Origin of the sequence: Streptomyces sp. 4F14 (genome assembly GCF_048159485.1) — a bacterium.
In the GTDB taxonomy this organism is placed as follows: Bacteria; Actinomycetota; Actinomycetes; order Streptomycetales; family Streptomycetaceae; genus Streptomyces.
Map to the genome: position 1 here is coordinate 113,655 of NZ_JBLRVY010000019.1, position 57,671 is coordinate 171,325.

Sequence of the window (57,671 nt, forward strand, 5' to 3'; positions counted from 1 at the left end):
CCCGCAACGCGCAGCATCCGTACATCGATCTCAGCGGCCTCAAGGACGTCATTCGCGCGCAGCGACGCCTCAACCATCTCGGCAGGCAGCTCGGCCCGGCCGTCCGGTGGGTGTTCGCCGACGCCTGCTCGATCCTTGCGTGCTCCCGTTACCTTGAGGATCCGGCGCAGACGGAGGAATGGGCCTTTTTGGCAACGCAGTTGGGTGAGCGGCGGGTGCGGCCCCTGGCACAGCTGAGCGTGTTGTCCCTGCTGACCCGGGACCTGGCCTGGCTGGAGGTGCGCCGCCTGCATGGAGACTTGGGGAGAGCCGGCTACCGGGAGTGGCTGGACCGGGTGACCCGGCGGCACGGATATGCCTTCGCGGGGCCGCTCAGAGAGTGGCACAGCAAGCACCGGCCGCTGGGCCGCGGCTTCCCGGAACTGTTCGGTGATCAACCGCCACCCGGCAACGTGGTGTTGCGGGTTACGGGGCACGAACTGCCGTCCTGCCTGGCCGCGGTGGAAGACCTCTCCTGTCTACCCTGGGTACGTCTGCCCAACGCGATGGACCGGTTGTTCCTTTAGGTTTTCAGGCTTCTTGGTCTTGTTCCTGCAGGCGCCGCTGGGCCCGGTCGACTTGGCACGCCTCTTCGAGTCGGAGGAACTGATGCCGCGTGCTCTATCGCACGCGGCATCAAGAACACAAGCCTGCTACGCCCGTTCGGGTGAACACCGGTCTCTTGGCTACGCCGTGGCGGCGGCGCACAGAGGCTTGAGTGTCGTGCCGAAGACTCGGCCGTGTGACACGGCGTGGGGAGCAGCCGATGGAAGTTCAGGTACGTCACCGCGACGACATCGGCCGTGAGCACCTGGTGCCGGCGCGCGCCCTGCGGGGGCTTCCGGTGGAGGAGTGGCCGGTGCTGCATGAGCAACGGGCTTACAAGGGGCGGAAGTCGAAGGTGCGGCAGTGGTGGTCGTCGACCACCAAGAAGGACATCAGCTGCAGATCAGCGGAGCACGCCTGTGCGGCCATGTTCCTCGACCGCGACCCGCGCGTTGCTTACCTGGCCGCGCCGTGCCTGCAGATCGAGTGGCAGGACAGGCACGGCTCGGGTGTGGTGCATCCGGCGTTCATGGCTCGCACGGTCGACGGGCAGCAGCTGCTCTACCTCTACTCCCCCGCCGGTGGGGAGCCGGAGGCGCACGAGGTGACCGCTGCGTGGGAAGCCGCCACGGAGGCGGGCTGGCAGGTGCACGTCGCCCGTGCCCCGGGCGGCCAGCTGCGCCGCAACGTGTATATCGTCTCCCACTTCCGCCACGACGAGTTCGCCGACGACTGGGCGCGCACCCTGCTGCTTGAGGCCTTCACCCGGCCGCTGCCCGTGGGCGAGACCGCTGATGCGGTAGACCTCCCGCCGGGGCGCGGCCGAGCTTGTAGCTGGTACCTGCTGTGGACGGGCGAGCTGACGACGCACTGGGAGCAGCCGCTGACACCGGACAGCCTGGTATGGGCGGCCGGGGTGGCGGCATGAGCGGCAACGTCCTGACCGCGCCCGCGGACGCCCCGGCGCAGCCTGCCGTCACATTGCAGCCGGGCATGACGGTCCGCTGGAAGTCCGGCCGCTACCTGGTGGGGGCGGTGCAGGGCGCCACCGTGCACCTGGCGGCGATGGACGAGGCCGGGCAGGACGCGCTGGTGTGGGTCTCCCATCTTGTCTCGGCCCCGGACTTCGCGGTGCTGATGGCTCATGGGGTGCCGCAGGAGCCGGAGCCGGTGGCGGATCTGTCGCTGTTGGATCGTCTGTCTCCCGAGCAGCTCAAGGAGGTGCGCTGTTGGGAGCGGCATGTCCGGGAGGTTTTGACCGGGCGCCCGGTCCGCGTTCGGGAGGGATCGTTCACGCCGCGGCGCGGCTACGACGTGGCGGTCACCACCCGCACCGCCCGCTATGCGTTGAAGGCCGCCGAGCTGCAGGCAGCCGGGCTTTCAGGTTCCGTCGCCACCGTGCAGCGCAAGTGCCTGGCCTACGAGAAGGAGGGCCTGCTGGGTCTTATCGACCGGCGATGGCTGCGCACCGGCAGTCCGCTCGGGAACGTGGACGAGCGGGTGCTGAAGGTGATCCGGAAGGAGCACAAGGCTCAGGAGGGTGAATCGAAGGGGACGTGGTCCCGGCTGCGCAAGCGGGTGCGCGCGGCGCTGCGCCGCAGTTTCCCGGAGGAGTACCGCAAGCTGATGCCTGCCCGCTCCACCTTCTACGACCTGCTGAAGCGGATGGGGATCTCGAAGGCCTCGTCGAGCGCGTCGGGCGGCGCGCAGGAAGATGCCCCGGAGCCGCCTTACGCGCCGGTGCCGGTGACGCTGCTGGGCGAGCGCGTGCAGATCGACTCCACCGGCCTGGATGTGCTCGCGCGCGGGGACGACGGGCGCCCCGTGTCGGTGGAATTGACCTACGGCATCGACCTGCTCTCGCGCAGCTTTGTCGCCGGGATGATCGTCCCGAAGTCGTCGGGCCGCAAGAAAGGGCCTGGCAGTCGGCGGCGCGGCGGACGCGGCACCAAGGCGCTGGATGCCACCCTGCTTTTGGGGCAGGCGATGGCGCCGCTGGCCGCACGCCCCGGATGGGCTCCCGAAGCGCTGGCGGAGAACTCCGACCTGCCGTATGCCCGGATGCTGGCCAGCGATCCACGGATGGCCGGTGCCGCCGCCCGCCCGGTGATCCGCCCCAAGACGGTCGTCGTCGACAACGCCAGGATCTTCAAGTCCCAGCACTTCCGGGACGCGTGCAGCATGCTGAACATCGACGTGGAGCCCGCCCGGGAGCGTACCCCCACCGACAAGGCCGTCATCGAGCGTGCCAACGCCACGATCAAGAGCGAGTTCTGCCAGTTCGTCGCCAACTACACCGGCAACAACCCGGCCGCCCGGGGCAAGAACGTGGGCAAGGGTCGGCTGTGGTCACTGAACCAACTACAGGATCTGTGGCACAAGTGGGTGGCCACCGAATATCAGCAGAGCCCGCACGAAGGCCTGCGCTCCCCGTTCTGGCCCGGCCTGGTACTCACCCCGAACCAGATGTATGCGGCCGCGGTGGCCGCGGAAGGCGGCGTGCCGCGGCCGGTCACCCTCGACGAGAGCCGCAAACTGCTGATCCACGCCAAGCGGATCGTCACCCGTGACGGCATCAAGATCGATAACCGGACCTATGTCAGCCATCGCATCCGCGACTTCAAGAACCGCCCCACCGGCGTCAAAGGACAGGGCCGACACTGGTCGGTCTACTACAACCCCTACGAGCCCAGCCGGGTGTGGCTGTATGACCACACCGTCAAAGACGATCCGGCCCGCAGCCCGTGGGTGCCTTTCGGCTTCAAGTATCAGCATCTGATCCACGACGCCTGGACTCAGTACCTGTGGGAGCAGGCCGCCCGCCTGTTCGCGGAGCGCACCGGTCGGGAAGGCAATGAGGAAGACATCGCCCGGGCCGTCGACGAGTTGCTGACCCGCGCCCGCAACGGCCCCTCCCCCACCCGCCATAGTGTTCCGGCGGCCGCGTTCGTCCCGCAGCCCGCCCCGGACGCCGAACCGCCCGTCAGCCCGTATGCCGGGATCGTGCCGGCCGCTCCCGGCAGTGTGGTGCCGGCGCCGTCCCTGAACGTCGCTGCCAAGGACCTCTTCCCCGGCCAGCGTGCCGCTCTGCCCACGATCACACCGACGCCCGTGTCGGCACCGGCCGAGGAGGCCACCTCGCCGCTTCGGCCGCCACGGCGCCGCCCGGTCCCGGGTGGCTCGCCCAGTCTGGCGGGCTCGGCCGGGGACATCTTCCGTGAGCTCTCCGCTCCCCCGTCACAGCCGCCCGTGCCCGAACCCGACACACAGCCGGGATCACCTGGCGACGAATCTCAGGAGATCTGAATGGATACGGTGCACTCCACCCGAAAGCCAGCTGGCCCCGCCTCACTGCCTGCCCTGTTCACTCCGCTGGATCCCGAGCTACTCACGGTGCGCGCCGGTTTGATGGACTTCGTGCACCGTCAGCTTGAGCCTCCGGACCTGCAGGACTGCGCCCCCAAGGGCACGGAGGTTACCGACACCGACCCGCGGATGATGTACCACGGAGAGCTGCTGCCTGTGTCCACCCCAGATGTGACGAGAGGTCTGAAGGACGCCCGGCGCACCCTGCGCACCAACCGGTTCCGGCCCGCCGGCAAACGCATGAGCATGATCATCGACGGGTGCGCCGGCAAGACCACCCTGCTGCTGCAGATCGGTCGCGCCTACCAAGGCATCCTGGAGCTCGAACGGCAACCGGACGATGAATGGACGCCCGTCGTCTACATCAACGTCCCGCCACGCCACGAGCACAACCTCGACTGGTCCCTGCCGTTTGCGGACTTCTTCAGCATGGACCACACCATCCACCTCGACAAACGCACCTACCGCAGCACCGACATGACCGAACCCGTCATCCACGCCATGCGGGAAAGCCGCACCTCGCTGATCCTCATCGACGGCATCGACCGCATCCACGACAACGACCTGACCGCCGCCTTCGACTACTTCGACTGCCTCCAGGCCCGCCTGCGAGTTTCCATCATCTACTGCGGCCGCGGCGCCACCGACATCGTCAACGAAGGCCTCCACAACCGCCGCCGCGGCGAACGCCTCCGCACCTCCGAGCAGTTCCGCAGCACCCTGCCCGTGATGCGGATCCGCCCCATCCCCTTCGGCAAGGGGCAGGAAGAAGGCTTCCGCAGTGTCCTGATGCGCTACGACGAAAACCTACGCCTCTACAACCACGTGCCCGGCGCAGGCAAGCTCCTCGACTTCGAGGAAGAACTCCACGAGCGGACCGGCGGCTACATGGACACCCTCGACCAACTCCTCTGCCAGACCGCCCAGCAAGCCATCGAGGACAAGGTCGAAGCCATCACCAAGGAACTCCTCGACGACATGCTCGTCGGCCGCAACGACCCCGACGACGACTGGGCCTAGCCAATCCGGCCCCCAACCGGTCACTACCGCGGCCGGAGGCCCGGCTGGCTCTCAGCCCGCGTGACGAAAGCCGCCTCTGCATCCGCCGAGGGGACGGGCCGGCCACGACACAGGAGATGATCACCATGCAGGAATCGGACATCATCACCGTCACCATCAGCGATGGCTCTCGTCTGGCGCTGCTGTTCAGCGTGGACAGCGATCCGTTGCACATCTCCGCAGCCCGTCTTGCCCGCTATCCCACGGTGCCACGGCGGCAAGCCGCCGTCCGGCGGGTACGGCCAACGGAGAAGGTGCTCATCGAGCGGGTCGGACGCCTGCTGCACACCGGGCTGGCCGGCCGCGCACCGCTCACGTACCAGGAGGCCGAGCAGTGCCTGGCAGATCTTGTCGACACCGTGAACCGGAACCTCGCCCGGCGCCAGCGGTCCGAGGCGGCAGTGTAATTCTGCGAAACGGATCTGCCGTACCGTTCTCCATGCAGGCCACGGTCCGATATGGGACCGGTCGTGGGCGGGATGATGCCTGCGTGGACGACCAAGGGAACCGGCTCGCTGGGGCCGGGGCGCAGATTCCCGCGCGGCTGCGTGCCGTCGGGCCGGGCTGGCATCTGCTGCTGGAACGCCTGCACACGCAGCTCAAAGTGGCCGTGCCCGGCTACCGGGTCACCGACGTGTCGGAGAAGGTCGGCGGCTTGCGCATCCATGTCACCACTGGTGAGCAGACCGTGCCCGAAGGCGTGAGGGTGTTGGTGGCGGCGTCCGTCGCGGAGGCGGCCACTACGTGCGAATTCTGTGGGGCAGTTGGGCGAGCGCGCTCACGCAAGGACGCCCCCGGAGGATGGATCAAAACGGTCTGCGACCCCTGTCACGCGGACTGGTCCGCCCACAAGATCCTGATCGTGAGCGGTGCCGTACGGCACCGCTCGGTCTAGCGGGCGGGGCCTTCTACGGGGCGCGACCCGACGGGGCCGTCGAGCCGCAGCTCCACCGGCGTGATCCGGTCGTGCTGGGCTGCCCAGGCCGCGCCGACCCAGCGGTGTTCGTAGCGGGCGAAGATGACTGCGATGACGCTGTGGAATCCCAGCTCAGGGTCGTCGAGGAGTTGGTGGTAGGTGGCGGTGTCGCGTGCGCTGGGGACCGGCCGACCGGTGGGGTGGGTATGCCATTCGCCGACCCAGACACTGCCGTCGACGGCGAACGCCCGGTCGGCGAGGGCCTGGGCGTGTCCCAGGTCGCGGAGGAAATAGGTGGGAGTGCGCACGGCAGCGGGGCCGGGGGTCCCGGCATGGTGGACGGTGACGGTGTCTTGGGCATGGTGTCCCAGCAGGATGCCCCCGGTCTCTGTGGTGTGGTCCGCCGTGCGCAGCTCGGTGGTGATGACCTGGGCGGCCAGCGCAGTGAGGTGGACGGTGGCGACGGGCCGCTGAGTCATGGTGCTTCGCAGGTGGGGCAGCCGGGCCGGGGCGGGGTGGCGTCGAGCCAGCGCAGTTCGACGGTGCGGTCGAGGTCGAACGGTGGGGCCCAGTCGGGTTGGCGGCGCAGGCCGAGCAGGGCGTGCTCGCCCGGCAGGCGCTGGTCGGGGTGTCCGGCGCGTTCGAGGAGGGTCGCGACGGCGATCTTGGCCGCGAGGTGGGCGACCAGGTGGAGGTCAGAGCCGACGGCGGTCATGGGACGGTGCCGGGTGCCGGTGCCGTAGCCGGCGTCCAGGGTGGGTTCGGGGTCGAGGCTGCCGGCCTCGGTGAGGTTGTGGCGCCGGCAGGTGAGACAGCCGTGCTGGGGCCAGGGGTGGAGTCGCAGGATCTCGCCGAGGGCGCCGTCTTCCAGGACACAGGCGAGAACGGCGGTGAGGCCGGCGCGGCGGGCCAGGTGGCCGGTGACACGGCGCGCCGCCACCCCGTCTGCCGCGCATACGACGAGGTCAGTGTCAGTGAGGAGAGGACGGATCCGGTCAGCGTGCTCGATGACGTCCAGGGCCCGGGCGTCGACTTTCGTGTCGGGACGCAGAGCGGTGAGCTCCTCGGCGAGAGCAGTGACCTTGTACCGGCCGGTGTGCTTGCGGGCGCTGGTGTGCCGGACGAGGTTGTGCCAGTCGAGCCGGTCAGGGTCGACGAGGGTGAGAGCACCGAGGCCGTAGCCGGCGAGGGCGTGCGCGGTGGCCGAGCCGATACTTCCGGCCCCGATGAGCATGATCCGCTTGCTCTGCAGCTCCTGCACGGGCCAGTGGTCGTTCAGTTGCTGGATACCGATGGTGTCGGGCTCGACGGACACGGCGACGGGCTGCGCACCGTCAGGCGTGACATGCCAGGCGAGAAGGTCCGGCAGATCGTGCTCGGGGTAGGCGTCCTTCAGCCCTGGGGCATAGGTGATAGCCACGTAGCCCGGTGCTCCGGGTGCTTTGTAGCCGTTGGGCACGGCGGCTCGGAATGCGTCGAGTTTGAGAGAGGTACCGCGTCGCGCCCTCAGGGCCAGCCACATCAGGTGCAGGTCGGGACTGGCGCTCAGCCACCAGCCGGTCGAGACGGGCGGGTAGCTGGCCAGCAGACGGTGCTCGGGTGACGGTTCCACCGGGAGGATCGCCTGGCCTTGTTGCGACAGGCCGCGTACAACGGCGTACTGCTCCGGGTCGTTGATGCGCAGGGACAGCCGTCCCCACGATCCCAGGGACCGTATTTGGGCTGCTGCCTGCTGCGGGATGAGGATCAGCACGCTGGGCGGTCCTGTCCGGCTGTGGCCTGGTTGCTGCGTTCGGTGCCGTCGGGCGGAGCTGGGGGCTGGGTGAGGAAGTGGTCGAAGCAGGGGTCGTCGACGATGCCGTTGGCGGACATCTGCTCGATCACGCCCGACTTCACCAGTGCGTATTCGACGCGCCAGCCGGCTGCTTTGAGCAGCAGGTCGACGACCGACTCGCGGCCCGTCCATATGTCGTCGCGCAGAAGGCACAGGGTGGCGTCACCGTTGACATGCCAGCGGTGCTGGGTCCACTCGTACGGTGCGGGCAACGGGTGCAAGGGGACGAGCCGGGGCGCCACCATGGGGTAGGCCTGGCTGTATTCGACGCGGAGAAGGAGTCCTTCATCGCCGATCCAGTCGGTGAGGTGCTCGGGTTCGGGCCGGTCGAACGGCCAGCGCGGCAGCGTGCCTTCCCAGCTTCCGGCGCCTTCGTTGTTCCAGGCGAGGCCGGGGAACCGGGTGGTGATCTCCTCGCGGTCGCGGTGGAGTCGGCGTGGTTCGCACGCCCACCAGGAGATGGGGGTGCGCTCGGCTGGGGTGGGCATGGTCGTCATCCCTGGGGGGCGTCCTTGATGGGGCGCGGGGTGATGAGCGCGGGCGCAGTGATCAGAGTGGTGGCCTTGGCCGGGGCGGCCGGAGCCGGGAAGTCCTCGCCGAAGATCTCCTGCCACAAGCGCAGCGCATGGTCGGTGTCGCCCTCGGCGGCCGCCGTGCACGCCCGCTCGGCGATGTCAGCAGCCTCGGCGAACGCCGCGGACAGGCCCGTACGGTCCAGGTCCGGCTGGATCTCCCCGCACAGATTGGCTGGGTCCCACACGCCTTCGTTGACCTGGACTGCGGCGGCGGTGAAGAACGTCTTCAGTCCCTCGGCCCGGTTGCCGGACTTGGGCATGCAGTTCAGGGCGAGGACTTCCATGACGAGGGACTTGATGCGCCCCTCGACCGGCACCGTGTGCCGCCACTGCTTGAGCACCCTCACCAGCGGCCGGAAGTACGACCAGGCGCGCTGGTGGTCGGCCACCTTGTCGATGAGGTACTCCGGGTCGGCCGGCACCCACCGGGTGTTGAGCTTCTCGGGGATGAGCAGTGCGCCGTCCTGGCGCAGCGCGGCCATGACGTCCACGGTGAAGGCATCCGGGTCGTCCGGGTCGTCAAGGAAGCACTTGACCGCGTGATTGCGCAGCAGGGTGTGCCTCACCACGTTGTCGTGGGTGCCGCTGCTCTGGCTCAGCAGCCGGTTGACCTGGCCGCGGATGTAGTCAAGGGCCTCTTCCGCGCTGGGCCCGTCGATTCCCCACTCGGGGTGCTCGTCGGGGTCGTAGATAGCGATGATGTCCACGTCGTGGATGGGCCTGAGTTGCGTGCTGCGGCTGAGCGAGCCGGAGCCGAACACCTCCAGGATGTCCGGCTCGCCTCGCAGGGCGGTCTTGAACAGGTCCCGGCGCTCGCGGGCGAGTCTGGTCTTCTCGATGTCCTCGTTGACGGTCTTCTGGAACGCGTCGAATGCGTCGTCGATCCCCATGCGGTGTGCCTCCTCGGGCGCGTCGTCCAGCCCGGGTGCACGCCGCAGCCGCAGGCTCCCGGAGCGGGTGCCGCGGCCGCAAACAGGCATCGATGGCTGCTCACTCACCACGGTAAGACCCACCACTGACAACGCCCCTCACGCCAGAGCTAGTTGATCATCAAGGGGGTGGGCGCCGGAACCGCGGGCTCGGCACGGGTGGCAGGTGCTGATCGACTGGACAGGGACAGTCCCTGCCGGGGCCGTCAGGCGGGGGCGCGGCATACTCCGATGCCGGGTATGGAACGCTCGCGTCTCTCGACGCAGGATCACAGCAGGACCCTTCAGCCGAGGCGTCCCAGGCCGAGGAGCGGGGTTCACATGAGGTGGCTCGGGCAGTTGAGGCGGCTGGTGCTCTCCCGGGAGGGCGGCGGCACCGTGCTGATGGCGGCCTGCACGGCCATCGCGCTCGGTGTCGTGCCCAACATCCTGGAGCAGTGGACCAACCGGCCGTGGGTGTTCGGCGTCGTCTTCGCCGGTGCCCTCGTCCTGGTACTGGTGGGGTGGGTGCTGCAGCGCCCGCGCGGACTTGGCGTGGTGGTCAGCCTGTATCCGTCAGACCGCACGCAGGCCTCGCGGGTCGTGGCTCTCAAGAACGCTTCCCGCCGCGCGCACAGTGCGACACTGGTCGTCGATCGCGCGGTCCTGTGGCCCGGCGAGCGCTTCGTGCAGGGCCGTTCGGGCGTCGTCGACTTCGTCGCCCGGCTCATCGATGCGCAGGTCGAAGAGCTGCGGGCAGCCGGTGGGACGGAGCCCGAGGTCGCGCTGTACGTGCTCGCTCACCTGCAAGACGGGTTCCTTCTGGGCCGACGTCTGGCCGACGATGCCCAGTTGTCACTGGCGGTGATGCACCTGTCGCAGCAGGCCGGGCGCTCGGTGATCCCTGGAGTCGGCCTGGGCAGCTCGCTGCGTGCCGTGCTCGGCTCCCATCAGCGCGGCCAGGTGGGCCGGCACCTGGCGGCTCCCGCGCCCGGCCGTCCGCAGCTGGTGGCGATACCCGAGGCAGCAGGACAGCAACGTCATCGGATCGCGCTAATCGTGCGCTTGGCGTCTGCCGGTTCCATGGTCGATGACGCCCGCCACGTGGCGGTAACCGGGCAGGTCACCTACGGGCCGGGACACCACACCGGCTACCGCCTGCCGTCCCCGGGCGCGACCAGTGCGAACGGCCCGTGTGGTGCCTACCTCGTCATCGACACCGGCAACGCCTACCTGCCCGACGATTCCGCTCTCTACGCCGTGGTGACCACCTACGTCTGGGAGTGCTGGCAGGCCGCGCGGCAGGAGTGGGCGCAGCGTCTCGGCGGGGCCAGCGCGGTGGAGGGGCTGCTGTTCTTCCACGGCCCCCTGCCGATCGCTGTGGCGCTGGGCTGGCTGACGGCCCGCGACCGGCTCACTCTGGTCCACCACGACCTGCACCTGGCGCAGGGCACGCCGCCGTCGGCGGCTGGGTTGTAACGGCTTGCCGAGGTTCACGCGTCGATGACGAACGCCTTCTCGTACACCTGCTGCGCGTTGACGTCCTCGTACACGGTGGTGGGGCGCAGACGGTTCCACCGATTGCCCAGCAGCAGGGACAGGCCCATGGGCCCGGCCTGGAAGAGGTGGATCGCCGGGTGTGCACGGCAGGCACGCCGCAGCAGGTCCCGGATACCGACAGCCAGGGCGTTGGCCGCTCCCGCGTCCGGGACGGAGTTGTCCTTCGCTCCCCCGGGCGGGCGCAGGACCAGCAGATGGGATACGGGAACCTGCTGCTCACGCAGGAAGTCCAGCACGTCCTGTGTCGGGTCCATGGCGATCGCGACAGCCACGGCAAGATCCGGTCCGAGATCGAGGGCGTGCTCGTCAACGGCCGGCGCCAGCGGAGCCTCGTACGCCTCGTCGGACGACCACAGCTGGTCGCGCTGGGCCACGGCCAGGTCGACGCCGGTCACCATGCGAAAAGCGGCGCCGACCACGAATGCGGGTGCCAGACGCAGGCTGCCGGTGACGGCGACCGCGGCCGTGCCCGGCGGCATCCGATACGGTGCCGCTTCGATGTCCTCCTGCAACTGCGCCCAGGTCGCCGGGGCCTGCGGGCGCCGCTTCACGTACGGTGAGTCGCCCTCGAAACGGTCCACCCAGTCCACCGCGTAATCGGCGTCCTCCGCCATCGGATCCGGCTTCAGGGTGGCGATGGACACCACTGCGCGGGAGGAGCCGACTTCCAGGCGCAGAGACCGGATCGCCTCTCTGATGTCTGCAAGGGGCAACCGGCGCTGCCCGTCGGCGACTTGCCGCGCCACCCAGTCCGCTCCGGCGTGCACCGCTTCCTCGTCGAACCGCAGCCCTGTGGCGACCATCAGCATCCGCAAGTGCTCGTGCAGGTGCATCACGTCCCGTGCCAGGTCGAAGCGCAGCACCTTCAACAGGTCCAGCAGCCGCTCCTCGCTCAGCCCGGCGCCCTCGGCCCAACGTCCGCGCGCCTGCCCCTTCTTCGATCTCGGGCCCTGCTGCGCCGCCTTGGGCACCAGCAATTGAGTACGGGAATCCCGCAGCGAGATGAGCGGGTCCTCGGCGTCCGGGGACCGGTTGCTCAGCAACGCGAGATCGACCGGCGTGCCGTCCTCGGTGAGCTGCTGCCAGGCTTGCGCCAGCTTCCGCAGGATCGACGGGCCACCCTGGTCGCTGAGCTTGAGCAGGTAGTCCTCGTTGACCGGGGTGGAACTGTCCGCGGCGTACTTGACCTGCATGTAGGTGTGCGGCGGCGTCTTTCGGTACAGGACGACGTCATCCACGTTTCCCACGCCGTCGACCTCGACTCCGACCGCCACCACCGGGTTCGGTGCGCGCAGCTCCGCATCCCGGACCGCCGTGACGCACCCCTGCCACGCCACCAGCCACTGATACCGGTCACCGGCGATACGAACCCCCGTCGAACTCGGGGCTGGCAGGTCAGGCACCGAACACGATCTCCCACTCAAGCGGCCACCACACCGCAACCAACAACACGCTCAGTAGAACATCACCCGCGTCCGCCACACCCGCAAACGGCCGTACCGGAAGTCCATCGCGCCCCTGAGGTGCCAGGCGCGCCGAGGCCATCGATCACGCCCGCCGACGCCACAAGCACTCCACGAAAGATCGCTAAGAGCCCGCAAGCGGGCCGCCCAAGTCGCCCTGATCACCGCTACATAACACGTCCAGGAGCACTTGATGTCAGTCCAGGGCATGTTGCGGTGAGCCAGGTCAGAGAGCTCCAAATCAGAGAATCTGCAGGTCAGCCGCTTCCGGACATCGTCCGCATGTTGTTGAAGCCCCGCAGGTCAAGAAACACTCAGAACGCCAAGATCACTTCATCTGGCCCTGGTCGTGACAGCGGCGGGCGACGACGCGCTCCGGCAGGTCGCCCGGGGCGGGAACTCCTGGGCGCTGGAGCGGCTGCTGCGGCGGCTGCGCGAGCGCGGGCAGGACCAGGAGGCACAAGCGCTGCTGGACAGTGAGGCGGAGCGGGGCACCCCGTGGGCGCTGTGGGTGCAGGCGCACCGTGCTGTGCACGACGGAAAAGTCCCCGACGACGTCCGTCGCACGCTGCTGGAGCGTGCGGCAGCTGCCCGTGTGGGGCAGGCCGTGAGGACGCTGATGGAACGGGCCGAGCTGGCTGGCTTGCGGGAGGAAGCCGACCAGTGGGCGCTGTACGCCGCCGCCCGCGGCTACACCACGCCGCTGTGGAAGCTGGTGAAAGGCCGCGAGGAGGCCGGCCTGGGGGAAGAGGCCGAGCAGCTTGCCTGGAGGGCACCAGCCGGCCAGCGGTCGTGGACGCTGTGGCGCCTGGCCCAGGGCCGTGCCGGGGAGCAGGCCATGCCCTTGCTGCGGCGCGCCTACGACGAGGCTCTGGCGTGGGCGCCAGGCATGCTCGCCGAACGCCTGGAAAAGGCAGGTCAGTTCGTCGAGGCCGAGCGCCTCGCGCGGCAGGCTGCCGACGCGGGTGACCGGCAGGCACTGGAAGAGCTGGCCGCACGGCGCAAGGATGATGATCCCGACCGGCAGTGGCAGGCGCTGTTGGCGAACGGGCTGGCAGCCGAGGGGGCTGCTGCCGCCCCCTGGTGATCTTCCGGTGCGGTGCTGGGTTGCTTCGTCACGGCAGGTGCCTTGGCGGCTGGGGCGTCATGCGGGGTTCCTGGCGTGCCCGGCAGGCCGGGGCACAGCGTTGGAGTGGCCCGGGCAGCCTGGGTGGGGTTATTCGTCGATGCGTTGTAGATCGACAGCCTTTCGGTCGCCGGATGCGGCAAGGCCGTCGACGATCCGGCGCCATCGGCTCAGTGTGACGGTGTCGAGAAGGGCGGTTTCGCGGAGTTCGGTCAGCCAGCGGGTGACGTACCAGCAGTGGTTGGCGAAGGCGTCGTAACGGCCGTCGATCATGTGCTCCAGCCATGCCAGGCCTGTGGCGCACTGCCAGGTGGAGGGGGCGGTGCGGGCGAAGCGGGCCAGCGCGTCGGCGGCCATGGGTTCGCCGCGGGCCAGGTCGAGCCATCGTTCGGCCGCCTCACCGAGGGCATCAGGCGCGAGCCAGTCGCTGTTCGCGCGGGTGAGGGTCTCGTCGAAACGAGGGTCAGCAGTGCGCGGTTGCGGAGTCGGCAGGAGGGCGGCGATGGCGTAGTCGGCCCATCGTTCGCTTCCTCGGCCCAGGTCGGCGCCTGCGTCGAGGGCGTCGAGCGTGGTGGTCATGATCAGCGGCCAGACGACCGGGAGCAGGGCACGCAGCTGAGGGTCGTAGGTGCTCAGGGTGGCGGCGTCGTTCAGCAGTTGCTGCAGGGCGTTGGCGTTGGCGGCGAACGAGCGCAGGTGCGCGGTAAGGGGTCCTTCGGTGCCGTCGGCGGTGAGGGTGATGAGGGCGCGGACGACGAGTTCGCGTTCGGGGCTGTTGTATCCGGCGTAGCCCTCGGTCATCCAGTGGTCGGTGCCGTTGCGGTGCGCGTCCATCAGCGCCGGGAACAGGGCGGTGGCGTGCTCGGTCAGGCAGGCGGTGTGGCGGGCGGCGGCGGTGCAGGCGATCGGCATGGCGAGCCGGTTCACGAGCAGGCCGGTGGGCGGGACGGTGGGCAGGGTGTCGGTGTAGGGGGGTGGCAGGAACTGCGGCGGGCGGTTTCCGGATTGCCAGGGGCCGAGGCGGCAGTGGCCGAGAGCTGCTTGGACGGCGGCCCACAGGGGCTTGTGGCGTCGGCAGGGGGTGGTCTCGTCCGCTTCCGCGCAGGGAGCTTCCCACACGGGGGTGCAGCCGGCGGCGAAGAAGGTGCGGATGCCGTCCGGCCACGCGGCCAGGGCGGTGATGGTCCGCTCCATGCGGTCGTGGGCGATGCCGAGGTGGTCGAACGGGGCGAGGAGGAGGGAGGGGAGGGCGCGGGCGGCCGAGGCGGAGGCGGCCATCGGATATACCACCCAGGTTTCGTCGTCCCCGCTGTCGACGGGCGCGGTGGTAGGGGTGTCGAGGAGGATGTCGGCGGCCCAGCGCAGGTCGTCGTCGGGGACGACGGTCAGCCCCCGTGCGTGGCTGATGACTGCGGCGGCCGCGACGGCGGCCGGGGCGTCCTGCGGGTGCAGGGTGCCGAAGGAGGGCGGATCGGCGGCGATCTGTCGTGCGAGCTCGAGATCGGCGAGAAGCGAGTCGGTGGGCCATTGTTCGGGCTGGGTGTCCTCGTCGCCGTAGGTGTGCTGCAGGCGCAGGGCTTCGCTGCCGGCAGCCGCCTGGGCTGCGAGCGGGGCGAAACTCTCGGCGACTTCGGCGGGAGGCGTGTACTGCAGGACGGTCTTGTTGTCGGCGGTTCGGTAGGCGGGGTGGTTTTCAGGCCGTAGCAGCGACGCCCATCCCTGGACCCTGGTGAGTTGCCCGTCGGGGTCTTCGCCGAGTTCGGCGCGCGCATTGGCGATCAACCGGTCGGCGACCTCGGTGAGGGCGTCCAGTCGTTGTTGGTCGCCTGTGATCATGGCCTGCTGGGTCAGTTCTGCGGCGGCTTCGCGCGGGGTCGTCGTGCGCCGGTGGGCGCCGACCACGTCGTCCGGCTCGGCTCCTCGCACGTGGAAACGGCCTTCGGCGCTGGTCCTCGATGTCTCCAGGCTCCACACGGACGGTGAGGTGAGCCAGACGTCCAGCAGGTTCCCGGCGTCGTGGAGACGGCGGACGAGTAGGCCGACGACCAGGCTGGCCATGGCGAGATTGTTGCAGCCGCGCAGCAGCAGGTGCACGACCTTCTCGTAGGGGATCCCGGCTGCGATGAGGCTGTCGGCGCACCGTTCGACCGCCATCAGGGCGCTCATGCACGGGTGGGGTCCGACGGTCGAGCCGCGGTACCAGCCCCATACATGCTGGTCCCCGACGAAATGGCGGGGTCCGATGCCGGGGATGTCGAGGCTGATTCCCTGCAGCGGGGCAGCCGGTTCGTCCTGCGGGGTACGGGCACGGAACGTCGCTGCGTGGTCCAGCATCCGGTTGATCATGTCGAGGGTGTCGGCGGTCAGGCTGTGCAGAAGCCAGTAGAACGGTCCGAAGTGCCAGGCGGCGAACGGCGGGCCGAAGCCGGTCTGGCGGCTGTGGCGGCGGATCCCGTCGTCGTGCAGGCCCCCGCCGCCCCAGCGGTTTCGCCTGGGCTGGTGGATGTAGTAGGCCTCGGTGAGGTCCAGGAGCAGCCGCGGATGGGTCCGGGCCATGGGAATGGCGCCGAATGACTCCACGGCGGCCGCCAGCTGTCCTGGGGCTTGGGCTGCAGTTTCCCGCAGCCACTGTTCGCTGGCTTCGTCGGTGTCAGGCCCCAGGGTGGCCAGGGCCTCGACGGCGAAGTCGTCGTAGTGTTCCGGGTGCATGGCGAGGACGTGGTCGCGTACCTGCTGGCGCAGTGGGTCGGGGTGCTGGGTGTCGCGGGCCATGCCGCGCAGCCACGCCAGCACGAGATGGCGGATGGTCTTGCCCATCCCTTGTGAATAGCGGTTGTTCTGTCCCAGGTCACGGTCGGTGCAGTAGGTCAGGGCTACTACTGGTGCGAGGGTGAAGGGATCCGCGATGGTGCTGGTGACGTAGCGCAGGTCGGCGAGGCGCAGGAGGGTCTTGAGTCCGCTGTGGTCATCGGCGGTCAGGTCGTCCCAGACGCTGTCGATCGCGCTCTGGGCGTTGCCGAGGGTGAGGAGTGCTTCCATCGGGACTTCCGTCCATCGCTGCCCCTCTTGCCCACCGAACTGCTGGAATTCGTGGCACAGTTCGCGCCAGGCGGCCGCCGGGTCCCCCGCCAGCAGCTTCACCTGGCAGGCAAGCCGCGCTGCGCGGATGGTCCAGCGGGGCGCTTTGGCTTTCCTCAAGGGTTCCCAGCCTGCGGTGAGGAACAGGCGGCACAGGGCGAAGTCGCGCATCAGGTCGGTAGCGAACTCGTCGCCTGCGGCGAACGCCGGATTGGCTGGCGCGCGCAGCACCGCATCGGATCGCAGTCGCGGCAGGGCCCGTGCGCTGGTGGGTGTGCTGTCCGGCAGCTTGAGTGCGCGGCGAGCGACGGCGAGTACGGCATGCTCCCGGTCGTCCGGTGACACACCCCCGGGAAGGTACTCCTCGTCGTTTCGGACGAGACCGTTCCACACGGCAGCGAACACATCGGCTTCAGACAGCAGTGTGCTGGTCTCGGTGACCGTGCCGGCCCGCAGCAGGACATCGACCAGGCCCGGCCGGCCGACCAGCCACTCGGCTTGTGCGTCGGCGCTGAAGCGGATCAAGGTCTGGAAGGTCTCGACGAGGCGGCGGCGCTCGGCGAGGGTGAGCCGGGGTACGTGGTGCTGGGCCACCGTTTCAGGGCGGTCTGCTTGTGACGCAGCGGCTTGCATCACCTCGCACACCCGTGCAGACCCGTCGTTGCGGGTGACGGCGACCACCCCGAGCCCGGCCCTGAAAGCAGCGGTGGCGACTTCTCGAAACAACTCGCGGCGGCCTTCCAGAACGGCTTCTGCACCGTCGATCACGAGCAGGCGGACCTTGCTGGTCTCTCCCGCCGCGAACACGTCCGCCAACGGGCGCCCGCCCAGCAGGTGTTCGACCTGGGCCACCGACTCGGGAAGGTCCCGCAGGCTCAGGCAGGTCACCGCCGCGCCGTGCTCGGTGAGCTGTTTCGCGGTTCGGATCGTCAGAGCGGACTTCCCGACGTCGGGCTCCCCCGTCACCACCAGTCCCGAGCCTGCCCGGCCAGTCCGGTTCATCGTGTCGGCGAGCCGCGCCCGCTCCTCGCTCCGGTCCAGTTCCAGCCGCACATCGCCGGCCTGCAAGTCCGGTGGGGTCCCTTCCCGCAGGCGACGCGCCATGCTGTCCAGCACCGACCAGGCCGGGCGGTAGGAAGGGGGCCGGCCGAGCGGGAAGCCGCTGAGCTCGCGGCGCACCAGCGCCTGGTCCAGGGCCGCGGCAGACGAGGCCCAGGCACCGGAGCGCTCAGCCAGGCGAGCGAAGACGTCATCGGCTGTCGTCGTCGCTTCATCGGCCACGATGCGCCGCAGCGCGGAGACGGCTGTGGTCCGGTCGGACTCGTCCACGCCCTCCAAGCGCAAATGCCGTACCCGCAACGCCATCAGCCACCGCCAGGTCAACTCACCGGCGTCGACGTGCGAGAGAGCTGCATCGTCCTTGGAGGCCGCAACAGCCAGGGCGTCCAGATGCTTCAGACGGGCCCGCACCGCAGTGTTGGCCACCCCGGGACGCTCGACAGCGGTCCGGAATCCGTCCGCAGAGGACACGGACCGCGCGATCCGGGCCAGCGCGTCGGTCTGCTGCACAGCCGTGCTCGAGACACCGACCGCGAGCGCCACCCGCCAACGTCCTGCCGCCACCTCGTCCCAGTGTTCGGTCACCACCCGCAGGAAGGACCGCACCAACGGAACCGACTTCTCATCGCTCGTGGTCAGGTCCGGGTTCCTGCGCACCCCGATCGACACTCGCCGCACCTGGCCGTCGCGGGTGCGGCCCTCCACCACAACATCGTCGATCGGACTGATGTAGCTGGCCTGCAGGCGCACCGAGTGCGGGACGACATCGTCACCGAGCTCGCTGATCGGATCCTCGGTCAGCAGGGCGGCAACCAGCGTCGCCGCATAACGGTGCTCGAGCCAGACACCGCCCCCACCCGTCGCGTACGGAGAGGAGGCGTCGGTCGTCGGCACACCCACAAGCTTACGAGCCGTCACCGACATCCCATTGCCGATCCCCGGTACGGGCCGTCGCAAACAGCCCCTTCCCCGCGCACGAACCCTGGAGCCCTGCCCTGCACCAGAAGTAGGACCGACGATCTTCCGCCTGGATCATTCACGCTGGCCAGCGCGGCATTTCTGACAGGTCATCCACATTGCGATCTTCGACCTGCATCCCTGCCGGGGACTTGGGCCGGGCGCACTGGAGCGGTTCCGTCTTGCGAGCCGCGCTGTACGATATGCCGCCCTCCGTCCGCGCCGGCCGCCAGTGGCGAGGCCACCTCGTCCACGACGGAGGCTTTGAACCGCTCCTACCCGTTGTCGCGGGAGCGGACCTGCTCATCCGCCCAGACCTGTTCACCCGCCTGCACGCCACCATCGGCCCCTCCCGCTGTCAGGCAGGTGCTGACAGCAGCCCAGGACGACGACATCCCCGACAACGAGGACTGAGAACACCCCCACGACGCTCGCGTCCCCGCCCCAGTTCGTCGTTGTCGGGGTGGAGACGGTCGGCCTGGGTGCGCTGGGCTGTGAGCCACTCCCCCGCCTGCGCGGCGTTCAGCGTCACCTATCTACGCGCTACGAAGGTGAGCGTGGCGTGCCCGGTTCCGGGGGCGCCAGGTCGAGGAGATGCGTGAGCACAGTGTCGTGTTCTTGGTAGAGGACGCGCCCTGACACACGCAGTTGGGCGGCCAGCGCGGGGTCACAACTGCTCGGCAGGAGTCCGAGAGGGATGCTGGAGGGCTGGTCACCTGCCGCCCGGACAAGGGTGGCGTCCATGGCGACGAGTTCTGCCCCGTAGATCTGTTGCACCGCTGCGGCGATGTGCAGGCCGGCGCCGTCCAGGTCGCCTGCGTAGCGGAGTTGCAGTCCCTGGTCTGTTGCAAGTTGGAGGAGGGCGTGGTCGACGGCGCGGAGCTGGCCGCTGGTGCAGGCGATCGGCCGAGTGCTGGCGTGTTCCATCGCCGCTTCCAGGACGGAGGGGTTTTCGACGACGGTGAGGGTCTGCGAGGCCAGTCGGGGCGGGGTGTCGGTGAGGTCGAGGAGGTTGAGGGCGACGGGGGTGGTGGCTTCGTTGAGCCGCCGGTCGATGGGTCCGTCGCCGAGAGCTCGGACGTGGTGGAGCAGAACGGTCGCGGAGAGCCTGTCGGCGAGGATGCCGTGGTCGGCGAGCAGGGCGCGGATGTGGTCGGGACGGGTGGGTTCGGGTCGGCCGGTCAGTTCGGCGACGGCGGAGATGAGGCGTTGCCCGGGCAGGGTGGCGGGGTCGAAGTAGTGCGGGTCGCCGGCGTGGTCGTGGGCGAGTTTGGCCAGGGCCCGGGGTGGGGTGTGGGGCAGGTGGCGTGTGAGGGAGGCGAGTGCATCGATGAGTCGGCGTGTCTCGGGCTCGGTGTTCTGGTCTGTTCCGATGAGGAGTCTGGCTCGCAGCCGGGGCAGGTGGGGCAGGTGGGTGGCTGCATAGTGGTCGAGGTCTTGGCGCAGTGTGTCGACGTCACGGCGGCCTTGTTTGCGGTTGACGACGGGGCGGCCGACTGCGTTTTCGACCAGGGCCTGCAGGTCGTCGGTGGGCAGGTCGAGGGCTTGGAGGAGGGGCTGCAGGGGGACTTTGGTGCCGCGGTCGGTATGGGGTGCGCTGGTGCGTCCGCGGCGGCGCTGTTCGGAGGTGTCGAGCCAGGATCGCAGGGCGGCCACGGCACCGGGGGTGAGGCCGGGCACGGTGACGGCGACGATGCGTGTGGGCTCGGTGCCGGCGCTGAGGCGGTTGTGGATGGCTTGCCACAGGGGGGCGAGTTCGGGGTCGGCGGCGAGGAGTCTGAGGTCGGCGGTCACGGCGCGTCCTCGGGCTGGGCCGGGGTGAGGTCGAGGGTGAGAGGTTGAGGTTCGCCGTGGCCGTGCCACAGCCAGGGCACGGTGATGCGGCGGCGTCCGCTGGTGAGGACCTGGTGGATCATGGCGCGCTCGGTTTCGCGTTTGATCAAGGGGGTCATGTCTGGGGCGGTGGCCAGGACGTCGAAGTTCCAGGAGCGCAGCAGGGCCAGGACCTTGCGCAGGTTGGCTTCGTCGAAGGCGGCGTCGATTTCGTCGATGGAGAGCAGGCGTGGACCTGTGTAGCCGCTGGTGGAGTACATCGACCATGCGGCTGCCAGGAGGGGCAGCATGGTGGCCAGACGTCGCTCGCCGGTGGAGAGGCCTTCCAGGGGGTTGGAGCGCACGGAGATCTCGCGGAATTTTTCTTTGCCGGCGGCCTCGAAGGAGGAGTGGGTGACGGAGATCGTCCACTCGTACCAGGTGCGGTAGTCGAAGGTGTGGGCGACGCGTTCGGCCCAGGGTTCGCCGGTCTTTTCCTTCATGCGCCGGCGCAGTGCTTCGTACATCGCTTCGAAGGTGTCGTCGGCAGGCGGACGGGCGATGAGTTCCACCATGTGCTGGGCTTCGGGGTCGTTGGGCCGGACGTCCCATGCGACCTGGACGCCGACCTGGGCGACGCCGGTGCGGACGTCCTTGAGGGTGTGGCGGATCTTGTTGACGAGTTCGACGGCTGCTTCGCGGCGCGTCTGGATGTCGCGTTGGAGTCGGGTGAACAGGCTGGTCTTGAGGACCTGCTTGACGTCGGCGCGCAGGTCGTTCTCGAGTTGGGCGGCGGTTGCTTTGAGGTCGTGGACGGTGGTGGAGACGTCTTCGCCGCGCACGGCTGCGGGATCGGCGACGACGGCGCGTCGCCATGGGGTGTCGCCGATGCCGACCACGGTGACCTGGCGGTCGAATCCTGTCAGACCGGCGCTGGCCTTGCGGGCGGCGGTTTCCAGTGCGTTCAGGTCGCGGTCGCGCTGCCGTTCCAGGGCCTGGTGTCGGTCGGTGCCGGCGGACGTGTCGGTGAGCAGGTGTCGGGCCCAGGCCAGGCCTGCGGTGAGGTTGGCCGGGCGGCCGTTGTCGGCGGGCAGGTCGTCGGGAAGGACGGCGAGGCGTTCGTCGGCCAGGCGTCCGAGGCGGGCCAGGCACACGTCCCGGTTGCGTTCGGCGGCCTCCCGGCGTGGAGCCACCATTTCCCGGGCGGTCTGGGCGGAGCTGGCCTGCCTGTCTGCTTCCTGCCGGCGGGCGAGGCACTGCTCGGCGCGTTCTTCGGCCCGGTGGAGTTGTTCGGCGGTGGTGTCCCGGCGGGCGCGCAGTTCTTCGTACTGCGCGCCGTACAGGGTGCGCATTTCAGCGACGTGGGCGGCTTCTTCCTCGGCACGTCGCCGGAGCCGGGAGGCTTCCTGCTCGGCTTGGGTGTGGCGGGTGTGGCGCTCGTCGAGTGCCTGACGGTCGCTGTCTGCCCGTTTGAGCAGGTCGCTCACTCGGTGGGAGGCCGGTGCCCAGGCCTGGACATGGCCGACGAGCCGGGCGACTGCTTCCCTGCGGTCGTCGAGGTATTTCGTTTCGGTGCGCAGCAGGTCGCCTCCGGGCAGCGTTGCGGCGCGGTTGAGTGTGCGCAGGGCCTGGGTGACGGCCTTGCCTGCGTCTTCGTGACGGGTGGTGGCTTTTACGGCGTCGGCGCGGGCCTGGTTGAGGTGTTGTTCGGCTGTGTCCTCGGCGCTGTGGGCTGCGTCGACGGCCTCGATCTCCTGATGGGGAAAGGCTGTCTGTTCGGTGTCGGCCGCCTGCTGTGCGTCGGCTGCGCGGGTGCGGGCATCGGCACTGGATTGGGCGGTGGCGGTCTGTTCGGCCGCTGTCTCTGCGGCGGCTTGGGCGTCTTCGGCGGCCTGCTGCGCGTTGCTGCGGGCGTGGTCGTGGGTGAGTGCGGCAGTGGCGACGGTGGCGGCGCGGGTGGCTGCTGCGGCCCCGAGTTCGGCGAGTACACGCTGCAGGGCCTGGTCGGCTTGGGCCAGGGCCGTCGCGGTGCGCTGCTGGAGTGTTTGCACAGTGGTGCGCTGGTCGGCAGCGTGGGAGCGGGCTTCGTCGACCTGTGTGGAGGGCGGGAGAGCGTCGCGTTCCTCGGCGGCGTCGGTGATGTCCTGGTGGCAGCGTGCCAGGTGTTCCTCGGCCGCTTGGAGGGTGAGACGTGCGGCGGCCAGGTCGTCTTCGATGCGTTTGACCCTCTGGCGGCGGATCTTCTCGCGGGTGGTGCGGCCGATGAAGGCGGACTGGTATTCGGTGGGGGCGCTGGCGGTGAGGACGCCGTGGGCCAGCCGGCCGGCGGCAGGGTCGCTGCCGGGGGTGTCGACGGGGATGGCGGCGAGGATCTCCCGGATCCGGGTTTTCTCGATGGCCGGGTGGTCGTCGACGACCAGCAGGTCGGCCAGGGTGCGGCCCGGGGCCGGGGTGGCAGGGGTGAGGGTGAGGTCGCCGTCGCGCACCTGACCGTCGGGGGTGACAAGGGCATCGAGGAGGCCGGCCACCAGGAGTGCTCCTTCGAGGCGGTCTGCGTCGGCGGTGGGGAGGCCGGGGGCGAAGTCGACGAGTTCGCAGAGGGGGACGCCGTCCTCGGGTGTGCGGGTGCGCCATGAGGGTGGCGCAGGCAGGGGGGCTGCCTGCTGGGCCACGTGCAGTTTGTCGGTCAGCTCGGTGACGGTGGCGGTGGCGGTGTGGACCTGTCGGGCGGCGGTTTCGGCGTGGCCTTGGAGGCGTGTTGCGGCGTGGGTGTGGGCGCGCACCGCTGCCAGGGTGAGGTCGGTGGGGCGCAGAGCGTTCAGGTCGGCTGCGGTTGCGGTGGTGTCGGGCAGGGTGATGTCGTCGGGGGTGAGGTGGACCAGGCCGGCGCGCCAGGTGTGGACGAGGCCCAGCCAGTGACGAATCGTCCGGAGGACGGTCGTGTCGGCTTCGGCGAGGGCCTGCTCGGCTGCATCGAGCGCGGCCTGGGCGCGGCTGCGGGTTTCGTGATGGTCGTGGTGGGCCTGGGTCTGGCGCGCTTCGTCGGCCTGTGTCTCGGCTTGTGCGTGGCGGAGGGCGGCCTGGTGTGCGGCGGCCGCCTTGTCGGTGGTGGTCTGGGCTGCGGTGTGCCGATGGCGGGCCTGCTCTGCGGTGGCGGTTGCGGCGCGGGCGAGGGCGGCGTCGGCGGTCGCCCTCGCCTGGTGGCCGGCCAGGTCGATGCGTGCGCGGGCGCTGGCGGCGGTGGTCGAGAGCCAGGTGATGAGCTGGCCGGTGTCGGTGCGCTCGTCGCTGAGGGCCGGATCGGTCAGCTCCTTCGGGAGCGGGCCGAGGTGCGGTGCGCTGTCCTGCCAAGTGTGGAGCTGGGCGAAGAGTTCGTTCTCGGTGTGTCGACGTCGGCTGGTGGTCTGGTCGGCTTCCTCTCGGCGGGTGTGCTCCGCGTCTTCGGCGGCGCGTTGTTCGTCTGCGGCGGCGCGCTGGTTGTCCTGTGCGCCCTGGTAGGCGCTGAGGGCCCTGTCGACGGTCTGGATCTGGCGCAGATGGTCTTCCGCCCACGCGAGTGGGTGGCTGCGCAGGGATGCGGTGTCCGGGACGGGTGCGGTGCCGTGGTCGGCTGCGGCAAGGGTGTCGGAGGCTTTCAGGAGGCGTTCGCAGGCGATGTCGGCTCCCACGGCGCTGGCACTGGCGCGTAGGTCGTCGCAGATCCGGCGGAGCTGGGCCTGCGACGCCTCAGCGTCCTTGCGGCTGCCGGTGGCTTTTTCGAGTGCCTCCTCGACGTCGGTCTCAGATGTCTGGGCTCGTTCCTGTGCGGCTTCAGCCTGGGAAGCGAGATCGCGGGCGCGTTCCTCGCGGTGGGGTAGTTCGGCGCCAGCGTGTTCTGTCAGCAGGGTGTCGTCTGCTGTCAGTTGTCCCCGGGCGCGGGCGATGTCGCTCTGGGCGCGGGTGTACTCGCTGGCTGCTTCTTGGGATTCTTCGCGGGCGGCGTCGAGTTGGTCGTTGGCCTTCTTGAGGTCGCGGGCAAGATCGTCGAACTCGGTGTTGGCAGCGGTGAGGGCGGCGGCCTCCACCTGAGCAACGGTGCGCAGGTAGCGGCGGTAGCTGCGGTCGGTTCCTTCCAGGAGCTTGGCTTCCTGGTGGGTACGGTCGAGTTTGGTCTCGAGTTCGGAGATGCGTTCCATCGCCTCGGCGACCTGGGTGAGGTTGTCGGTGTCGAGCGCGGGGAGGGCATCGGTGAGGACTTGCCTCATCCGGGCGAGGGTGATGTTCTCCGCGGTGCGGACGCTGCGCAGGGATCGCAGGACGGCGAGCAGCGCCTCGAACTGGACCTCGTTGAGCGGGGCGAACAGTCGAGTGCGGACGGCTTGGCGGTAGGCGCTCTCGTCCTGTGGGGCGAGTTGGGTGAGAGAGCCGCGCAGTGTTCGGGAGTCGGTGAAGATCTCGCCGTGGCAGGCGGCGAGTTGACCGGCGAGGGCGTCCAGGCGGACGGGTTCACGGTCGTGTTCCAGCATCAGGTCGGTGCCGACCCGGCCGGGGGTGAGGAAGAACGCGCGATGCAGGTTGCCTGCGGTGGCGCGCAGCCACAGACCTGTTGTCATGTGCCGGGTGGTGCCACTGGTGGGATCGTGCAGGCCGTACTCGAGCCACCAGATGCCGGTGCGGTCCTCGCGGTCGTTGAAGTCGGTGTGCCGGCTGGTGAGGGTGCCTGCGGCTTTGCCGGATACCGACAGGGCGGTCTGGGAGGTGTCGGCGTCCAGCAGGACGGTGATCAGCATGGAGGCTGTGAGGGACTTGCCGGATCCGTTGGGGCCGACGAGGGCGAGCCAGCCGTCGGAGAAGTACAGCTCTTCGCTTGCCCAGGCCCAGGAGTTGACGATTCCGGCGCGTGTGGGCTGCCAGCGGCCTTCAGTGCCGGGGGTGCCGATGTCTGGAATGCCGGCGCCTGTCAGAGCTGGGTCCGGGGCGGTCTGCTCGACGGACTTCATCGGTCGTCTCCTTGGCTGGCCTGCTGCACGGTGTCGAGGGTGGAGGTGGTTCCGGTCACCCGGTGGGCGGCGGTGTCGGATTCCGGTGAGGCGGTGCCGGGCGGTGGGGTGGGCTGGCGGACGCGGACGCGCCACAGGTGCACTCCGGGTGTGGGCAGCCATGTGTCGGGGATGTCCGGCTGCGGGATGAGCAGTCCGACGTGGGTGAGTTCGGCGGTGGCGGCCCGGGCCAGTGCGGGCATCCGTGCGTAGGAAGCGGCCCAGCGGGGCTGGCGGGCGCGTAGCTGGGTGAACAGTTCTGTGATGTCGGTGAAGGTCAGCGGGGCGCTCGGGTCGTCGCGGTCGGGGAGGGTGGCCAGGAGGGCGAGGGCGGCCTGGCGTTCGGTGCGGCGGCCGTTGGGGAAGTCGAGTCCGGTGGCTTGGCCGCTGGGGTCGGTGATCTGCCACCAGTCGCGGCGCACGGTCGCGGACAGTCCGAGGGCGGCGACGACGTTGAGGGCGCGTTCGCGTCCGGTCAGAGTGTGCAGGTAGGGGGTGGTGTCGCCAGCGTCGCCGAGGGGGTTGGTGGCGGGGTCGTCGACGAGTCGCCGCATGGCGTTGAGACGCCGCTGCTCCAGGGTGGGGGCGCTGTCCGGGGTGCGGGTGGTGTGGTCGAGAAGGGATTCCGCGGACAGGGCGACGGCGTGCTGGCTGGCCGGCAGGCTGTCGAGTTCGAGGAGGGTGGGGGGAAGTGAGGAGAACTTGGCGGCGAGGCGGTCGCGGGAGGCGGTGACGACGAGGTCGCCGTTGTCGTCGGCCAGGGCTCGGTCGAGGTCGGCGTCGACAGTGACAGTGCCTTCGGCGACGAGGATTTTGAGGGCGTCGCCCAGGCTGTGACGGTTGTGGTGTGCCTCTTGCTTGCTGACGTTGCCGGCGGCGACAACGGGAAAGGGCGGCAGGTGTCCGTCTGTGCTGTCGGCGGCGCAGACCTGGGCGATGGCTTGCAGGAGTTCGCGCACGCTCATCCGGGGGCGGCGCCACAGTTGTTCGCAGGCAAGGCAGACGAGGATCATGACCAGGGTGCCGGCGAGCGGCTGCCGGTCCCGTGCCAGTAGCGGACCGCGGTCGCAGGGGACGTCGGTTCGCCGCTTGTGCAGGCGGACCAGACCGGCGACTTCGTGGAACTCCACCGTCCAGCCCAGTTCGCTGCGGAAGTACTCGGCCAAGGCATGGCGGTGCTGCACGGCCGTCCGGTAGTGCTCGGCATCCTTCTCGATCGCCAGACGCCCGGTCGCGGCGAGCAGGCGGGCGCTCTCGCGTAGATCGGGGTCGAGCAGCAGGGGGTCGTTCATGCCACGCTCCGATCGGGATCGGCTGCCTGGGCGGGGGCGGCCCTGCGTGTTGCGGGCGTGGTGCTCTGTGCTGTGACGGTCAGCCGGAGGTCGGGCCCTGAGAGGTGTCCTTCGGCGAGGTGGACGGTGACGTTGGCGTGGGATTCACCGGGCCTGACGATGACTTCGAGGCCGGCCTCGTCGACGGCGGCGCATCCGCTTCCGTCCTCGGGGCGGTACTGGCTGAGCGCGACCTCGATGGCGTTGAGCAGGATGAGCGCCGCGTCGAACGGCAGTCGGGCGAGGTAGTCGAGGCCGACTTCACCGTCGGTGGCGAGCAGGGCGGCGAGGTGGCGGCGGCGCTCGGCGGCCGCCTGTGCGTCCGCGTACGCGGCCGCCCGGACGGCGGTGGTGTCGGGCACTTTGCGGGGCCGTCCGGTGGAGGTCCCGTGCCGCTCGTGCTCCCTGAGGGTGACCTCGACCTGGTAGCGGCTGGCACCTGCCCGGGCGGGAGTGCCGTGGGCGACGTCCTCCTCTCCCGTGCCGGTGACGGCGTGCCAGGACGGCCAGTCGCCGAACGCGGCCGCGTACACCCGGCGGGCCTCGGTGTCGTCCGGCTGCCGGTGCAGGCTGTGGGCCAGGCCCCGGAAGTCGACGCCCAGGTCGCTGCCACGGCGACGGGCCATGTAGCGGCGGTCGATGGCGACCAGCAGGGTGTGCACGGCGCCGCTGGCCGAGTCGATCAGCCGGTGGACGGTGCCGTCGGGCTTGAACCAGGCCTCCAGGTCGGCGAGGCGGCGGACCCGCTCATCGATCCAGTGTTGCTGGTCGGCGGCGTTCAGCAGTCCGGCGTGCTCGGCGGCGGCTTCCACCGTGCGGGCGAGTCCGGCGGTGCGCAGCTCGGCGAGCGCCGCTTCGACCCGCGGTAGGCCGCGCCCGTACTCGCGGGGGAACTGGCGCAGTGCCTCGACGACGCGGTCGCGGTTCTCGCCGAACACGTCGTCGTCGGTCACGTCGGACTGCACCATTTTCGCGAGTGCCGCGTAGAAGTCGGCTGTCACCCGCTGCAGTTCATCGATGCGCGTACGTACGTCTTCCAGATCACCGGGCAGGCGCCCGTGATCGTTCTTCAGGTGGTCGAGGATCTCCCGCAGCGTGTCCGTCACCTGGTCCAGAAGACGGCTGGGCAGTTGCAGGGCACGCACCATGTCGACGACGGCGCTGCGCACTGCGGCGACGATGCCCCTCCCGCGTCGCGTCAGCGCCCAGGTCTCCTCACGTGCGGACAGGCCTTGCAGGGTGCGCAGTGGTGCCGCGTAGTCGCGGAACGGCTCGGCGAACCCCCAGTGCTCCAACTGGTCGAGGCGCGCGCGCAGTTCGGCCTCGGGCAGGGGATCGTGGTACCCGACTGTCTTCAGCTGAGTGGTGATGTCCGACAGCGTCGCCATCGGCCCCCGGGTGGACAGCTCCTCCAGGGCCGCCAGCAGCGCCAGGTACCGCTCCTTCACGAGGCCATCGGACATCCCGAACACGTGCCAGTCGTCCGGTACGACTTCCTTCCACCACAACCGTGAACGCAACACCAACCCCCTTGAAGACAGCAGGACATGCCAGTGCGGCAGCCTGCTGGAAGCGCACTGCATTGCCTGGAAAAGCTAGACGCCGCCTCTGACAATCCGACCGAGGGCTGCAGAATTCAGGGAGAAAGCAGCCGGTTCACCTGACTCGAAAACGCCTCTTCCGTAATCGGCGAGACCTTGCCTTGCTCTCGCACCCAAGAAGACGTTCAACTTCTCCGAATGATCATTCGGGGAAGCCTCTGTACTGGGCACATGAGCTCAGTGCAGGCTGATCAAACCGTTTCGGGCAGGGCCGCCACCAGACCATGAACCCGCTCGACCGGCCGGCTGCCGCCCGATAAAAACAAGTCACTTTCGCCAGGAGTTCACCCACTCCCGCCACGCAAGAAATCCGAACACACACCCCGCCTCGATATTCGAGGATTTGTTCGATATCCCTTGACGAGACCACCTCCTCGGCCCGATGACTGAGCGCATCTCGGCGCCGCGACGGTTCAGCCCGAGGCAGCAGAGTTCCTCAGTGGGCGGTTCGTGAGTTTTTCTGTCCTCGCCTGATGGTGCAGTGCCGATGAAATTCGATGATCCGCAGCCGCTGGGGGCGCAGACGGGCCAGGAGCACAGCGCCGATCACTTTTACCCGCGGTGGAGGCGTGCGGATTGGTAACGTGCCGGTCATGATCGAGAGTTCGGGTGCCGGTGTCGAGGCGTTGCTCGGTGAGGAGATCGTCGCTCTCGCCGCGAGTACGTTCGTAGTGGTGTTCACAGGCGTCGGGCTGGGACATAAGCAGGCCCGGAACCGGGTGGACCAAGAGCTGTACGGCCGGTTCGGGAAGCCTCGGGGAAGCGACGCCCACCACGCCTACCAGGCGGTCATCCTGCAGATCGTCCTCATCTGGGAGCGGGCGGGGATCGCGGCACGGGCTACCGCTTCAGGCCAGCTGGTTCTGCTCCCGGACGGCACCCGCCTGCTCGACGCCACCGACGCCGCCCGTGAACTGCGTACCTTGCTCTGAGGGGGCGGTTCGTGGGTGATATCCGTTGCTGGCTGAGGTTAGGGCAAGGTCGCTGGTGAGGGGTTCCGTCGGCTATTGCTTCCTGGCGAAGTTACCGGTGTCGGCCTTGGTGAGGATCCCGAGTTTGACCAGGCGTTTCAGCTTGGCGCGGGTGCCTTCGACGTTCCTCGGCAGCAGTTCGTGGCCAAGGGCTTCACAGACGTCCTTGGCCCGTAGCGGCCCGGTCGCGTGGTTGAAGACAGCGAGGATACGGGGGTAGTCCGGGTGCTCGGGCAGGTCCGGCGCGACGGCAGGGAGCCGGTCGGCGAGGCCAGTGACGGTCTGGCGGGTGATCGCGAGGTGCTCCAGCTGCAACTCGGCTTCCCGCAGCCGGGTCTGCAGGTCGTCGAGTCGATGTCGAGGCGTTCGTACTCCGCGAACGCCTGGCTTGCCATGCGCATCAGGCTGCGGATCTCCGCTCCGCTCGCGCGGAGGTTCTGCGGATCCGTCGGGCCCTGTGGAACGGTGCTCTGAGCCACCGCCAGCCGTAGTGCCCTCGCCGCATGCGGACAGTAAGGGATGGCGCGTCGCACGCTGTTGCGGTACGGCGTTTTTCTCGGAGTTGTGGGCGCGCGACGGTGCAACGGTTATAGGCCGAGTTCGGTGAGCATCGCCTGACGCTGCGGACTGAGACGGGAGCGACGCCGGCGCAGATTGCTCAGCCACTGCCCCAGCCGCACGGGTTCGTCCCCGAGATTCTCGATGTGCCGTTGCGGGACGTCGAGGTGTCCTTCCCTGCCCTGGAAGGCTCGTGCGGCGGCCAGCCCGCGCTGGAAGGCCCGCTCTCGTGCTGGCATCTGGATGCTGGACGTCGAGGTGGCCGTGGTGTCTAGCCGGCCGCTGCCGAGTTCCTTGAGGAGTTTGTGCTGTTCGGGGTGGAGACGGCTGGTCTGGATGTGCTGGGCCTTTAGCCACTCCCCCGCTCGCGCGGCGTTCTCGGTCTGCTCGAGTTCGAGACGGGCGGCGTGGTAGGCGCGCTGCCAGGTTGTGGGCCAGGGGGGATTCCACCATCGGTCCAGAGCAGTGAGGGCGGCGGTGCGCTGGGAGGTGAGGTGATGGGCGCGGGTGCGCTGGGTTGCCAGCCAGCGGCCGAGGGGGAAGCCGTCGTGGATCTCGTCGACAGGGGCGGCGAGGTGGCCGTGGCGGGCGGCGTAGGCGGTGGCGTGGGCGAGGCCACGGTCGAAGGCCTGCCGGCGGGGGTCCCAGATGATGTCGAGGCGTTCCAGGGCCTGAGTGCGAGCCGGGTCGAGGACGCCGGTGGTGTGGAGGTGGCGTTGCCAGGTCAGCCAGCGGCCCAAGGGGTAATTGGTGGTGTCTTCGTAGGCTTGGGGGACGTCGAGATGGTGGTGGGTGCGGTGGTAGTGGCGGGCGGCTTTGAGGCCGCGGCGCCATTCGGCGCTCTTGGGTGCCAGGACCCGTAGGGAGAGGGCGAGGGCGACTTCCTCGGCCTGGGTGGGGCGGTCGAAGCGCAGCCATGCCTCGGGGTCGTGGGCAGCCATGGTGGGGCGGTGGGTGCGAGGGTCGGCCAGGCGTGCCTCGAGGCGGTCGTCGTGGGCGCGCAGGGCCTGGATGGTGCGCCACAGAGGGGTGTAGGCGTCGGCGCCGAGGAGGTCGTCGGGGTCTTCACCGGGGGTGAGGTAGACGGGGACGACGAGGGTGGCCTTCTTGCCGGCACCGGGGTTTTGGCGCAGGGCGCGGCCGACAGCCTGGACGGTGTCGACGGGGCTGTTCTTGGGGTCGGCGAAGACGACAGCGTCGATGGCGGGGACGTCGATGCCCTCCCCCAGCACGCGGGCGTTGGAGAGCACGGCGGGGGTGTCGGGGTCGGTGTGGGAGGCGAACTCGAGCAGCAGGCGGCGGCGGACCCGAGGGGCGTGGTTGCCGCTGATCCAGTCCGCCCACAGGTCGGAGGGCTGCAGCTCAGCGGGGAGGGTGGCGGCGGTGTCGGCCAGGGTGGTGGCAAACGCGCGGGCGTCGGCGACGCGGTGGTGGAAGGTGAGGATGCGACGCAGCCGGTGGTCGTGGATGGCGCGCAGGGCGGCGACCTGGCGGCCGGCCAGGCGCAGTCCGTCGACGCCGGCGCCCGGCCCGGTGGCGAGCCAGTCACGCAGGTCTTCGTCGGTGACGACGGGGACGAGGATCTGGTAGTCGGCGAGCAGGCCGAGATCGATGGCGTCGGAGAGGGTCAACCGGTAGGAGACGGGCCCGAAGATGCTCTCGTCGTCCATGGACGCCACGGTCTCCGTGTCCCCGTCCCGGTCTTCATCCGGGTCCCAGACACGGGGCGTGGCGGTGAGGTAGAGGCGGCGGTCGGCGGGGACCTGGTCGTCGTGGTGGACGGCGGCCCAGGCTTTGCCGAGGCGGCCGGCGGTGCGGTGGGCCTCGTCGATGACCACCAGGTCCCAGGTGGGCAGGTGGTGGTCGCGGTGGGCGGCGACCACTGTGGGCAGGGAGGCGTAGGTGGCGTAGACGGTGACCGGGCCGGGAGATGCAAGAGTGAGGTGGGCCGCCAGTTCTCCCGGTGACGTTGTCATCGGTGTGTCGCCGGAAACCGGGTCGTGTTCGAGCGCCTGGCGGGCTGAGCAGACGGCGATCGACCGCCCTGTTCGGCCTGCGAGCCGCCAGACGGATGCGGTCTGGGCCAGTAGGTCGAGTGTCGGTACGACGACCATGACCCGGCCACGTGGTGTGAGGCGGTGTGCCGTGCGAGCGGCGATGACCGTTTTGCCTGTTCCGCAGGCCGCGATCACGCTGGTTCTGGGGTGGGTGCGCAGAGTTCGGACAGCGGCACCGACGGCCTCTTTTTGGTGGGGCCTCAGTTCAAGGTCGGCAGGAGCCATGCAGTGCCACTCCGGTTCGGGGCGGGGTGTGGGCCTCAGGGCTTGTTGGCCGCATGTGCGGTCATTGTTCCACTGGCCGACGTCAGAAACGGCCGCTTTGGGAAGCTGCAGATTCAGGTGCTGGTGTGCGGGCCTCGAGCGGTGGCTGCCCTCGGTCTGGAGCAGTTCCGGGCAGAGGGAGATCGCTGGGGCGGCCTCGGCGCGGTTTCCGGACGGGAAGGCGAAAACACGGCTTTGTCCTGTCCGGTTGCGATGTAAAGCTTACGCTCGTCACGGTAAGTCATGTGGGGTGAGCGGCCGTTGGAGCAGCCGCTGCCTGCCGGTGAGCATCTCAGGGGGTCAGCCTTGGCCACGTTAGGCCACATGAAAGAGCGCACCATCGGGTTCTACGAGATCGTCACGGTCGCAGACGGCCAGGCGAGTCGAGCTCGCCAGATGGACTGGGACGGAGCCCTGGCGGACGTGTCCCGGGTGCCGATCGCGGGCCGTACGATCAACGGCGACGCGCAACTGGTCGGCACCATCGCCACGTACAACATGCAGGATCATCTGCTGCTGCACCGAGTCAAGGACGGCGGGGAGTGGCTGTCCGTCATGAACTGGGACACCGGTGACCTGCGTGAGCTGGAGCAGAGTGCGCACGAGGGTTACCTGGACACGTCCGTGGTGTGTTTCCTTCCGTTCGGGAACATCGTGGGGATCATGCAGGGGGCTCGCTCGGCTCCCAGCCAGAAGGGCCTCCAGGCGTGGCTGAACGGCATCCAGATGTTCCCCGGCACCCAGTTTGAGGTGCGACCGGTCGTCGCCTACGCCGAGTATGAGCGGCTCAAGGCCGCCTCAGGCGCCAGCAGCGTCGAAGTGAAGGTCATGGCCAACAAGATGGGGGCGCTACACGAAGGCAACCGGCGGGGCGGGCTGGCGCGCACCCTGCGGACGGCCGTCGACGCCTACGGCGAGATCAGCGTGACGATGATCATTACCGTGCCGCGGGGCAAGCAGCTCGCTGAGCACCGGGAACGGCTGCTCGCCGACCTCGACGAAATCTCCGACATCGTCTCGGGCGCTGAACGGGCCCGGGCGCGGCTGGTCTATTCCGAGCCGGACGGCCCCGAGCGCAGCCAACTCGTCGAGCTGGTCGAACACAGCATCACCGCCAAGAAGCGGGTGCCGGCAACGGACGCTGAGGGTAACTCCATCCGGATCGTGTCAGCGGTGGATGCCATCCTGTCAGCAGCGGTAGAGCACCAGGACGCACTGCAGCTGGCGGTTGACGCATTGGAGCAATGAGCCGGGGCGACGACGGGGGGACGCGTGGGCGCACGAACGCGGATCGAGGACGCCTGGGCGGAACGCCTGTGGATCGACCATCTCGCTGCGGCAACAGCAGTCGGCATCCACATTCTCGTCATCCGGCTGACAGGGTCCGGAGACTGGCTGCAGTGGATCGACTCCTCCCAGCGCACGGACCTGTACGCGGCGGCAGCTGGAGTGGTGTCGGCGATCGGTGGTCTGAGCGCTATTGCCATCTCCATCTACACTGCGGCCAACGGGGAGCGGCTGCGTGCTGTGCGCCGGCAGCATCAAGGCCAGCTGAGGCGCAGCTGGCGCAGTCTGCTGCAGGGCACCGCGTGGTGCTGCCTTCTTCTGCTGGCCGCCCTCTCCCTGGACCGCGAGCACGATCCGCTGTCCGTGCGTTTCCTGTCCGAGTACGCCCTTGCGTTCGCGGCGTTGCGCTATCCGCGACTCATCTGGCTGTTCGACCGGATGATGCAGGTGTCGGACATGGACCTGGCCGAGCCCGAACGCTCTCCGGCACCGGTGCGGGATCCGCACTGGGTGCGCAGGCGGCAGGGCACTCCGCCCTGACCTGCCGCCTGCATCGCTGACGAGGCAGGATGCGGCCGTGCTACTCGGCGGCGGCGGTCAGCTGGGCGAGGGTGGAGCCGGTGGTGTGCTTGCGGACGTGCAGGCGGTGGGTGATGCGACGGCGCAGTTCGGGGACATGGCTGATGAGGCCGACGGTGCGGTCGTGGGCGCGCAGGGTGTCCAGGACGTCGAGGACCTGATGGAGGGTGTCTTCGTCGAGGGTGCCGAAGCCTTCGTCGATGAAGAGGGTGTCCAGGGCGCGGCCGCCGGCTTCGGCGGTGACGATGTCGGCCAGGCCCAGGGCCAGGGCCAGGGAGGCGAAGAAGGACTCGCCGCCGGAGAGGGTGTCGGTGTCGCGTTCGCGGCCGGTCCAGGCATCGAGGATTTTCAGGCCGAGGCCGGAGCGGGCGCCGCGGGCGGCCCGGGCGTCGGAGTGGGCGAGGGTGTAGCGGTGGTCGGACATGCGCAGCAGGCGGGTGTTGGCGGCGGCCACGACGTCTTCGAGGCGGGCGGCCAGGACGTAAGCCTCCAACTGCATGCGCAGCTGGTTGCTGAGCGAGGTGCCGTTGATCAGGCCGTGCAGGTGGTCGACGGTGCGGTAGGCGTCCTCGAGGGGCTGAAGGCGCTGGGTGAGGGTGTCGAGCTGGGTGGTGAGGTCGGCGAGGGCGCGGGTGCGGTCGGCGGCCTGTTCGGCGAGGGCGGCGGCGCGGGTGTGGCGGGTGGTGGCGGCCTCGAGGTGGGCAGTGGCTTCGTCGACGTCGGCGGGCGGCTGGGCGGCGGCTGTCGTGAGGTCGGGCTCTTCGAGCCGAGCGGTCAGCACGGCGCGCTGCTGGCGCCACTGGTTGATTTCGTCGTCGAGGGTGTGGAGTTCGGAGTCGGACAGGAGGGCCTGCGCTGCTGCGTCGGCGGAGGCGAAGCCGGCCGTGCGGGAGGCATCGGTCGCGATGCGGGCGGCCTGATGGTGTTCTTCGCCGATGCGGGTGGCGTCGGCGGCGCGCGTGGCGGCGGTTTCGAGGCGGCCGGCCGTGTCGGTGAGCTGGGTGATGCGGTCGGTGAGTGTGGGAGCGTCGGCGCGGGCGGCGGCCAGGCGTTGGTCGAGGGAGTGACGTTGGGCGTCGAGGCTGTCGTAGGCGGTGTGGGCGGCGGCCAGCCGGGCTGCTGTGTCGGCGCGTACCTGTTCCGTTTCGGTGAACTCGTTTTCCAATACCTGAAGTTGTTCGTCGGCAGGGCCGGCGTCGGAGGCATGTTCGAGGGCCTCGGCCAGGCGCCGCTTGAGGTTTTCGTGGTCGGCGGTGAGGTCCGCAGTCGGTGTGTCTCCGCCGGCCTGGCCGCGGGCGGTGGCCGCCTGCTCGCCGAGTTCGCGCAGCGTGTCCTCGATGGTCTTCTGCTGTTGCTGTGCGTGGGTGTAGTGCTCTTCGGCTTGTTGTTCGTCGGCGGCCGTGGGCTGGTCCGGATGGGGGGCCGCGGGGGCGGGGTGGACGGGTGAGCCGCAGACGGGGCAGGGTTCGCCATCGTTGAGGCCGCCCGCGAGTTCGGCGGCCATGCCGTCGGTGCGCCGTCGGCGGATGCCGAGGTAGGCCAGACCTGCTTCCGCGGTGGCCGCTCGGAGGGTGTTCAGGCGGTCTTCGGTGTCGCGGACCGCTTTCTCGCAGGTGTCACGGCGGCGGGCGGCCTCCAGGCGGCCGGTGAGCTGGGTGAGAGTGACGCCCAGTTCCCGGCCCTCGTCCTGCGCGGTGCGGGCCTGTTCGCGGCGGGTGAGGAGGTCACTGCGGCGGGTGGGAGCGTCGGCCAGCCAGGATTCGGCCTCGGCCAGGTCCTCCTCGCGCTGGCGGCGTTCGGTGTCCAGCTTCTGCAGGCGGGCGGTGTGCTGCTGGAGGGTGGCCTCGTCGGGCAGGAGGGCGCGCAGGGCGCCGATGTCGGCGCGCAGCTGCTGTGAAGTGGCGGTCAACTGCTGGACATCCAGGGCGCGGTGCTCGGCGGAAAGCAGGGTGCGGGCGGCGTGTTCCTCGTCCTGGGCGCGGGTGTGCTGGGTGGCGGCGGTGGCTGCGGCGTGCAGCAGGGGGGCCAGTTTCTGCGCGGTCAGGGCGAGCTGGCGCCGCTGGGTCAGCTCGTGGTGATGGTCGGCTTGCTCGTCGAGGAGGTCGAGGCCGTGGCGGGCGGTGCGGTGGACGGTTTGGCGGGCGGCGAGTTCGCGTACGGCGCGTTCCTGGTCTCGGAAGGTGCCAAGTTCACTGTGGGCGGTCTCGGCGTCCGCGGCCGCCGTCTTGTGGTGGTGGGCTGCTGCGGTGTGCAGGGCGGCGGCCCAGGTGCGGGCGGGTTCGGTCAGGGTGGCGGGGACGTCGGGGCGTGGGGCGCCCAAGCCGGGGTTGAGGTCGTCGCCGGCGGCCTGCTGGATGCGTTCGGCCAGCCGCAGGACGTCGGCGCGGGCTTCGTCGCGGGTCTTGGCGACGGTGCTTTTGCGGCTGGCCAGCCATTCCTCGATGGAGGCGAAGCGGCCGGTGCCGAAGAGCCGGCCGAGGAGGTCCTTGCGGTCCAGGGCGTCGGCGCGCAGGAATTTGGTGAACTCGTTCTGCGGCAGCAGGACGACCTGGCAGAACTGCTGGCGGCTCATACCCAGCAGCAGCTCGACCTCGGCTCCGGCTTCCTGGTGGGACTTGCCGAGCGGCTCCCAGCCACCTGAAGTTCCGGCTTCGTGCGCCCATTCACTCAGGTAGGTCTCGGCTTTTTGCAGGGTGGTGCCCTCGCCGTGGCGCTTGGGCCTGTGCTGTGCGGGGATGCGGCGGATGCGCAGGCGTTTGCCGGCGAGGGTGACATCCAGGGTCACTTCTGTCAGCAGGTCGGCCGGAGCGTGGTCGCTGCGCAGGCGTTGGTTGCGCTCGCCCGGCGGCTTGCCGTAGAGGGCGAAGCAGATGGCGGCGAACACGGTGCTCTTGCCGGCTCCGGTGTCGCCGTACAGGAGGAAGGTGCCGTCGGCGGACAGGGAGTCGAAGTCGATGGTGTGCTGGCCGGCGAAGGGACCGAAGGCCTGCAGGTGCAGGGTGTGCAGGCGCATGGTCAGACTGTTTCCTTCTCCTGGGCGCGGGCGCGCAGCTCGTCGACGGCTTCCTGCAGGAGGTCGGCCTCGTCCTGGGTGGGCTTGGTGCCCCGGACGGCGGCGATGAAGTCATGGGTGATGTCGAGATCGCCTCGACCGTGCAGCCGCTCGCGGTAGGTGGGGGTGTCGGTGGCCTGGCCGGGGATGACGGGTGGCGTGTGCGCCAGGTGCAGGGTGTGGGGGAAGCGCTGTCGGAGGCGTGCCATCGCCTCGTAGGGGCGGGCGGTGTCGGTGAGGGTGACGTCCAGCCATGCCTCGGCGAGGTGATCGTGGGCCGGATCGCTCAGCAGGTCCTCGATGGGGCCGGCCAGGCGGGCCAGCGGCAGCCGTAGCGCGTCAGGCAGGTTGGTGCGGGTGACGGTGGGCTCGGCGTGGGCAGGCAGGTCGACGAGGGTCAGGGACTTGGTGTGGCCGGTCTCGGAGAAGGAGTAGGCCAGCGGTGAACCGCTGTAGTGGATACGGCTGTTGACCCTTTGCGCGCCGTGCAGGTGCCCGAGGGCGACATAGTCGATGCCGTCGAAGACACCGGCCGGAGCGTGGTCGACGCCGCCGACTGCGATGTCGCGTTCGCTGTCGCAGCCGGCCGCGCCGGTAACGAAAGCATGGGCCAGGACGACAGAGCGGGTGTCGGCTGGGCGGTCGGCGAGATCGGCGCGGATCCGGCCCAGGGCAGAGGTCAGGACCGCCTTGTGGGAGGCCTCCTCGGTGTCCAACTGGGCACGGGCCAGACTGGGTTCGAGGTAAGGCACGCCGTAGACGGCGACGGGCCCGTGGTCGTCGGCGAGCAGGACCGGGGTACCGGTCTGGGCGGGGTTGGTGCGCAGGTGGACTCCGGCCCTGGACAGCAGACCCGCGCCGACACCGAGGCGGTGCGCGGAGTCGTGGTTCCCGCTGATCACGATCGTGGGGATGCCGAGGTCGGCGAGCTGCTCCAGAGCGTGGCTGAACAGCCGTACCGCGTCCAGGCTGGGAATGGCCCGGTCGTAGATGTCGCCCGCGATCAGCAGCGCGTCGACGTGTTCGGCGCGGGCTGTGGCGCAGATGTGGTCAATGACCTTGCGCTGAATATCGGTCAGATCTTCCCCGTGGAACCGGCGGCCGAGATGCCAGTCCGAGGTGTGCAGGAACCTCATACGGCCAGACCGTAACCACTGCGATGGCAGATGCGGGTGGTTTTCCCGATAAAAGGCTTCATCAATGCTTGTGCAGGGACGGGTAGGGACTCGTTTCTGATGGCGTCCCACCCGCGCGGCGGACGCCGTCGAGCGAGTTCATTCATACAACTGTCCTGTCTCCGACGGCCGTTGGCTGCGAGGATGGACGCTCAAGTCCCCGGCGCCTCGACGCCGTTCGCCGCCCACCGACAGGACCGTCGTGCAGCCGCAGGAAGGGCCATCTCCACGGGTTGCCGGAGAACACTGTCTTGGCTGCCGCGGCCAGAGCCGCGTTGGACCATCGGCTGTGGTCGGCTGCCGTTGAAACCGCTGGATCACAACAGGCGGGAGGTGCCATCTGCGGTGCTTTGGAGCAGAGGCGATGGAAGGTGGTGAAGGCGCAACAGCCTGCGGCGCCGTGCAGGGCAATGGAGTTGTCAATGCGCTGGATGGCGGCGAGCACGAAGTTCGGAGCGCCGGCCACGGGGCACCCTGGGCACCCGGGGGGCTCAGGGTGCCGGGCGATCGCGGCTGCCTCGCCCCGCTCTGGCGTTGAAGCTGCTGAGGGCCCGTTCATGTCCTGCTGAGGAAGCGGATGAGCTGAACAGGAGATTCCCATCTGGTGCATAGCGTTCCGGCGCCTGCGAGTGCACTGGGAACGCCATGCCCACATCCACGAAGCCTCCTGAAACTGTCACTCAGAGGCTCTCGCGTCGGACTCGCGTCACCTGCATGGGGAGCCGTCGGGGTGGTCGTGGATCCAGGACAGGCCGCCCAGGTCCAGTCGCTGGCGGGTGCGGGTGACAGCTACGTAGGCCAGGCGGGCTTCGGCGTCGTCGATGGGGTCGGGTGGCCTTGTGGCGCCTGTCTGTTCGTCAGCGGTGCTGTCGTTGGGGCGGGCGAAGTCGTCTGCGATGAGCACGCAGGCCCATTCGCGTCCTTTCGCCTTGTGGGCAGTGGAGACGGTGACCTGGGCGTGCGGTTCGGGCGCGAGGCGGGCGACGGCTGTCAGGATGGCGTCGGTGCCGTGGGTGTCGACGAGGTTGACCAAGGGCTGCAGGTCCCTTCCGGCCGGGTCATGAGCGGCGTAGTCCTGCAGGTCGCCCCAGCAGGGGAAGAGAACCAGTTCGGGGTGGTGGGTGCGGCGGCCTTCCTTCAGATCGCGTGCTGCAAGAGCCAGCGCCTGCAGGCTGTCTCCTCCCCCGGCCAGGGCGACGCTGTGTCCGGCGGCAATGAGAGCCATGACCTGGGCCATGGCGCCGACGTTGGTGCGGCACAGTACGGCGTCCGGCTGGGTGACAGGGCCGAGTTCGGTGGGCACGGTGGAAGTTCCGGTGAGGCGGATGGGAGCCTCTGCCAGATGCAGCCAGCGGTTGGCCTCGTGGGCAAGGGCGGGGCCGAACCGGAAGGACTGCGACAGAGCCAGTTGCGTGCCGTCGAAGCCGGTCATGACATCTTTGGCGCCGCGCCAGTGGTAGATGGCCTGGGCGGAGTCACCGACCATGACCAGTTGGGCGTGATCCCGCTGGGCGAGAAAGATCTGTTCGACGACGGGGTTGGTGTCCTGGGCCTCGTCCAGCAGCAGGAAGTCCGCCTGGATGCGCGGCTGGGTGAGGGCCCAGATCTTCAGGTAGTGGTCGTGCTCGAAGCGGACAGCGCCGGCGTCCGGATGCTGCAGATCGGCCCAGGCTTTGCACGCGTACGGCACGATGTGGGCGGCGAGTTGGGCGTGGAGGTCGTTGTCTTCCAGACCACGCAGACGGGGCACGTGGTGGCGGGTGATGGCCTCGTCGGCGGTGTGGCAGAAGCGGGTGACGGTACGCAGGGTGGCGTTGGAGAGAGCCTTTTGCGTCACCTCCCGCTCGCCGATGCGAAGGTGTTTGGTCAGGCCGAGGGCCTGACCGGTCTGCCAGGCCGGGCGGCGGGGTGCATTCAGGCGGCGGGTGTAACGGTGGCCGACGCCGGCGTATGCGAGCGCGTGGGCGGTCTTGCACTGGACGGTGCCGGGGAAGCGGGTGCAGGCGTCCTGAGCGATGGCCCGGTTGTAGGCGAGGTAGCGGCCGCGTCGGTTAGTGCTGTGCGCGAGCAAGGAGAGGGTGGTGGTCTTGCCGGTGCCGGCACCCGCCTGCAGGGCCACGTGGCCGCCGGCGTGGAAGGCGTCGGCGGCGGCCGTCTGTTCGTCGGTAGGTTTCATCGGGTGACGCTTTCGGGGAGTCGGGTGAGCGCGTGCCCGACGGCGGACAGAAGGTAGGCCGGGCTGGTGTGGGTGAGCAGTTGGCTCACGACCCGGTCGAGACGGTCAGTCTCCTGGTCGGCGTGTTCGGCCAAGGCCCGGTGCAGGGCCAGTTCCAGGAAGCGCTCGGGCGTCTGGGCGGCGTGTCGGGCCTGGGTCTTGAGAGATGCGTGTACGGCGGCCGGGAAGGCCACATTGAGCAGCACCTGGCGGTCGGCGTCCGGGTAGTGCGTGGTAATCACGTCGATGGGCAGCCGTGCGCCGAGCCGGTGGCGCACTCGGCGTAGCGCGCGGCGGGGGGTCTTGGCGGGCATGAGGGTGATAAGTCGGGTGGCGTCGTGGTTCGAGGCGAGCGGGAGCATGCGGGCGGCGTGGTGCAGGGCTGCCGGGGAGAGGGGGCGGGTGAGGGTGACTTCCAGGGCGTGGAGCGGCATGGTCATCCCTGCAGGCGTCGGCTGGTCGCGGGGTGCGGCAGGCGGGTGTGGATGTGAGCTGTGTGCCGGAGCGGGTCGAAGATCCGCCAGGTGGTCACGGCGAGGTCCGCGGCTGAGGTGAGGACGGCGTGGGCCGGGCAGCGTTGGGTGCGCCAGCGCCGCTGTTCGGTGTGGGGCAAGAGTCCGAGGTCGTAGACGGCCATCAGGGTGTCGGGGTGGGGCAGTCGGCGGCGGGCGGGGCTGATGGGCAGCAGTCTCCAGGTTCCGGCCGGGCTGTCGGGGTCCAGCACGGGCTGGGAGCATCGCTTCCGGTGGCGGGTCTGGGCGACGCAGCGGATGTGTACGAGGGGGCCGTCAGCGAGGTAGCGGCCCAGCAGCATGTTCACGACCGGGCGGGTGGGGTGGTCGGGGGCGGCAGGTGGTGCGTCGGTAGCCGGTGTGCTGGGGGTGAGACGGCCGGCGTCGATCAGGCGGCGGGTGCGGACGGCGAGTTGGCGACGCAGGGCGTCCAGGGGCGGGCTGATCCGGCAGGTGGGGGCGATGGCCGGGCAGAGTACAGCGTGCGGGATGCGGCACCAGTCGCTGCCGTCGTCGTGGGGGTGGGCGATACCACTGCTCAGGTGCCAGCGGCAGGTCGAGGGGATGCTCTGGATGGTGAGTTCGGTGGGGTGGAGGGCGATGGGCCGCTGGTCGGAGCGAGGGTAGATGTCGATGCGGTGGCCGCATCTGCGGCAGAAGCCGCTTTGGCCGTGGCGCAGCAGGCGGCTTGGGCTGTGTGCGGCCACATGGAGGGTGCGGCGCGGGTACGCCGTGCGCGGGCTGCCGTCCCCGTGGCGGCTGGCGGGGGTGTGACTGGGGTACATGGCGGGACCGTGCCAGGCGATACGCACCGGTGGTGCATGTGGCGGCTTCCGGGTCCTCCGGACGGCCCTGTCTAACCGAACATTCGAGCTGACGGGCTGCCATATGTTCTAGCAGGACTCGCCGTTCGGGTGATTTTACGGTGCCGTGCACGGTGAGGCTCTCGGACCTCAGGCGTCCTGCGTGCCGGGCGGGGTGTGGTTGTCACACAGGGCACCGAGCAGTTCCCCGATGGGGACGTCGAAGGCGTGCGCGAGGGCGTGCCAGGTGGTGATGTTGCCGGCGCCGCGGCCGTGTTCGAGGTCGATGACGGTACGCCGGGCCAGGCCGCTGCGGGCGGCGAGTTCGTCGAAGGTCCAGCCGCGGTCGTTCCTCAGACGCGCCAGCGTTACACGCAGGGCGGTGAGGTCCGGATCGGGCTGAAAGATCGACACCCGACTATCCGACGGTCCCGCCACCCACACTGTCAGTGCGAATTTCTGCACTTTCGGTTTCTGCGAGAGGGTGCCGTTTACGGTTTGGGAATCTGCACGTCCGTGCGCCCGTCCAGGTGCCTTTCGCTGGAACGCACCGGCCACGGCGGCAATGAACGACAGGAGGGCAACCCGCCGATGAGGCTTACCGGTGGGCACATCGCAGTGCGGCGCATCTGGACCGTGGAACTGCGCTCCCGGGCGGGGGCCCCGCGTCTTGTCTGCACGCGTTGCACCCCACGCACCCCTCCCCTCGGCGCTGTGTCCGCGCGGTCGGCCGCCTTGGCGCATCTGGCCTGTCATGCCAGCACCGATGTCCTGCCCGGGCATCTGCGGATCTGTCAGTGCCGGGAGCGAGGGTGCTCCTGGCATCCGCGTCACCGCGGCTGCGGCGGCCCCGTGCTGCTCGCGCTCACCCGCGACCGCGGCGGCCGCGCATGGCGGCTGGCCGACGCCTGCGCCGCCTGCGCGGCCGCGACCAGCCACACGGCCATCGTGCCGGACACGGTCCCTGGCCCACGCCAGTCACGGCGTTCCATCTGCGCGGTGGCCCCCGCACCCCTGAAAGAGCCGTCGACATCCGATGAACGGCTGCGGGTACGGGAGATGCTCGCCTACCTGGCCACCGCGCTGCCCAGGTTCACCTCCCCCGGCGCCCGGCTGCTCGCCCTGCAATGCACCCTCCGCGCGGACGCCCACGGGCGCCTGCGGGTCCCGCACGGGCTGCTGCGGAGCGTGCGGCTGTGCGGTCGTACAGAACTGTGGCAGGAGTTGGCCCAGGCCCACTGGCTGCATCTGCCCGACCTCAAATCGACGCCGGTAGCGGTGCAATTGCGGGATGCCACACTCCTCGACCATGCCGTCAGCCGCCGCACACGCCGACGTGCCGCCCACTGGGCCCTGCACCCCGACCCGCTTGCAGCACCGGCCGCGGCAACACCGGCAGAACACCTGACCGCCCTGGCCCTGGCGGCGTACACCACTGCGGCCGGCCCTGCCCCCGACCTGGCCACTATCGCCCGGCTGTGCGGGCACTCACCCCAGCAGACCTCAGAACTCCTTGACCGGCTGGTCGCCACGCGCACCCTGTCCTGGTGGCGTCACCACCGGGACACCGACGAGGTGCACTGGCAGCCGGCTGCGCCGTCCCGTGGTGCTGTTGCCATCACGCCCAGCTCCACTGGCTGACCACACCATGGTGCGGTCAGTGGGATTTCAACCAGGCACCAAAGAACAACGCTCATGTTCTCCGCGCCATCCCTCACACTCGGCTGTGCGACCGTAACTGCCAGGGCGCGCACAGCAGCAGGCAGAAGAACACACACATTAGATTTCGCATACGCCACGGCCACGCCCACACAGCGGCGGCGGCACTCAGGAAGGGTGTGAGCATCATGTCCGAAACCCCGACAGCCACCAGCGAGTTGACCTCGCAGTACAGCGCGCAGGTCGCCGAGGACCTTGAACGCAACCTCAAGGAGCAGGAACGCCTCAGCGCTGAAATCGATGGGCTCCAGGCCCAGTTGGCCGCTCTGCGGCATGACAACACCGTGCTGGTGAGCATCCAGCAGGCCCTCGGCGTCTCCCCCGCGCCTGCAGCCGAACCCGTCACGCCTGTGCCGGCTCCGCGCACGAAGCAGCAGCCCACTGCCAGGGCCGCAGACAAGCGGAAGCAGTCCGAAAAGACCGCCGTCCCCGCCCGAAAGCGGGCCGGCAAGAAGGCCCCTGCCAAGACGCCTGCCACCTCGTCCACCACGCCCACGCTCGTCGAGCTCGTCCGCGGACACCTGGCCGACCAGAAGGAACCGCGCTCCGCAGCCGAGATCACCACCGCCCTGGCGCAGCAGCATCCCGAGCGCACCATCAAGACCACCGTCGTGCGCACCACCCTCGAAGGGCTGGTGGCCAAGACCCATGCCCAGCGCACCAAGCAAGGCGCATCCGTCTACTACACCGCCCCGGAAACCGCCGCACCTGCCACCCAGGACGCGTCGGCTGCCGAGCCCTCGGCCTGACAAACTCCTCGCCAGCCGACTTCTGTTGGGCTTTCCCGGGGACAGCTCTGGGTGCTGCGGACACTGACATGTGGTGGGCAACCGGCCCTCCTGCCCGAGGAGCACAGCTGACCTGAGCCTGTACGGCCCGGACGTGGTCAGCGAGGGCGCCAGGTGCGGATTTCAAGGTGGAGGATGTGCGCGTCAGGGTGGATGCGTTCGGTCTCCACGAGCCATTGGTGCATGGCGGCGGTGACGTCGCCGCCGGCGTCGTCCACGCGGCGGGCGAAGTCAGCGGCGTTGAAGCCGCCGGTCTGAGCGGAGCCGTAGGAGCGTTCCTCGGTGTGGTCGGTGCGCTGGATGACATCGCGGCGGACGCCGGGTGAGTCGGTGCGGCTGCCGGAGGCGTACAGGTAGGCGGTCTTGGCCAGGCGGACGGTGAAGGCCAGGCGCAGACCCAGGCGGGCGGCTTCGGCGATCAGGGGGCGCAGGCGGGCGGAGCCGGAGGCGATCGCCTGGGCGCCGACGCGGCCGGTGCCGGAGCCGGTGGGAGTGATCAGGAGGGCCTTGCCGCGCACGCGGGCGCGGGCACCGGAGGCGGTGGTACGACGTTGGATGCGGCGGGTGGCGATGGCGGCGAGTTCGGGCAGGTCGGTGATACCGCCGGCCTCGACGGCGGTGACAACTTCGCGTAGAGCGGTGACGAAGGCCGCGCCCTTGTTCTTGGTGTAGAACTGCGAGACCAGGGACGGGTCGCGGTCGATGATGCGGGCGATGTCGCGTTTGGTGAAGCCGGCTTGCTGGAGTCGGTCGGCGAGTTGGGCTGCCTCGTTGCGCTCGCCCTGGGGGCTAGGGCGGCGTCGGCGGGGGCGCGGCGGCATCAGGACTCCTGACCGGTGCTGGTGTGGGCGGTGCGTCCGGCATCGCGCAGGGCAAGAAGTTCGCCTTCGGTGGCGGGTGCCGGCAGCGGGCCGGTGAGGTGTCCGCGCAGCAGGTAGTCGCCGGGCTGATGGTGGTAGGGCCAGTTCTGGGGCTGGGTGAGGTAGACGGCGTCGGTGCGGAAGGCGACGACGGTGCCGGGCAGGGTATGCAGGGCCCCGGCATAGGTGTCGTCGTCACGGTGGCGCTGGGAGAGCAGGGCGGCGCGGGCGCTCGACCAGATCGCAGCGGCCCATTCGGGGTGGGCGTTGGGGTCGCGGGCGAATCCCGTGGGCTTCTGCCAGCTGATCAGTTCATCGTCGAAGCCGATGATCTCGGCATCTGGCGGGACGTCGCGCTCCAGGGTGCGCGGGGTGGTGCCGGTGACCATGCGGGGACGCTGGGCGAAGGAGCCGATGCCGTACAGGAGGATGGAGCGCACCGCGCGCGAAGCGAGATGCGCGGCGCGTGCCTGCTCGGGGTTGCCCTGGAAGTGGGCCTGGGCGGAGAGGTTGGTCCAGGTCTCCTTGAGCTTCTTCGCCCAGTCGTCCAGCGGTTTGCCGTCTTCCCACAGGATGCCGTCGAGGATTTCGATCTTCCACGGCTGGATCGGGTTGGTCAGTGCGGTGTGCACTTCCGGGCCGCCGGCCCAAGTGGTGAAGGTGGTGCCGGGCGTGGCCGGGTAGCACCAGGCACGGTCGCCGGGGGCGGGCGCGGGCAGCAGGCCGACGTGATTCCAGGTGTCCGGCACCGTGACCCGGACCTGCCAATGCCCGCACCCGTAAAGGGCCCGCATCTGCTCCTTCTGCGACCATGCGGCGAAGGTGTGGCCAGTGATACGGCGAGGGGTGCCGACCGGGGATTTCCAGGTGTGCTTGGCGTAGGCGAAGGTACGGTCGTATTCGACGAGTTGGGGCAGTTGCTCGGGCACGCAGGGCGGGGTGAGGAGCTCGTTGCGGCCCTGGCCGGCGGTGGCGTGCAGCAGGCCGCGCAACTCCTCCGACAGCACGGGAAAGCCCTCGGCATGCTGGCCCCGGGTGGGGATGGTGCGGGTCCACAGGTCACGGCCGGTCTGCGAGGGAGAGCCCATGATCACGGCGTCATCCCAGTGACGGCGCAGGGCCTGCCACAAAAGGACGAAGGCGTCACGGACGGTGTGCGGGCCATCTTCGCCGAGGTCGAACCACTCCCCCACCGAGCGGATCTCCACATGCTGCTCGCCGTTGTCGAGCTGGTAGCGGCCGACGGGATTGCGGGCGTGGACGAAGTGCCCGGCCATGCGGTCACGGCCGCGGCCGGTGTCTGTGCGCCAGCCCGGGATGGGAGCACTGAGCCAGGCGGCTACGGCGTCGCGCAGGTAGGGGTAACGGTCGGCGTCCCGGTGCCAGGGGTCGCCGCCTGTGATGTAGATCCGCTCGACGCCTTGGGGCAGTGTGTCGAAAACGGCAGTGAGGATCTCCGCAGCCGACGCAGCGCCGAGGTCGAGGTGGTGGGTCTGGTCGCGGTGCACCAGAACGCCGGTCATCGCGTCCAGGAAGACGGTGGAGCGGGCCTGCTGGGTGAAGTTCGGGCGGATGGAGGCCAGACCGGCAGTGTGGGTGAACCAGCCCTCGCCCGCAGGGCCTTCGGGGATACCAGGCAGGCTGGGTTCTTCGGCAGAGGTGTCGGGCGAGGGCGGGGCAACGACGGGGCTCGAAGGTTCTGCGCTGCCTGCGGCAGGGGTGTTATCCGGTTCCGGCTCAGGGTGGTTGAGGATCTGCGGCGCGGCCGCGGGGGGAGATGCACTGTCGTTGGTGGCGAGTTCGGCGGGGGCCAGAGCGGGGGCCAGGGCGACGACGTCGGCCACGCTCAGGCCGGCCGCGGGGGCGATCCGTTCTGCCTTTGCCCTGTCGGACAGGGCCAGTTGGGTGATCCGCTTGTTCCTGTCGGCCTCGAGCTTGGTCAGGACAGCCCGCGCCTTCTTGATCTCGTCACGCACCCCTCGCAGATCAGCAAGCGCTGCGTTGTAGCTCTGTGCGTCCATGGGTCTTCCTTGTCCGGGCCAGATTCAGGCAGCAGCTTGCGTGGGAACGTAGGCGATCGCCCCGCCCGAGTGGGACGTGAGCCGACTCCCCAGAAGGAGTTCGGCGAGCCGCTGGTCTTCCTCTACCTCGGAAGTGATCACGGTGTGCGGGGTGACCAGATCGGTGACATAGCCGGCCAGGCGTGCATCAGGGAAAGCGTGACGGCCCTCGGCGTTCCTCTCCCAGCGCTCGAGGCCGGTCAGTATCGCCACGACGTAGCCGGACAGGGTGACAGGCAGGACTCCCCCGGCCGCGACGCTCACCGCATCGCACCGCCACCAGCCTCGCAGGGCCTTCAGAACACTGTCGGCGCTGAGTGTGGCCGAGAAGCCGATCCAGTCACGGTCGGGATCGTCGGCAGGCTGGGCGGCGTCCACCCGCAGCACGGCGATCTCCTGGGCATCCAGCTGATGCAGAGGGGCATGGTGGCGCGCACTGAGGGCCTGTGCGGCACTGAGCGGGATCATGACGCGCACCCCTCGGCGGGAGAGGCCGGGAAGCAGTCCGGCATGCACGAGGCGCCGGAAAGTCGTGACGGCGCAGCCAAGTTCCTCGGCTGCCTGTCCCGTCGTCAGGAGCACGCTCGTCACACCCTTCCATGCGGACTCTTATATCTGATTCGGCATCTACTTTAGGGTGCGGGTTGAGGCGGCGTCAAAGACCGTCTGGGGCGCTGCGCGGAAGCCCTGCGTGCTGTCTTCGGGGCCCTGACGGATCCTTGTCCTATCGCGCGGAGGCCCGAAGCGCCGTGTCTGCTGAGGACCCGCCAGGGAGCGGCAGGGCTTCGGGACACCTCAGACGGGCAGGGCAAATACCGTCATGCTGCGGCAGGTTGAGGAAGCGAGTGAGCCAATGCGGGTACCAAACGGATTCCCCTGTGGTTCCGGCGCCGGGGCGCGGTGGCGGTCGATAGCGTCGGATCAGCACCGTGCAACGTCATGAAGGGCGGATTCATGCCAGAACCTGTCGCGGAACCTGTGTCCTTGCGCGCCAAGTACACCGCCATGATGACGGCAGAGTTGGAGCTCATCGCGAAGGAACGTGAGCGAATCGAGCTGGAAGTTGCCGCGTTGCAGGATCAGCTTCGCCTCCTAGAACGTGACCAGGCGTGGCTGTCGAGCATGCAGGAACAACTGCCCCCGTTTCCGGGCGCGGAGGGTGGCAACGGCGAGGCTGCCGCCCCGGCCGGTCCCGTCCAGGACGGCGCTTCGCACGGCGGCGTTGGCGAGCAGCCCGTCGGCCCGGCCGCGAAGGAGCCGACCCTGCGGAATCTGGTCGTCGGCGAGCTACGGCGGCACGGAGAGCCTCGCTCCTCCAACGATGTGGCTGCGGTGCTGCGCCGGGCCCATCCCAAGCGCAGGATCAAGGAGCCGGCCATGCGGCACGCCCTGGAAGCTCTGGTGAAGCAGGGCCGGGTGCAGCGGGCCAAGCGGGGCAGCCGGGTGTTCTACTTCGTTGCCGATGCTGCGCCGCAGGGCAAATCGGGCCGCTGACGGGCTGCTGCCGTAGGTGTCACGCTGCGGCATCGCAGGACAGGGGAGCCAGGAAGGCTGGCAGGAGTTCAAAGCCCATGACGTCAAGGGCGGTGCGCTGGTCGGGGGTCATCTGTGCACTGTCGCGGCGGCGCCGTGCCAGCCAGGCGCCGAGCATGACCTCGTCACCGTCTACGTCTTCGGCATGGTCTGCCGGTACCTGGAGATGACCGTGCCGCTGGTGGTATTGGCGTGCCGCGCGCAGGCCGCGGTTGAAGGCCCGGGCTCGCAGGCTGGCCGGGCGGGTCAGCAGCATGCTGTGCGGGTGTGCGTCGGGACAGGCCCGTGCCAGGGCATCCAGCAGGTGTTTTTGCTGCGCATCGAGCAGGTGGTAGTGGGTGATCTGCCGGTCCAGCCAGCTGTCCCAGGCCGAGTCGAGGCTGTCGTCGCGGTGGTAGGTGCATCGCCACGTGCTGCCCGTCAGACGGCGGCGGATCTGGACATAGGTGTACTGCCAGCGCAGGCTCCACGGCGGATTCCAGAAGGGGTCCACGGAGTTGAGGGCGGCGATGCGGGCGGGGGCAAGCTGGCCGGTATCCGCGCGGCGACGCATGGTCTCCAGCCAGGCGGCGACGGCGCGGTCGCCTCCGTGGGCGTGTTTGCCCAGGGCGAGGGTGCCGTGGCGGGTGGCGTAGGCGGTGGCGCGGTTCAGGCGATGTTCGAAGCTGTCGGGCGGGTGCGGCCAGGAGATGCCCAGGCTGGTCAGGGCGGCGATGCGGGCTGCCGGCAGGGCACCCGCGGCGTACAGGGAGCGCTGCTGGCCGATCCACTGGCCCAGGGCCAGGCCGTCATGGGTGACGTGCTCGCTGGGGATGTTGAGATGGCCGTGGTGGGTGCGGAAGGCCTGGGCGGCCTGCCAGCCGTCGCTCCAGTAGGCGTTGTGGGGTGGCTGGTGGGTGCGCAGGGCCAGGGTGCGGTTGACTTCGGCGGCGCGGTGGGGGCGGGCCGGGATGGGCTGGGGCCGCTTCTTCATGCGGCGGCCGAACCGCTGGTAGAGCTTGGTGTCATAGACGGCCAGTCCGTTGAAGAACGCCCAGAAATCGGAGAACTCGGAGGATTCCATGGCCTCCTGGACGGGCTGGCCGGGGGCGATGTAGACGGGCAGGAAGATCGAGGCGCGTTTGGCCTGGCCGGGTGGTTTGCGCAGGGACCGGCCGACGGTCTGGGCGATGGTGCTGGGGCTGCGGCGGGGATCGGCGATGAAGATGCCGTCGGTGTCGGGGGCGTCGACGCCCTCGCTCAGCACGCGGACGCTGGACAGGACGGCGCCATCGTGGCTGTCAGCGACGCTGCCGGGGGCGAGGGCGGAGAAGTGGGCGAACTCCTGGAAGTACTGCTGGCGTTGCCAGGCCGGCTGGCGGCTGTACAGGGCGCGCGCCCAGGGATTGCGGATGCCGGTGTGGTCGGCGAGGGCCGCGGCGGTCTCGGGCAGCGAGTTGGCGAAGCCGCGGGCGGCGGCGATGCGGCCGTGGAAGGTCAACACCCGGCGCACGTCGTGTTCGGCCATGGCCGTCAGCAGCGCTGCCTGCATCGTGGCCAGGCGCAGTCCGTCCAGGTGCGGGGTGGGCAGGCAGTCGTGGAGGATGTCGCGCAGCCTGGGGTCACGGACTTCGGGGATGACGAGCTGGTAGTCGGCGAGGATGCCTCGTTCGATCGCTTGGGCCAGGTCCAGGTGGTATACGACGGGGCCGTAGACGGTGGGGTCGTCCATCGAGGCGAGCCGTTCGATGCGGGGGCGTGCTTGTGTGCGGGTGGGCGCGCGCCAGTTGCGGGGTGTGGCGGTCATGTACAGGCGGTGCGCGGTCGGGATGATGCGGTCGTCGTGGATGAGTCCCCAGCGTTTGTCCCAGTCGCCGCTGGTGCGGTGGGCCTCATCGGCCAGGGCGAAAGCCCACCGTGGCAGACCGTGGGCGCTGTGCGCGTCGCCGATGGCGGGCAGCGATGCGTAGGTGGCGAAGACGGCCGTGCGGCCGCCCTTGGCGACACGGCGTGCCAGTGCGTGCGAGTCCGAGGTGAGCAGGAGGTGGCCGCGGAGTCTGCGGTCATGAATCCCGGGCAGCGAGCACATGCCGATGAGCTGGTCGAAGCTGCCGTCGGCGAGCCAGCGGGCCGCCGTCTGGATCAGCAGTTCCAGGGTGGGGACCAGGACGAGAACGGGACCGCGTGCGGTGAAGTGCTCGGCGATGCGCTTGCCGATGAGGGTTTTACCGGTGCCGCAGGCGGCGATGATCGTCGCGGCTGCCAGCCTTCTGTGCAGCAAGGCGTCCACTCCTGCACCGACGGCTTCTTCCTGGTGAGGGCGCAGCTGAGCACGGTCGGACATGTGACGCGCTGACTCCCTCCTTCTGCCAGGGGCGGGAGGTGGCGCCCCCAGCGCCTGCTGATGAGGCGAGCGTGGCAGCTTCCCCCCAGGGCCCGGCCGATGTTGACCACAGCTGTTCTGTTTTCTCTGTACTTGCACGTATGAGACTGGCGCGAAGGCCAGGTTGGGCCGGATTCCGATCGTTTGCGGCGCCTGCCCTGTCCCGTGCCGACGAGGGGAGTTGGATGGAAGTCGCGGTCAGCGGACTCCCGGGAGTGCATCATGGCGGAGCAGCGGGACGAACGGCTGGGGCGGCGGCGCCTGCACTTGCGGCTGCGTTTCCTTGCCGGCGAGTCCACCGGCTCGTACGTGACGCGCCTGGCCGCCCGCAACCATCTGCCGATGGAAGACATGCTGCGCAGCATGGGCATCGGCCCGATGCTGCCGGTCGAGCCGCAGTACACCGAGATGTACCTCAGCCGCTACGCCCGCGAGCGCCTGGCCAACCTGGCGGGGTACACGGTGGCCGAGATGCAAAGGCGTCTGGTCGGCCTGCGCGATGAGTTCCTGATGTCCGACGGTGACAAGGACGACTGGGAGTGGCCGTGGGATGCACGCGCCGGCTACATCGTCCAGGCCTGCTCGCTGTGCGCGGCGCAGCGCGGCACCCGCTCCCCCGCCTGGCTGATCCTGCCCGACCCCTGGCACGTGTGCCTGCGCCATCACCGCTGGACCGACAACTCCCGCAGCACCCAGCATCCGTACATCGATCTGAGCAACCTCAAGGACGTCGTCCGCGCGCAGCAGCGACTCAACCGCCTGGGCAGGGATCTCGGCCCGGCCGCCCGGTGGGTGTTCGCGGACGCCTGCTCCATCCTTGTGCGTTCTGGCTACCTCGAGGACCCGGCACGGACGGAGGAATGGGCCGCGTTGGCCAAGCAGTTGGGTGAACAGCGGGTGCGGCCGCTGGCGCAGCTGAGCCGGCTGTCCCTGCTGACGCGGGACCTGGCCTGGCTGGAGGTGCGCCGCCTGTACGGAGAACTCGGGCAGGCCGACTACCGCAAGTGGCTGGAGCGGGCGACCCGGCGGCACGGCTTCACCTTCGCGAGGCCACTGACGGAGTGGCACAGCCAGCACCAGCCGCTGAGCCGCGGCGTCCCGGAATTGTTCAGCGATCAACCGCCTCCCAGCAACGTGGTACGGCGGGCTACGGGGCACGAACTGCCGTCCTGCCTGGCCGCGGTGGAAGACCTCTCCTGCCTGCCGTGGGTGCGTCTGCCCAACACCATGGACCGGTTGTTCCTCTGACCGGCCGCTCCCCCTTGCTCTTGGTCCCGCTCCTGCAGGCGCCGTTGGGCCCGGCCGGCCTGGCACAGCAGCAGCTCGGTGAGCTGGATGATCTCCGCGGACTCCAGGGGAAACCGCACGGCCTCCCGGTGCTGCGTGCGTTAGCGCACACAGCACCAAGAACGCAAATCCGCTCCACCCGTTCGAGTGAACACCGGTCTCTTGGCTACGCCGTGGCGCCGGCGCCCAGACGCTTGAGTGTCGTGCCGAAGACGCCAGCCGTAAGACACGGTGCGAGGGGAGCAGCCGGTGGAGGTTCAGGTACGTCACCGCGACGACATCGGCCATGAGCACCTCGTGCCGGCCCGCGCCCTGCGGGGGCTGCCGGTGGAGGAGTGGCCGGTGCTGCATGAGCAACGGGCCTACAAGGGGCGGAAGTCGAAGGTGCGGCAGTGGTGGTCGTCGACCACCAAGAAGGACATCAGCTGCAGGTCAGCGGAGCACGCCTGTGCGGCCATGTTCCTCGACCGCGACCCGCACATCGCCTACCTGGCCGCGCCGTGCCTGCAGATCGAGTGGCAGGACGGGCCGGATTCGGGCGTGGTGCATCCGGCGTTCATGGCCCGCACGGTCGACAAGCAGCAGCTGCTCTACCTTTACTCCCCCTCCGGCACCGAGCCGGACGCACACGAGGTGACCGCTGCGCGGGAAGCCGCTTCGGAGGCGGGCTGGCAGGTGGACGTCGCCCTGGCCCCGGGCGGCCAGCTGCGCCGCAACGTGTATCTCGTCTCCCAGTTCCGCCACGACGAGTGCGCCGACGACAGGGCGCGCAGCCTGCTGCTTGAGGTGTTCGCCCGGCCGCTGTCCGTGGCCGAGGCCGCCGATGCGGCGGACCTGCTGCCGGAGCATGGCCGGGCCTATAGCTGGCACCTGCTGTGGACGGGTGAGCTGACGACGCACTGGGAGCAGCCGCTGACACCCGACAGCCTGGTCTGGGCGGCCGGAGCGGCCGCATGAACGCCCCCCTGGCCGTGCCGGCGGATGCCCCGGCGCAGACAGCGCCCACGCTGCAGCCGGGGATGACGGTTCGCTGGAAGTCCGGCTGCTACCTGGTGGGAGCGGTGCAGGGCGCCACCGTGCACCTGTCGGCGATGGACGAGGCCGGGCAGGACGCGCTGGCGCTGGTCTCCCAGCTCGTCGCGGCCCCGGACTTCGCGGTGCTGATGGTTCATGGAGTGCCGCAGGAACCGGAGCCGGTGGCGGATCTGTCGCTGCTGGACCGTCTGTCCCCCCAGCAGCTGAAGGAGGTGCGCTGCTGGGAGAGGCACGTCCGGGAGGTGCTGACCGGGCGCCCCGTCCGTGTTCCGGAGGGGTCATTCACGCCGCGTCGCGGCTACGACGTCGCGGTCACCACCCGCACCGCGCGTTACACGTTGAAGGCCGCCGAGCTGCAGGCGGCCGGGCTTTCGGGATCCGTCGCCACCGTGCAGCGCAAGTGCCTGGCCTACGAGAAGGAGGGGCTGCTCGGTCTCATCGACCGGCGGTGGCTGCGCACCGGCAACCCGTTCGGGAACGTGGACGAGCGGGTGCTGAAGGTGATCCGCCAGGAGGACAAGGCTCAGGAGGGCGAATCGGCGGGCACTTGGTCCCGGCTGCGCAAGCGGGTGCGTGCGGCGCTGCGCCGCAGCTATCCGCAGGAGTACCGCGACCTGATGCCGGCCCGCTCCACCTTCTACGACCTGCTGAAGCGGATGGGAATCTCGAAGGCCTCGTCGAGCGCCGCGGGCGGCACGCAGGCCGATGCTCCGGAGCCGCCCTACGCGCCGGTGCCGGTCACACTGCTGGGCGAACGCGTGCAGATCGACTCCACCGGCCTGGATGTGCTCGCGCGCGGGGACGACGGGCGTCCCGTGTCGGTGGAGCTGACGTACGGCATCGACGTGCTCTCGCGCAGCTTCGTCGCCGGGATGATGGTGCCGAAGTCTCCGGGCCGTAAGAAGGGACCGGGCAGTCGGCGCCGCGGCGGGCGCGGCACCAAGGCGCTGGATGCCACTTTGCTGTTGGGGCAGGCGATGGCGCCGCTGGCCGCGCGCCCCGGCTGGGCGCCCGTAGCGCTGGCGGAGAATTCCGACCTGCCGTATGCCCGGATGCTGGCCAGTGATCCGCGGATGGCCGGCGCCGCTGCCCGCCCGGTGATCCGCCCCAAGACGGTCGTCGTCGACAACGCCAGGATCTTCAAGTCCCGCCACTTCCGGGAAGCGTGCAGCATGCTGCAGATCGACGTGGAGCCCGCCCGGGAGCGCACCGCCACCGACAAGGCGGTCATCGAGCGTGCCAACGCCACGATCAAGAGCGGGTTCTGCCAGTTCGTCGCCAACTACACCGGCAACCACCCCACCGCCCGGGGCAAGAACGTCGGCAAGGGACGGCTGTGGTCGCTGAACGAACTGCAGGATCTGTGGCACGAGTGGGTGGCCACCGAATATCAGCAAAGCCCGCACGAGGGCCTGCGCTCGCCGTTCTGGCCCGGCCTGGTGCTCACCCCGAACCAGATGTATGCGGCCGCGGTGGCCACGGAGGGCGGCGTGCCGCGCCCGGTCACCCTCGACGAGAGCCGCAAACTGCTGCTCCACGCCAAGCGCATCGTCACCCGCGACGGCATCAAGATCGACAACCGGACCTATGTCAGCCACCGCATCCGCGACTTCAAGAACCGCCGCACCGGCATCAAGGGGCGGGGCCGGCGCTGGTCGGTCTACTACAACCCCTACGAGCCCAGCCGGGTGTGGCTGTATGACCACACCGTCAAAGACGAGCCGTCCCGCAGCCCGTGGGTGCCCTTCGACTTCAGGTACCAGCATCTGATCAAGGACGCCTGGACTCAGTATCTGTGGGAGCAGGCCGCCCTCCTGGTCACGGAGCGCACCGGGCGGGAGGACAGCGAGGAGGACATCGCCCGGGCTGTGGACGTGTTGCTGACCCGCGCCCGCAACGGCCCCTCCCCCGGCCGCCGCAGTACTCCCGCGGCCGCGTTCGTCCCGCAGCCCGCCCCGGCCCCCGAACCGCCCGTCAGCCCGTATGCCGGGATCGTGCCGGCCACTCCGGGCAGCGTGGCGCCGGCGCCGTCCCTGAATGTCGCTGCCAAGGACCTCTTCCCCGGCCAGCGCGCCGCGTCGCCCACGACTGCACCCCCGCCCACGCTGGCACCGGCACCGGCACCGGCACCGGCACCGGCAGAGGAAGCCACCTCGCCGGGCCGGCTGCGACGACGACGCCCGGTTCCGGGCGGTCCGCACAGCCTGGCAGGGTCGGCCGGGGACATCTTCCGTGGACTCTCCGCTCCCCCACCACAGCCGCCCGAGTCCGAGCCCGAAACCCAGCCGGGATCGTCCGGCGACGATCCCGAGGAGACCTGAATGGACACGGCGCACCCCACCCAAAAGCCGGTCGGCTCCGCATCCCCGCCGGCCCTGTTCACCCCGCTGGACCCCGAACTGCTCACGGTACGCGCGGGGTTGATGGACTTCGTGCACCGCCGCCTTGAGCCTCCAGACCTGCAGGACTGCGCGCCCCAGGGCACGAAGGTCACCGACACCGACCCGCGGATGATGTACCACGGGGAGCTGCTGCCCGTGTCCACCCCGGATGTGACGAGAGGCCTCAAGGACGCCCGGCGCGCCCTGCGCACCAACCGGTTCCGGCCCGTCGGCAAACGCATGAGCATGATCATCGACGGGTGCGCCGGCAAGACCACCCTGCTGCTGCAGATCGCCCGCGCCTACCAGGGCATCCTGGAGCTGGAACGGCGGCCGGATGACGAATGGACCCCCGTCGTCTACATCAACGTCCCGCCACGCCACGAGCACAACCTCGACTGGTCGCTGCCGTTCGCGGACTTCTTCGACATGGACCACACCATCAACCTCGACAAACGCACCTACCGCAGCACCGACATGACCGAACCCGTCGTCCACGCCATGCGGGAAAGCCGCACCTCGCTGATCCTCATCGACGGCATCAACCGCATCCACGACAATGACCTGGCCGCAGCCTTCGACTACTTCGACTGCCTCCAGGCCCGCCTGCGGGTTTCCATCATCTACTGCGGCCGCGGCGCCACCGACATCGTCAACGAAGGCCTCCACAACCGCCGCCGCGGCGAACGGCCCCGCACCTCCGAGCAGTTCCGCAGCACCCTGCCCGTGATGTGGATCCGCCCCATCCCCTTCTCCGAAGGGGACGAAGAAGACTGGCGCAGTGTCCTGCTGCGCTACGACAAAAACCTGCGCCTCTACAACCACGTGCCCGGCGCAGAAGCGCTCCTCGAGTTCGAGGAGGAACTCCACGAGCGCACCGGCGGCTACATGGACACCCTCGACCAACTCCTCTGCCAGACCGCCCAGCAAGCCATCGAGGACGGGACCGAAGCCATCACCAAGGAGCTCCTCGACGACATGCTCGTCGGCCGCACCGACTCCGACGACGACTGGTCCTAGGTGTATTGACCCGCAGCGTTGTTCACACGGCTGTTCTTCCGGCAACCTTGCCCACGTGCCGTCCGCTTCCCAGCGGGCGAAACGCTCGTAGACGGTCTGCCACGGCCCGTACCGCCCGGGCAGGTCGCGCCACGGGGCCCCGGTCCGCAGCCGCCACAACACACCGTTGGCCACCTGCCGGTGATCACGCCACGGACGGCCACGCCCGTCCACCTGCGGCAACAGGGGATCTATTCGCTCCCACGCCGCGTCCGTCAACTCACCTCGACCTGCCACAAGATCAATCGTCGGACAAGCCTCAGGGATATGGCCAATGGCTTCGGGTCAGGCCCGCTTGCGGCTCGCGATCTCGTCAGAGAGCTGCTGCACGTGGGCGGGGTCCGCGTCCCGGGCAAGGGCGACGTAGTGGTCCATGACGGCCAACCGGTAGCGCACGGGCAACGTCTGGCCTGGGGCGAGTCGGGTGAGCTCGGTGATGGTGAGGTCTTCGTCTGCGATACCGCGGAACGAGCGGCCGCCGGCGGTCTCCACGTCGAACATCAGGACCACGCGTGGATTGCTGTTGACCTCCCGCCAGTCGACGAGAACGCCGAGCGCAAGCGCCCCCGTACGCAGTTCCGCATTGCGCTTCCGTGCATCACTGCTCAGGAGCGGGTTCGGGGCGACGCCCGGGAAGTCGGGCCCGACGCCCAGCGATTCCCGACTCAGGTCGGGCCTGAGCTGCACTGTCAGATCGTTGAACTGGTCAAAATCGAACAGACCGTTGAGCTTCTTCTTCCAACCGAACATCCTGGTCCCTCCCTCACACCGGTGCCGGAATCTCGGCCTGGCGCTTCGCCCTCACCGCGATGGTACGGCGCGGCCATTCCCGACCTCCGTCGCATCGCCCCGTCCCGATGGGGTCG

The 57,671-nt window shown here is 69.4% G+C and carries 40 protein-coding genes and 2 pseudogenes (1 of these 42 only partly in view); 18 read left to right on the forward strand and 24 right to left on the reverse strand.

Going from position 1 to position 57,671, the window contains the following annotated elements:
- From ACLZOT_RS29775 to ACLZOT_RS29800, 6 genes are all read left to right on the forward strand, one after another.
- A protein-coding gene (locus ACLZOT_RS29775; protein WP_416972211.1) for a TniQ family protein crosses the window boundary here: on the forward strand, positions 1 to 566 show its 3' portion. Its footprint begins 457 nt before the window's first position; only the last 566 of its 1,023 coding nucleotides appear in the window; its start codon lies beyond the left edge, outside the window; it ends in the stop codon at positions 564 to 566.
- Between the two features lie 239 nt (positions 567 to 805).
- Positions 806 to 1,513, forward strand: a complete 708-nt coding sequence (locus tag ACLZOT_RS29780; RefSeq protein WP_416972212.1) for a hypothetical protein — start codon at positions 806 to 808, stop codon at positions 1,511 to 1,513.
- Positions 1,510 to 3,891 (forward strand): Mu transposase C-terminal domain-containing protein, encoded by a 2,382-nt coding sequence (locus ACLZOT_RS29785; RefSeq protein ID WP_416972213.1) that lies wholly within the window; start codon positions 1,510 to 1,512, stop codon positions 3,889 to 3,891. The genes ACLZOT_RS29780 and ACLZOT_RS29785 overlap by 4 nt, the downstream gene beginning before the upstream one ends.
- Positions 3,892 to 4,971: an ATP/GTP-binding protein gene (locus tag ACLZOT_RS29790; protein WP_416972214.1), complete on the forward strand. Its 1,080-nt coding sequence runs from the start codon at positions 3,892 to 3,894 to the stop codon at positions 4,969 to 4,971.
- Between the two features lie 116 nt (positions 4,972 to 5,087).
- Positions 5,088 to 5,417, forward strand: a complete 330-nt coding sequence (locus ACLZOT_RS29795; RefSeq protein WP_416972215.1) for a hypothetical protein — start codon at positions 5,088 to 5,090, stop codon at positions 5,415 to 5,417.
- Between the two features lie 83 nt (positions 5,418 to 5,500).
- Complete coding sequence (locus ACLZOT_RS29800; protein ID WP_416972216.1) at positions 5,501 to 5,905, forward strand: hypothetical protein; 405 nt, start codon at positions 5,501 to 5,503, stop codon at positions 5,903 to 5,905.
- Here the strand turns inward: ACLZOT_RS29800 and ACLZOT_RS29805 are convergent.
- Genes ACLZOT_RS29805 through ACLZOT_RS29820 form a run of 4 tightly spaced genes read right to left on the reverse strand, consistent with a single transcriptional unit; the run spans position 5,902 to position 9,225 of the window.
- Positions 5,902 to 6,405 carry a Mov34/MPN/PAD-1 family protein gene (locus ACLZOT_RS29805; RefSeq protein WP_416972217.1) on the reverse strand — a complete coding sequence of 168 codons (504 nt, stop codon included), beginning with the start codon at positions 6,403 to 6,405 and terminating at the stop codon, positions 5,902 to 5,904. The two genes, ACLZOT_RS29800 and ACLZOT_RS29805, sit on opposite strands and share 4 nt — an antisense overlap.
- A complete protein-coding gene (locus tag ACLZOT_RS29810) occupies positions 6,402 to 7,679 on the reverse strand; it encodes a ThiF family adenylyltransferase (protein WP_416972218.1) in 1,278 nt (425 codons plus the stop codon). The genes ACLZOT_RS29805 and ACLZOT_RS29810 overlap by 4 nt, the downstream gene beginning before the upstream one ends.
- The gene (locus ACLZOT_RS29815) at positions 7,673 to 8,248 is read right to left on the reverse strand and encodes a hypothetical protein (RefSeq protein ID WP_416972219.1); all 576 of its coding nucleotides are present in this window, start codon (positions 8,246 to 8,248) and stop codon (positions 7,673 to 7,675) included. The genes ACLZOT_RS29810 and ACLZOT_RS29815 overlap by 7 nt, the downstream gene beginning before the upstream one ends.
- 5 nt (positions 8,249 to 8,253) lie before the next feature.
- On the reverse strand, positions 8,254 to 9,225 hold the full coding sequence (locus ACLZOT_RS29820; protein ID WP_416972220.1) for a hypothetical protein: 972 nt from the start codon (positions 9,223 to 9,225) through the stop codon (positions 8,254 to 8,256).
- A gap of 360 nt (positions 9,226 to 9,585) precedes the next feature.
- On the opposite strand from ACLZOT_RS29820, the gene ACLZOT_RS29825 reads away from it, so the two are divergent.
- Complete coding sequence (locus ACLZOT_RS29825; RefSeq protein WP_416972221.1) at positions 9,586 to 10,722, forward strand: hypothetical protein; 1,137 nt, start codon at positions 9,586 to 9,588, stop codon at positions 10,720 to 10,722.
- Positions 10,723 to 10,736: 14 nt separating this feature from the next.
- On the opposite strand, the gene ACLZOT_RS29830 is transcribed toward ACLZOT_RS29825, so the two are convergent.
- Entirely contained in the window at positions 10,737 to 12,206 is a 1,470-nt protein-coding gene (locus ACLZOT_RS29830) for an SAVED domain-containing protein (RefSeq protein ID WP_416972222.1), read from the reverse strand.
- Between the two features lie 409 nt (positions 12,207 to 12,615).
- On the opposite strand from ACLZOT_RS29830, the gene ACLZOT_RS29835 reads away from it, so the two are divergent.
- Entirely contained in the window at positions 12,616 to 13,353 is a 738-nt protein-coding gene (locus ACLZOT_RS29835; protein ID WP_416972223.1) for a hypothetical protein, read from the forward strand.
- Positions 13,354 to 13,482: 129 nt separating this feature from the next.
- Here the strand turns inward: ACLZOT_RS29835 and ACLZOT_RS29840 are convergent, their stop codons facing one another.
- The 5 genes from ACLZOT_RS29840 to ACLZOT_RS29860 all read right to left on the reverse strand — a co-directional run bounded on the left by ACLZOT_RS29840 (position 13,483) and on the right by ACLZOT_RS29860 (position 28,167).
- Complete coding sequence (locus tag ACLZOT_RS29840; protein ID WP_416972224.1) at positions 13,483 to 18,423, reverse strand: hypothetical protein; 4,941 nt, start codon at positions 18,421 to 18,423, stop codon at positions 13,483 to 13,485.
- 606 nt (positions 18,424 to 19,029) lie between these two features.
- Positions 19,030 to 20,280, reverse strand: coding sequence for a DUF2399 domain-containing protein (locus ACLZOT_RS29845; RefSeq protein WP_416972225.1), 1,251 nt, complete (start codon positions 20,278 to 20,280; stop codon positions 19,030 to 19,032).
- A complete protein-coding gene (locus ACLZOT_RS29850) occupies positions 20,277 to 25,277 on the reverse strand; it encodes an SbcC/MukB-like Walker B domain-containing protein (protein WP_416972226.1) in 5,001 nt (1,666 codons plus the stop codon). Before ACLZOT_RS29850 ends, ACLZOT_RS29845 begins: the two co-directional genes overlap by 4 nt.
- Positions 25,274 to 26,608 carry a DUF2398 family protein gene (locus ACLZOT_RS29855; RefSeq protein ID WP_416972227.1) on the reverse strand — a complete coding sequence of 445 codons (1,335 nt, stop codon included), beginning with the start codon at positions 26,606 to 26,608 and terminating at the stop codon, positions 25,274 to 25,276. Before ACLZOT_RS29855 ends, ACLZOT_RS29850 begins: the two co-directional genes overlap by 4 nt.
- Positions 26,605 to 28,167, reverse strand: coding sequence for a DUF2397 family protein (locus ACLZOT_RS29860; RefSeq protein WP_416972228.1), 1,563 nt, complete (start codon positions 28,165 to 28,167; stop codon positions 26,605 to 26,607). The genes ACLZOT_RS29855 and ACLZOT_RS29860 overlap by 4 nt, the downstream gene beginning before the upstream one ends.
- 674 nt (positions 28,168 to 28,841) lie before the next feature.
- Here ACLZOT_RS29860 and ACLZOT_RS29865 point away from each other — a divergent pair.
- Positions 28,842 to 29,180 carry a hypothetical protein gene (locus tag ACLZOT_RS29865; protein ID WP_416972229.1) on the forward strand — a complete coding sequence of 113 codons (339 nt, stop codon included), beginning with the start codon at positions 28,842 to 28,844 and terminating at the stop codon, positions 29,178 to 29,180.
- Between the two features lie 72 nt (positions 29,181 to 29,252).
- Here the strand turns inward: ACLZOT_RS29865 and ACLZOT_RS29870 are convergent.
- Positions 29,253 to 29,579: pseudogene (locus ACLZOT_RS29870) on the reverse strand (hypothetical protein); the annotation flags it as partial.
- 227 nt (positions 29,580 to 29,806) lie between these two features.
- A complete protein-coding gene (locus tag ACLZOT_RS29875; protein ID WP_416972230.1) occupies positions 29,807 to 32,059 on the reverse strand; it encodes a Helicase associated domain protein in 2,253 nt (750 codons plus the stop codon).
- 363 nt (positions 32,060 to 32,422) lie between these two features.
- Between ACLZOT_RS29875 and ACLZOT_RS29880 the strand changes: the two genes are divergently transcribed.
- Positions 32,423 to 33,346, forward strand: a complete 924-nt coding sequence (locus tag ACLZOT_RS29880; RefSeq protein ID WP_416972231.1) for a hypothetical protein — start codon at positions 32,423 to 32,425, stop codon at positions 33,344 to 33,346.
- A 24-nt stretch (positions 33,347 to 33,370) separates the two neighbouring features.
- The gene (locus ACLZOT_RS29885) at positions 33,371 to 33,925 is read left to right on the forward strand and encodes a hypothetical protein (RefSeq protein ID WP_416972232.1); all 555 of its coding nucleotides are present in this window, start codon (positions 33,371 to 33,373) and stop codon (positions 33,923 to 33,925) included.
- Positions 33,926 to 33,965: 40 nt separating this feature from the next.
- Here the strand turns inward: ACLZOT_RS29885 and ACLZOT_RS29890 are convergent, their stop codons facing one another.
- From ACLZOT_RS29890 to ACLZOT_RS29915, 6 genes are all read right to left on the reverse strand, one after another.
- A complete protein-coding gene (locus tag ACLZOT_RS29890) occupies positions 33,966 to 36,977 on the reverse strand; it encodes an AAA family ATPase (RefSeq protein ID WP_416972233.1) in 3,012 nt (1,003 codons plus the stop codon).
- A gap of 2 nt (positions 36,978 to 36,979) precedes the next feature.
- Positions 36,980 to 38,152, reverse strand: coding sequence for an exonuclease SbcCD subunit D (locus ACLZOT_RS29895; protein ID WP_416972234.1), 1,173 nt, complete (start codon positions 38,150 to 38,152; stop codon positions 36,980 to 36,982).
- Positions 38,153 to 38,897: 745 nt separating this feature from the next.
- Positions 38,898 to 40,367 carry a UvrD-helicase domain-containing protein gene (locus ACLZOT_RS29900; protein WP_416972235.1) on the reverse strand — a complete coding sequence of 490 codons (1,470 nt, stop codon included), beginning with the start codon at positions 40,365 to 40,367 and terminating at the stop codon, positions 38,898 to 38,900.
- On the reverse strand, positions 40,364 to 40,846 hold the full coding sequence (locus tag ACLZOT_RS29905) for a hypothetical protein (RefSeq protein ID WP_416972236.1): 483 nt from the start codon (positions 40,844 to 40,846) through the stop codon (positions 40,364 to 40,366). Before ACLZOT_RS29905 ends, ACLZOT_RS29900 begins: the two co-directional genes overlap by 4 nt.
- Positions 40,843 to 41,703 (reverse strand): DUF6083 domain-containing protein, encoded by an 861-nt coding sequence (locus tag ACLZOT_RS29910; protein ID WP_416972237.1) that lies wholly within the window; start codon positions 41,701 to 41,703, stop codon positions 40,843 to 40,845. Before ACLZOT_RS29910 ends, ACLZOT_RS29905 begins: the two co-directional genes overlap by 4 nt.
- Positions 41,704 to 41,871: 168 nt before the next feature.
- On the reverse strand, positions 41,872 to 42,135 hold the full coding sequence (locus ACLZOT_RS29915; RefSeq protein ID WP_416972238.1) for a helix-turn-helix transcriptional regulator: 264 nt from the start codon (positions 42,133 to 42,135) through the stop codon (positions 41,872 to 41,874).
- A gap of 300 nt (positions 42,136 to 42,435) precedes the next feature.
- Between ACLZOT_RS29915 and ACLZOT_RS29920 the strand changes: the two genes are divergently transcribed.
- Positions 42,436 to 43,362: a hypothetical protein gene (locus tag ACLZOT_RS29920; RefSeq protein ID WP_416972239.1), complete on the forward strand. Its 927-nt coding sequence runs from the start codon at positions 42,436 to 42,438 to the stop codon at positions 43,360 to 43,362.
- A 206-nt stretch (positions 43,363 to 43,568) separates the two neighbouring features.
- Positions 43,569 to 44,189, forward strand: a complete 621-nt coding sequence (locus tag ACLZOT_RS29925; RefSeq protein WP_416972282.1) for a hypothetical protein — start codon at positions 43,569 to 43,571, stop codon at positions 44,187 to 44,189.
- 137 nt (positions 44,190 to 44,326) lie between these two features.
- Here the strand turns inward: ACLZOT_RS29925 and ACLZOT_RS29930 are convergent, their stop codons facing one another.
- The 3 genes from ACLZOT_RS29930 to ACLZOT_RS29940 are packed head-to-tail and all read right to left on the reverse strand — an operon-like array spanning position 44,327 to position 47,739.
- On the reverse strand, positions 44,327 to 45,049 hold the full coding sequence (locus ACLZOT_RS29930) for a helix-turn-helix domain containing protein (RefSeq protein ID WP_416972240.1): 723 nt from the start codon (positions 45,047 to 45,049) through the stop codon (positions 44,327 to 44,329).
- A complete protein-coding gene (locus ACLZOT_RS29935; protein ID WP_416972241.1) occupies positions 45,049 to 47,109 on the reverse strand; it encodes a hypothetical protein in 2,061 nt (686 codons plus the stop codon). The genes ACLZOT_RS29930 and ACLZOT_RS29935 overlap by 1 nt, the downstream gene beginning before the upstream one ends.
- A gap of 24 nt (positions 47,110 to 47,133) precedes the next feature.
- Positions 47,134 to 47,739 carry a helix-turn-helix domain-containing protein gene (locus ACLZOT_RS29940; protein ID WP_416972242.1) on the reverse strand — a complete coding sequence of 202 codons (606 nt, stop codon included), beginning with the start codon at positions 47,737 to 47,739 and terminating at the stop codon, positions 47,134 to 47,136.
- A 393-nt stretch (positions 47,740 to 48,132) separates the two neighbouring features.
- Here ACLZOT_RS29940 and ACLZOT_RS29945 point away from each other — a divergent pair, with 393 nt between their 5' ends.
- Complete coding sequence (locus ACLZOT_RS29945) at positions 48,133 to 48,642, forward strand: hypothetical protein (protein ID WP_416972243.1); 510 nt, start codon at positions 48,133 to 48,135, stop codon at positions 48,640 to 48,642.
- A gap of 19 nt (positions 48,643 to 48,661) precedes the next feature.
- Here ACLZOT_RS29945 and ACLZOT_RS29950 read toward each other — a convergent pair whose 3' ends face one another.
- Positions 48,662 to 51,004: a Helicase associated domain protein gene (locus ACLZOT_RS29950; protein WP_416972244.1), complete on the reverse strand. Its 2,343-nt coding sequence runs from the start codon at positions 51,002 to 51,004 to the stop codon at positions 48,662 to 48,664.
- A gap of 261 nt (positions 51,005 to 51,265) precedes the next feature.
- Here ACLZOT_RS29950 and ACLZOT_RS29955 point away from each other — a divergent pair, with 261 nt between their 5' ends.
- The 4 genes from ACLZOT_RS29955 to ACLZOT_RS29970 all read left to right on the forward strand — a co-directional run bounded on the left by ACLZOT_RS29955 (position 51,266) and on the right by ACLZOT_RS29970 (position 56,766).
- Positions 51,266 to 52,291, forward strand: a complete 1,026-nt coding sequence (locus ACLZOT_RS29955) for a TniQ family protein (RefSeq protein ID WP_416972245.1) — start codon at positions 51,266 to 51,268, stop codon at positions 52,289 to 52,291.
- A gap of 288 nt (positions 52,292 to 52,579) precedes the next feature.
- Positions 52,580 to 53,287, forward strand: a complete 708-nt coding sequence (locus ACLZOT_RS29960; protein WP_416972246.1) for a hypothetical protein — start codon at positions 52,580 to 52,582, stop codon at positions 53,285 to 53,287.
- Positions 53,284 to 55,686, forward strand: coding sequence for a Mu transposase C-terminal domain-containing protein (locus ACLZOT_RS29965; protein ID WP_416972247.1), 2,403 nt, complete (start codon positions 53,284 to 53,286; stop codon positions 55,684 to 55,686). The genes ACLZOT_RS29960 and ACLZOT_RS29965 overlap by 4 nt, the downstream gene beginning before the upstream one ends.
- Entirely contained in the window at positions 55,687 to 56,766 is a 1,080-nt protein-coding gene (locus ACLZOT_RS29970; RefSeq protein ID WP_416972248.1) for an ATP-binding protein, read from the forward strand.
- Positions 56,767 to 56,799: 33 nt separating this feature from the next.
- Here ACLZOT_RS29970 and ACLZOT_RS29975 read toward each other — a convergent pair.
- A pseudogene (locus ACLZOT_RS29975) lies at positions 56,800 to 57,042 on the reverse strand (transposase); the annotation flags it as partial.
- Between the two features lie 48 nt (positions 57,043 to 57,090).
- A complete protein-coding gene (locus tag ACLZOT_RS29980) occupies positions 57,091 to 57,555 on the reverse strand; it encodes a hypothetical protein (RefSeq protein ID WP_416972249.1) in 465 nt (154 codons plus the stop codon).
- Positions 57,556 to 57,671: the final 116 nt, after the last annotated feature.

Bases quoted from the DNA above. Each gene is read 5' to 3' on its own strand.
- ACLZOT_RS29825 (WP_416972221.1), top strand. From the start codon at position 9,586: ATGAGGTGGCTCGGGCAGTTGAGGCGGCTGGTGCTCTCCCGGGAGGGC.
- ACLZOT_RS29805 (WP_416972217.1), bottom strand. From the start codon at position 6,405: ATGACTCAGCGGCCCGTCGCCACCGTCCACCTCACTGCGCTGGCCGCC.
- ACLZOT_RS29875 (WP_416972230.1), bottom strand. From the start codon at position 32,059: ATGGCTCCTGCCGACCTTGAACTGAGGCCCCACCAAAAAGAGGCCGTC.
- ACLZOT_RS29955 (WP_416972245.1), top strand. From the start codon at position 51,266: ATGGCGGAGCAGCGGGACGAACGGCTGGGGCGGCGGCGCCTGCACTTG.
- ACLZOT_RS29950 (WP_416972244.1), bottom strand. From the start codon at position 51,004: ATGTCCGACCGTGCTCAGCTGCGCCCTCACCAGGAAGAAGCCGTCGGT.
- ACLZOT_RS29785 (WP_416972213.1), top strand. From the start codon at position 1,510: ATGAGCGGCAACGTCCTGACCGCGCCCGCGGACGCCCCGGCGCAGCCT.
- ACLZOT_RS29935 (WP_416972241.1), bottom strand. From the start codon at position 47,109: ATGGACGCACAGAGCTACAACGCAGCGCTTGCTGATCTGCGAGGGGTG.
- ACLZOT_RS29910 (WP_416972237.1), bottom strand. From the start codon at position 41,703: ATGTACCCCAGTCACACCCCCGCCAGCCGCCACGGGGACGGCAGCCCG.
- ACLZOT_RS29795 (WP_416972215.1), top strand. From the start codon at position 5,088: ATGATCACCATGCAGGAATCGGACATCATCACCGTCACCATCAGCGAT.
- ACLZOT_RS29865 (WP_416972229.1), top strand. From the start codon at position 28,842: ATGATCGAGAGTTCGGGTGCCGGTGTCGAGGCGTTGCTCGGTGAGGAG.
- ACLZOT_RS29965 (WP_416972247.1), top strand. From the start codon at position 53,284: ATGAACGCCCCCCTGGCCGTGCCGGCGGATGCCCCGGCGCAGACAGCG.
- ACLZOT_RS29980 (WP_416972249.1), bottom strand. From the start codon at position 57,555: ATGTTCGGTTGGAAGAAGAAGCTCAACGGTCTGTTCGATTTTGACCAG.
- ACLZOT_RS29790 (WP_416972214.1), top strand. From the start codon at position 3,892: ATGGATACGGTGCACTCCACCCGAAAGCCAGCTGGCCCCGCCTCACTG.
- ACLZOT_RS29925 (WP_416972282.1), top strand. From the start codon at position 43,569: ATGTCCGAAACCCCGACAGCCACCAGCGAGTTGACCTCGCAGTACAGC.
- ACLZOT_RS29850 (WP_416972226.1), bottom strand. From the start codon at position 25,277: ATGAAGTCCGTCGAGCAGACCGCCCCGGACCCAGCTCTGACAGGCGCC.
- ACLZOT_RS29855 (WP_416972227.1), bottom strand. From the start codon at position 26,608: ATGAACGACCCCCTGCTGCTCGACCCCGATCTACGCGAGAGCGCCCGC.
- ACLZOT_RS29970 (WP_416972248.1), top strand. From the start codon at position 55,687: ATGGACACGGCGCACCCCACCCAAAAGCCGGTCGGCTCCGCATCCCCG.
- ACLZOT_RS29820 (WP_416972220.1), bottom strand. From the start codon at position 9,225: ATGGGGATCGACGACGCATTCGACGCGTTCCAGAAGACCGTCAACGAG.
- ACLZOT_RS29880 (WP_416972231.1), top strand. From the start codon at position 32,423: ATGAAAGAGCGCACCATCGGGTTCTACGAGATCGTCACGGTCGCAGAC.
- ACLZOT_RS29900 (WP_416972235.1), bottom strand. From the start codon at position 40,367: ATGAAACCTACCGACGAACAGACGGCCGCCGCCGACGCCTTCCACGCC.
- ACLZOT_RS29895 (WP_416972234.1), bottom strand. From the start codon at position 38,152: ATGAGGTTCCTGCACACCTCGGACTGGCATCTCGGCCGCCGGTTCCAC.
- ACLZOT_RS29815 (WP_416972219.1), bottom strand. From the start codon at position 8,248: ATGCCCACCCCAGCCGAGCGCACCCCCATCTCCTGGTGGGCGTGCGAA.
- ACLZOT_RS29905 (WP_416972236.1), bottom strand. From the start codon at position 40,846: ATGACCATGCCGCTCCACGCCCTGGAAGTCACCCTCACCCGCCCCCTC.
- ACLZOT_RS29930 (WP_416972240.1), bottom strand. From the start codon at position 45,049: ATGCCGCCGCGCCCCCGCCGACGCCGCCCTAGCCCCCAGGGCGAGCGC.
- ACLZOT_RS29890 (WP_416972233.1), bottom strand. From the start codon at position 36,977: ATGCGCCTGCACACCCTGCACCTGCAGGCCTTCGGTCCCTTCGCCGGC.
- ACLZOT_RS29780 (WP_416972212.1), top strand. From the start codon at position 806: ATGGAAGTTCAGGTACGTCACCGCGACGACATCGGCCGTGAGCACCTG.